The organism is uncultured Turicibacter sp., assembly GCF_938044715.1.
Lineage (GTDB): Bacteria > Bacillota_I > Bacilli_A > MOL361 > Turicibacteraceae > Turicibacter > Turicibacter sanguinis.
In genome coordinates this window covers 1-57,671 of sequence record NZ_CALIOS010000121.1, presented here as the reverse complement: position 1 = coordinate 57,671, position 57,671 = coordinate 1, and the positions used below count along the sequence as shown (strand labels likewise).

At 34.4% G+C, this 57,671-nt stretch carries 54 protein-coding genes (1 of these 54 running past the window's edge); 3 read left to right on the top strand and 51 right to left on the bottom strand.

The window, feature by feature from the left end; all coding sequences use genetic code 11:
• From QWC74_RS11630 to QWC74_RS11605, 6 genes are all read right to left on the bottom strand, one after another.
• Positions 1-978, bottom strand: the beginning of a protein-coding gene (locus QWC74_RS11630) for a pectinesterase family protein (protein ID WP_006784620.1). It extends 4,482 nt beyond the left edge of the window; the window shows 978 of its 5,460 coding nt (coding positions 1-978); it begins with the start codon at positions 976-978; its stop codon lies off the left edge, out of view.
• 329 nt (positions 979-1,307) lie between these two features.
• Positions 1,308-6,518, bottom strand: a complete 5,211-nt coding sequence (locus QWC74_RS11625; protein WP_006784619.1) for a CehA/McbA family metallohydrolase — start codon at positions 6,516-6,518, stop codon at positions 1,308-1,310.
• Between the two features lie 166 nt (positions 6,519-6,684).
• The gene (locus QWC74_RS11620) at positions 6,685-7,830 is read right to left on the bottom strand and encodes a YibE/F family protein (protein ID WP_006784618.1); all 1,146 of its coding nucleotides are present in this window, start codon (positions 7,828-7,830) and stop codon (positions 6,685-6,687) included.
• A gap of 117 nt (positions 7,831-7,947) precedes the next feature.
• The gene (locus tag QWC74_RS11615; RefSeq protein ID WP_006784617.1) at positions 7,948-8,838 is read right to left on the bottom strand and encodes a DUF4300 family protein; all 891 of its coding nucleotides are present in this window, start codon (positions 8,836-8,838) and stop codon (positions 7,948-7,950) included.
• 119 nt (positions 8,839-8,957) lie between these two features.
• The gene (locus QWC74_RS11610) at positions 8,958-9,809 is read right to left on the bottom strand and encodes a DegV family protein (protein ID WP_006784616.1); all 852 of its coding nucleotides are present in this window, start codon (positions 9,807-9,809) and stop codon (positions 8,958-8,960) included.
• A 30-nt stretch (positions 9,810-9,839) separates the two neighbouring features.
• Positions 9,840-10,706 (bottom strand): DegV family protein, encoded by an 867-nt coding sequence (locus tag QWC74_RS11605; protein ID WP_006784615.1) that lies wholly within the window; start codon positions 10,704-10,706, stop codon positions 9,840-9,842.
• Positions 10,707-10,988: 282 nt separating this feature from the next.
• On the opposite strand from QWC74_RS11605, the gene QWC74_RS11600 reads away from it, so the two are divergent.
• Complete coding sequence (locus QWC74_RS11600; RefSeq protein WP_006784614.1) at positions 10,989-11,630, top strand: YigZ family protein; 642 nt, start codon at positions 10,989-10,991, stop codon at positions 11,628-11,630.
• A 35-nt stretch (positions 11,631-11,665) separates the two neighbouring features.
• Here QWC74_RS11600 and QWC74_RS11595 read toward each other — a convergent pair whose 3' ends face one another.
• The 26 genes from QWC74_RS11595 to QWC74_RS11470 form a co-directional block, all read right to left on the bottom strand.
• Positions 11,666-12,931 (bottom strand): replication-associated recombination protein A, encoded by a 1,266-nt coding sequence (locus tag QWC74_RS11595; protein ID WP_006784613.1) that lies wholly within the window; start codon positions 12,929-12,931, stop codon positions 11,666-11,668.
• Positions 12,932-13,190: 259 nt separating this feature from the next.
• The gene (mreB, locus tag QWC74_RS11590; protein WP_006784612.1) at positions 13,191-14,186 is read right to left on the bottom strand and encodes a rod shape-determining protein MreB; all 996 of its coding nucleotides are present in this window, start codon (positions 14,184-14,186) and stop codon (positions 13,191-13,193) included.
• A gap of 164 nt (positions 14,187-14,350) precedes the next feature.
• Positions 14,351-15,076, bottom strand: a complete 726-nt coding sequence (locus tag QWC74_RS11585; protein WP_006784611.1) for a M23 family metallopeptidase — start codon at positions 15,074-15,076, stop codon at positions 14,351-14,353.
• 51 nt (positions 15,077-15,127) lie between these two features.
• On the bottom strand, positions 15,128-16,093 hold the full coding sequence (spoIID, locus tag QWC74_RS11580; protein ID WP_006784610.1) for a stage II sporulation protein D: 966 nt from the start codon (positions 16,091-16,093) through the stop codon (positions 15,128-15,130).
• A gap of 92 nt (positions 16,094-16,185) precedes the next feature.
• Positions 16,186-16,401 (bottom strand): hypothetical protein, encoded by a 216-nt coding sequence (locus QWC74_RS11575; RefSeq protein WP_006784609.1) that lies wholly within the window; start codon positions 16,399-16,401, stop codon positions 16,186-16,188.
• A 180-nt stretch (positions 16,402-16,581) separates the two neighbouring features.
• Positions 16,582-16,983 (bottom strand): ATP synthase F1 subunit epsilon, encoded by a 402-nt coding sequence (gene atpC, locus QWC74_RS11570; RefSeq protein ID WP_155062175.1) that lies wholly within the window; start codon positions 16,981-16,983, stop codon positions 16,582-16,584.
• Between the two features lie 23 nt (positions 16,984-17,006).
• Complete coding sequence (gene atpD, locus QWC74_RS11565; protein WP_006784607.1) at positions 17,007-18,410, bottom strand: F0F1 ATP synthase subunit beta; 1,404 nt, start codon at positions 18,408-18,410, stop codon at positions 17,007-17,009.
• A gap of 16 nt (positions 18,411-18,426) precedes the next feature.
• Entirely contained in the window at positions 18,427-19,284 is an 858-nt protein-coding gene (atpG, locus tag QWC74_RS11560; RefSeq protein WP_006784606.1) for an ATP synthase F1 subunit gamma, read from the bottom strand.
• A 22-nt stretch (positions 19,285-19,306) separates the two neighbouring features.
• Positions 19,307-20,806: a F0F1 ATP synthase subunit alpha gene (atpA, locus tag QWC74_RS11555; RefSeq protein WP_006784605.1), complete on the bottom strand. Its 1,500-nt coding sequence runs from the start codon at positions 20,804-20,806 to the stop codon at positions 19,307-19,309.
• A 17-nt stretch (positions 20,807-20,823) separates the two neighbouring features.
• On the bottom strand, positions 20,824-21,366 hold the full coding sequence (locus QWC74_RS11550; protein ID WP_006784604.1) for a F0F1 ATP synthase subunit delta: 543 nt from the start codon (positions 21,364-21,366) through the stop codon (positions 20,824-20,826).
• Positions 21,359-21,859, bottom strand: a complete 501-nt coding sequence (gene atpF / locus QWC74_RS11545) for a F0F1 ATP synthase subunit B (protein WP_006784603.1) — start codon at positions 21,857-21,859, stop codon at positions 21,359-21,361. Before atpF ends, QWC74_RS11550 begins: the two co-directional genes overlap by 8 nt.
• Positions 21,860-21,913: 54 nt before the next feature.
• Positions 21,914-22,198 (bottom strand): ATP synthase F0 subunit C, encoded by a 285-nt coding sequence (gene atpE, locus QWC74_RS11540; protein WP_006784602.1) that lies wholly within the window; start codon positions 22,196-22,198, stop codon positions 21,914-21,916.
• Positions 22,199-22,248: 50 nt separating this feature from the next.
• On the bottom strand, positions 22,249-22,932 hold the full coding sequence (gene atpB, locus QWC74_RS11535; protein WP_006784601.1) for a F0F1 ATP synthase subunit A: 684 nt from the start codon (positions 22,930-22,932) through the stop codon (positions 22,249-22,251).
• A gap of 144 nt (positions 22,933-23,076) precedes the next feature.
• Entirely contained in the window at positions 23,077-23,478 is a 402-nt protein-coding gene (locus QWC74_RS11530) for an ATP synthase subunit I (protein ID WP_006784600.1), read from the bottom strand.
• On the bottom strand, positions 23,475-23,708 hold the full coding sequence (locus QWC74_RS11525; protein ID WP_006784599.1) for an AtpZ/AtpI family protein: 234 nt from the start codon (positions 23,706-23,708) through the stop codon (positions 23,475-23,477). Before QWC74_RS11525 ends, QWC74_RS11530 begins: the two co-directional genes overlap by 4 nt.
• Entirely contained in the window at positions 23,709-24,338 is a 630-nt protein-coding gene (upp, locus tag QWC74_RS11520; protein WP_006784598.1) for a uracil phosphoribosyltransferase, read from the bottom strand.
• Positions 24,339-24,561: 223 nt separating this feature from the next.
• Positions 24,562-25,017 (bottom strand): ribose 5-phosphate isomerase B, encoded by a 456-nt coding sequence (gene rpiB, locus QWC74_RS11515; RefSeq protein ID WP_006784597.1) that lies wholly within the window; start codon positions 25,015-25,017, stop codon positions 24,562-24,564.
• Positions 25,018-25,150: 133 nt separating this feature from the next.
• A complete protein-coding gene (locus QWC74_RS11510; RefSeq protein WP_006784596.1) occupies positions 25,151-25,567 on the bottom strand; it encodes a hypothetical protein in 417 nt (138 codons plus the stop codon).
• 439 nt (positions 25,568-26,006) lie between these two features.
• A complete protein-coding gene (locus tag QWC74_RS11505) occupies positions 26,007-26,717 on the bottom strand; it encodes a stage II sporulation protein R (RefSeq protein ID WP_006784595.1) in 711 nt (236 codons plus the stop codon).
• Between the two features lie 66 nt (positions 26,718-26,783).
• Positions 26,784-27,386, bottom strand: coding sequence for an L-threonylcarbamoyladenylate synthase (locus QWC74_RS11500; RefSeq protein WP_132942579.1), 603 nt, complete (start codon positions 27,384-27,386; stop codon positions 26,784-26,786).
• Positions 27,387-27,662: 276 nt separating this feature from the next.
• Complete coding sequence (gene prmC / locus QWC74_RS11495; RefSeq protein WP_006784593.1) at positions 27,663-28,514, bottom strand: peptide chain release factor N(5)-glutamine methyltransferase; 852 nt, start codon at positions 28,512-28,514, stop codon at positions 27,663-27,665.
• 783 nt (positions 28,515-29,297) lie between these two features.
• The gene (gene prfA, locus QWC74_RS11490) at positions 29,298-30,362 is read right to left on the bottom strand and encodes a peptide chain release factor 1 (protein WP_006784592.1); all 1,065 of its coding nucleotides are present in this window, start codon (positions 30,360-30,362) and stop codon (positions 29,298-29,300) included.
• 294 nt (positions 30,363-30,656) lie between these two features.
• The gene (gene dnaB, locus QWC74_RS11485) at positions 30,657-32,018 is read right to left on the bottom strand and encodes a replicative DNA helicase (RefSeq protein ID WP_006784591.1); all 1,362 of its coding nucleotides are present in this window, start codon (positions 32,016-32,018) and stop codon (positions 30,657-30,659) included.
• 26 nt (positions 32,019-32,044) lie between these two features.
• Entirely contained in the window at positions 32,045-32,488 is a 444-nt protein-coding gene (rplI, locus tag QWC74_RS11480; protein WP_006784590.1) for a 50S ribosomal protein L9, read from the bottom strand.
• Positions 32,489-32,490: 2 nt separating this feature from the next.
• Positions 32,491-34,470 carry a DHH family phosphoesterase gene (locus tag QWC74_RS11475; protein ID WP_006784589.1) on the bottom strand — a complete coding sequence of 660 codons (1,980 nt, stop codon included), beginning with the start codon at positions 34,468-34,470 and terminating at the stop codon, positions 32,491-32,493.
• Positions 34,471-34,490: 20 nt separating this feature from the next.
• Complete coding sequence (locus tag QWC74_RS11470) at positions 34,491-35,408, bottom strand: DUF2232 domain-containing protein (protein WP_006784588.1); 918 nt, start codon at positions 35,406-35,408, stop codon at positions 34,491-34,493.
• Between the two features lie 1,937 nt (positions 35,409-37,345).
• On the opposite strand from QWC74_RS11470, the gene QWC74_RS11465 reads away from it, so the two are divergent.
• On the top strand, positions 37,346-37,510 hold the full coding sequence (locus QWC74_RS11465; RefSeq protein ID WP_006784587.1) for a hypothetical protein: 165 nt from the start codon (positions 37,346-37,348) through the stop codon (positions 37,508-37,510).
• A 559-nt stretch (positions 37,511-38,069) separates the two neighbouring features.
• On the opposite strand, the gene rpsR is transcribed toward QWC74_RS11465, so the two are convergent.
• The 8 genes from rpsR to ychF form a co-directional block, all read right to left on the bottom strand.
• Positions 38,070-38,303: a 30S ribosomal protein S18 gene (gene rpsR / locus QWC74_RS11460; RefSeq protein ID WP_006784586.1), complete on the bottom strand. Its 234-nt coding sequence runs from the start codon at positions 38,301-38,303 to the stop codon at positions 38,070-38,072.
• 54 nt (positions 38,304-38,357) lie between these two features.
• Positions 38,358-38,918 carry a single-stranded DNA-binding protein gene (locus tag QWC74_RS11455; RefSeq protein WP_006784585.1) on the bottom strand — a complete coding sequence of 187 codons (561 nt, stop codon included), beginning with the start codon at positions 38,916-38,918 and terminating at the stop codon, positions 38,358-38,360.
• A gap of 31 nt (positions 38,919-38,949) precedes the next feature.
• A complete protein-coding gene (rpsF, locus tag QWC74_RS11450) occupies positions 38,950-39,237 on the bottom strand; it encodes a 30S ribosomal protein S6 (protein WP_006784584.1) in 288 nt (95 codons plus the stop codon).
• Between the two features lie 272 nt (positions 39,238-39,509).
• Complete coding sequence (gene phnE, locus QWC74_RS11445) at positions 39,510-40,316, bottom strand: phosphonate ABC transporter, permease protein PhnE (protein WP_155222969.1); 807 nt, start codon at positions 40,314-40,316, stop codon at positions 39,510-39,512.
• A 1-nt stretch (position 40,317) separates the two neighbouring features.
• Positions 40,318-41,139, bottom strand: a complete 822-nt coding sequence (phnE, locus tag QWC74_RS11440) for a phosphonate ABC transporter, permease protein PhnE (RefSeq protein WP_006784582.1) — start codon at positions 41,137-41,139, stop codon at positions 40,318-40,320.
• A gap of 2 nt (positions 41,140-41,141) precedes the next feature.
• Positions 41,142-41,906: a phosphonate ABC transporter ATP-binding protein gene (gene phnC / locus QWC74_RS11435; protein ID WP_006784581.1), complete on the bottom strand. Its 765-nt coding sequence runs from the start codon at positions 41,904-41,906 to the stop codon at positions 41,142-41,144.
• Between the two features lie 69 nt (positions 41,907-41,975).
• Positions 41,976-42,986: a phosphate/phosphite/phosphonate ABC transporter substrate-binding protein gene (locus tag QWC74_RS11430; RefSeq protein WP_006784580.1), complete on the bottom strand. Its 1,011-nt coding sequence runs from the start codon at positions 42,984-42,986 to the stop codon at positions 41,976-41,978.
• Between the two features lie 191 nt (positions 42,987-43,177).
• Positions 43,178-44,278, bottom strand: a complete 1,101-nt coding sequence (ychF, locus tag QWC74_RS11425) for a redox-regulated ATPase YchF (protein ID WP_006784579.1) — start codon at positions 44,276-44,278, stop codon at positions 43,178-43,180.
• A 211-nt stretch (positions 44,279-44,489) separates the two neighbouring features.
• Between ychF and QWC74_RS11420 the strand changes: the two genes are divergently transcribed.
• Positions 44,490-44,882: an NUDIX domain-containing protein gene (locus tag QWC74_RS11420; protein WP_006784578.1), complete on the top strand. Its 393-nt coding sequence runs from the start codon at positions 44,490-44,492 to the stop codon at positions 44,880-44,882.
• 120 nt (positions 44,883-45,002) lie between these two features.
• On the opposite strand, the gene QWC74_RS11415 is transcribed toward QWC74_RS11420, so the two are convergent.
• The 11 genes from QWC74_RS11415 to QWC74_RS11365 form a co-directional block, all read right to left on the bottom strand.
• Positions 45,003-46,139: a PilZ domain-containing protein gene (locus tag QWC74_RS11415; protein WP_050775608.1), complete on the bottom strand. Its 1,137-nt coding sequence runs from the start codon at positions 46,137-46,139 to the stop codon at positions 45,003-45,005.
• Positions 46,140-46,283: 144 nt separating this feature from the next.
• Positions 46,284-47,261, bottom strand: a complete 978-nt coding sequence (locus QWC74_RS11410) for a glycosyltransferase (RefSeq protein ID WP_006784576.1) — start codon at positions 47,259-47,261, stop codon at positions 46,284-46,286.
• A 2-nt stretch (positions 47,262-47,263) separates the two neighbouring features.
• Positions 47,264-48,412: a hypothetical protein gene (locus QWC74_RS11405; protein ID WP_006784575.1), complete on the bottom strand. Its 1,149-nt coding sequence runs from the start codon at positions 48,410-48,412 to the stop codon at positions 47,264-47,266.
• 12 nt (positions 48,413-48,424) lie between these two features.
• Positions 48,425-48,571, bottom strand: coding sequence for a hypothetical protein (locus tag QWC74_RS11400; protein ID WP_006784574.1), 147 nt, complete (start codon positions 48,569-48,571; stop codon positions 48,425-48,427).
• Positions 48,571-49,815 carry an MBOAT family protein gene (locus QWC74_RS11395; protein ID WP_229040063.1) on the bottom strand — a complete coding sequence of 415 codons (1,245 nt, stop codon included), beginning with the start codon at positions 49,813-49,815 and terminating at the stop codon, positions 48,571-48,573. The genes QWC74_RS11400 and QWC74_RS11395 overlap by 1 nt, the downstream gene beginning before the upstream one ends.
• Positions 49,816-49,948: 133 nt before the next feature.
• On the bottom strand, positions 49,949-51,625 hold the full coding sequence (locus QWC74_RS11390; RefSeq protein WP_006784572.1) for a hypothetical protein: 1,677 nt from the start codon (positions 51,623-51,625) through the stop codon (positions 49,949-49,951).
• 138 nt (positions 51,626-51,763) lie between these two features.
• Complete coding sequence (locus tag QWC74_RS11385; protein ID WP_006784571.1) at positions 51,764-53,446, bottom strand: hypothetical protein; 1,683 nt, start codon at positions 53,444-53,446, stop codon at positions 51,764-51,766.
• 75 nt (positions 53,447-53,521) lie between these two features.
• Positions 53,522-54,280, bottom strand: coding sequence for an A24 family peptidase (locus tag QWC74_RS11380; protein ID WP_288994075.1), 759 nt, complete (start codon positions 54,278-54,280; stop codon positions 53,522-53,524).
• Positions 54,281-54,330: 50 nt separating this feature from the next.
• Positions 54,331-55,356 (bottom strand): type IV pilus twitching motility protein PilT, encoded by a 1,026-nt coding sequence (locus QWC74_RS11375; protein ID WP_006784569.1) that lies wholly within the window; start codon positions 55,354-55,356, stop codon positions 54,331-54,333.
• A gap of 85 nt (positions 55,357-55,441) precedes the next feature.
• On the bottom strand, positions 55,442-57,280 hold the full coding sequence (locus tag QWC74_RS11370) for a carboxypeptidase-like regulatory domain-containing protein (protein ID WP_006784568.1): 1,839 nt from the start codon (positions 57,278-57,280) through the stop codon (positions 55,442-55,444).
• Positions 57,240-57,548: a hypothetical protein gene (locus QWC74_RS11365; RefSeq protein WP_006784567.1), complete on the bottom strand. Its 309-nt coding sequence runs from the start codon at positions 57,546-57,548 to the stop codon at positions 57,240-57,242. Before QWC74_RS11365 ends, QWC74_RS11370 begins: the two co-directional genes overlap by 41 nt.
• Positions 57,549-57,671: the final 123 nt, after the last annotated feature.

Below are 57,671 nucleotides of genomic sequence, written 5' to 3'. Positions count from 1 at the left end.
CAATTCAGAATCATAGTAAACTTTCTCAGCTGTGGAAATCTTCACATGATCAAATGTTGCTGTAGCAGGCGTGTCACTTCCCCCATTGGCAACAAACATTCCGACATACCATGTATCTGCAGTCATAGAAACAGTTTGTCCTTTAAATACAGTGTTATCACTTGGGAAAGTTGGATCCTGTGAAACATAGTATTTAAAAGAATTACCGCTTTTTTCAATCTTAATATACAACTCTTTATTACTACTATTTAAATCGTTAGAAATAGCTGAAGCTCCTGTTTTCCCGGCTTCCCCATCACGATATCCATAACGATATTGATCTTTACTATGATCTAAATAAAGTGCAAAGTAATCTGCATTAGCACTTGTATTATCCGCGCGTACGACTAATCCAGCTTGCCCCTTATTAGCATTAGTCATATCAAAATCTGCAAGACGTGCAACAATCGTGACGTCACCTTTTACTTCAAAATTAACAAACTGATAACTATCTGTTGCACCCAAATCCTTTCCAATCACATTTCCTGTTCCTGTAATGACAAATTGTTTTAACTCTTTATTAAATACGGCATTTCCATTTCCGTCCGTACTATTAATTACCGTATTATTAAATCCTGTTGGTAAAGAACTAGATTCTAAATTTACAGTTGGTAGCACTTCTTCAAAAACTTCTTCTTGAGTTGAATTTTCTAGAATATCAGATGCAATCTCTACTTCAATTGATTCTTCTACATCAATTACAATTTCATCTTCCTGTAGAACTTCAATTACTTCTTCAGTCTTATCTTCTACCTCATTATCAATCATTTCATTTTCAATAGTTTCACTATCTGTCTCCTGAATGATTTCATCTGCTCCCAGATTAATACCTTCATCGGCAGTAGCTTCAACTCTAATAGTACTTACCTGAAAGTTAGATGTTAAAATTGAAATGGCAAGTATCGCTGATGTTCTTTTTTTAGCTGTTTTCAAATTCACGAATAATTCCCCCCGGATTCACTACTTAAGTAGCATCGTTCATTTTACGAATAGTTTTTCATTTCCTTCTTAATTAACCGATTAAAATTCTTTACTCCCTCCATTCTAATTTCACATTAATTCACAAGATAATAATGCCACACTGTAAACGGTTACGTTGTCGAACCATGACAGAAAAGAGGAAAAAAATTCGCTTTAACGTGCGGCATTCGTATTTCCGAATATAGTAGTTTTCCTAATACACTTTAACCATATTTTGAAGACAGAAAAGTCTACTTTCTTTTATCTTGGCGAAAAAAAGACTGACCCTTTGGAGTCAGTCTTTTAAATTATTTTACTTCTTTTTGACGTTTATTATAAATTACGTATGCTACATATCCAGCAACGATAAATGCAATACCACCTAACATCCATCCCATTACTTGATATCCTGTTTCGGGTTTACCTGTTGATGGGTTTGAAGTCGTTGAATGATTTGTTGAGTTGTCGTTTGAATTATTGTTGCTTCCATCTGTGTTTCCACTATGATTTCCACCTGAATTAGAACCGCCACCTGAAGTGTTAATTAATGAATTTAAATAATTTACAACTTCAGTTTGAGATTTTGAAACTGTTAAAATTAATGAAATAGTTTCACCACTTCTTGTATTTGGAATTAATTGAATAGAATACTGGAATTCATTTGATGCTTCCGCTAATAAAGTGACTTTAACCGTATATCCTTGGAATCCATTTATCATTTCTTCAACATCTGTTAAAGTTGCACTTGATGCATTTAACATTAATGGACTTTCCACTGATCCATTTCCTGTCATTGGTTTAATCACAGCTGTATTAATTGCCCCTAAAATTGAATCAGGAATACTATATTCAGGAACCTCTGGATTTGGAATTTCTGGCGTTTCATCATCAATAACCACTAATTCATCAGTATCGCGAACACGAATACGTGATCCTTCTGGGTCCTCTGCTGATAATCCAACAGCATATAACGTATCTCCTACTGAAATACGTGATTTCCATGAATCAATCTCATCTACTTTACTTCCACCAATATATCCATTGATGAAGACACGAGCTTCTCCACTTCCATCATTAACAAAGATATTTCCTTTTTCAGTATCAATTCGAGTTACTGTTCCTTTCACGGCTACTAATAAACCTTCAGTTTCTTCTAACATACTATCTGCAGTTGACATGAATGTTGGTTTCACTAAGTTAATTGACTCATCAAGAATTTCAACATCTAATGCTTCATTCACATTTCCTAATTGAGTATCACCTTCATAAGCTCCAACCACACCTGTAATACGTACTTTTTGTCCAAGTTTTAATTTTAAATTTGAAATTGGGTGAATCGTAATCCCACCGGTTTCATCTTGTACATAAATAACATCAAAGAACGTTGTTTTTGAGTTAGAGTTCCCAGCAGTCACATAACCTTCGATTGTACGAGTTTCACCTGCTAAATCTGGCATATTATCCCCATCTAGATCAGTATGAAGTTCTTTAATAGGGGTGATTTGCGCTTCTTTCGCTGGCGCTAAATCATTGATTAAATTTGTTACAATCGTACGGTTTGAATAATCATTCTTTGGATTCATTTCGAAATCTGAGAAGAACGTTACACCCGACGCTACTACTTTAGATCCATTTGGTAAAGTTTCAACTGCTAACGCAACCATGTCACCTGGATTTAATGGAGTATAATCGCCTTGTTTATCCGCGTCATCATTCGTTGTAGTCTCATGCCCTTTTACCACAACATCAACATTTGTTGCATCTGCCGGAACTAAAACTGAATTTCCACTATAGAAACTAAATTTATAATCCGTATTTTTTGAATTACCTTGCTCTATTTTTCCAAAATCAATTCCTTTTGTATAGGGACTTTCTTCATTATAATCATCGAAGTATAAACGGTATGCTTGCCCACCATTTTCAACTGGATCTACAACCTGATCATCATTGAATCGAATCGTTGCACCGATTGCCTCTAAAACTTTATTTCCTTGAGCTGCGTTTCCAAACTGACCCGTTTGATCTTTGTAATCAGCTTTAGATGTGATGATTAAATCCCCACCTGCTTCAACAAAGGCTTTAATTGCTACGACCTCTTCATTACTGTAAACAAAATCATTTTCTGGATCTGTAATAATTAAAACATCGATTCCAGTTAAAATTTCAGATGTAATTGTTTCAGTATTAATCTTAACAACTCCACCTTCTTGACCTACTAATTCAGTTACATAGTTCATGTTTCCAGCATAGTTTCCGGTTACGTATCCATTCATCTTACTTCCATCAATTAAAACATGGCTTACTTCACTTGAATCAAATGCTGTAATTTCAATACGCTCTGTATATTCACGAACAGCACCATTAATCGTTAATGTGAGCACTGCTTCGATCACATTTTTCCCTTTTTTCGTAATTGGGAATGTTGCTTTTAAAGAACCATTATTTGATGCTTCAATCATAGCTAATGAATCTGTTGCAACAGCTTCTGTTGATCCATTTACATAATATTCTACTTTAGCATTGGTAATAGCTTTACTTTCATTATTAAATACAACTGTTTCAACCGTTACCTCATCTCCTACTAATAATTTAGATGAGCTTGCTTCCACGTTTGAAATACCTACATTTTCTTTTTCCCCAATCCAGACTGGAGCAGTTACCGCGATATCTTTATCTCCCTGAACCACTTTTACATAATAGTAAGTTGATGATGCATCTGGAGTAAATGTTAACTTCCATTCTTTTTCAGTCGCATTTACATTTGTAACCTCATGAGCAACGCGCCCACCATCTGTGATTAATTGAATTTTATCAATCGTATCTCCAGCATCAGGATCTAATACTGTTACCACTACATTAGCTTCTGATTGCTCAGATAAAATAGACCCCATTGTCGCACCATTTAACTCATATGAAATCTCTAAATTCTCATCTTCTGTTGAATAAACACGACGTTCACGAATCGCTTCATATAGGCTTTCACGTGTTAACTCTTCCGCTTCAATTACAGTACGCGCTGTATTTGCATTTCCCCATAACCCTTTATGGTTATCTTGGTTATTTGTTGGAGCAACGTGCCATCCTTTATCTAACGCACGAGTATAATACTCATAAGATGGGAAATGTCCACTTCCACGAATCGGTCCATCACCATTCCCTACTTCAATCAATGTAATTAATTCATCCACTTGTTCATCATAGAATCCAAAGTCTACGAAATCACCAAATGTTGTTCCAGGATGGTTAAATTGTGAAACTGATTGTTCTTGCGTTTTTAAGGCATTATAATACGATTTTAAATCCATTGCTGCATTTGTACGCGTCTCAAACCCTGGTGTATTGAACGTATTCATATGTCCATACTTCCCAGTACCCGCTGACCAAGTCATTTCATAAGCATATAATGCTGTAAACACACCATCTTCATTATACTTATCAGCCGCTGCTAATCCTGTATTCCACTTCGTACTCATTGATCCATCAGCAATACTCGCTTGTGTATCATTATCAAATGAGTTTGAATGATCAGTTACCGCTAAGAAATCAACTTTTGCTTGATTTTTAGCATACGTATAAGCTTCATCGATTGTTCCTTGACCATCTGATAAATTTGTATGAGAGTGTAATTGTCCAAAATATAAATTTCGAGCAACATCAGCAACTTTAAAGCTCCACTCTTTTTCGACGGCATTTCCTACTTTATCTTCTAACTGTAACTTAATCGAATAAGTTCCATTTTCTAATTCTTTTTCAACTTGGTACGTTACCTCAGTTTCAGTAATTGTTGCCTTTTTAGTTACTTCTTCACCATTTAAGAATAACTTCACTGACTCTGTGTTAATTCCTGAACGATCAGAATATTTAGCAGAAATTTTAGGTGTTTTATTTTTACCTAAGTTTGCATTATCTGCTGGAGATAGACTCGTAATAAGAGGCGCAACCTTATCTAAATCAGAAATTTTAACCTGATATGTATCAGTCTGTGCTTTATTTCCTTCAGCATCTACTGCTTCAATATAATATTCCATTCCATCTGTTGATAAATCAGACTTAGAAATCGTGCCTTCATATAAACCGTCCACTAAAGCCATCTCAATTGTTCGGAACTTTTCAGTCCCTGCAACACGATAATTTAATGTTACTTTAGCAAGTTTACGATTATCTGATACATTGGCTTTAACCACTAAATCATAATCAAGATTTCCTTCTGCTAGGGCCGTATGTTCAATAACAGGTAATTCTGTATCAGGTTCTTTATCCTTTAATGAAGTAGCTACTAATTTTAAGTCATCTAATGAAACATTCATTTGACCTTTAGTCGTTACAACAACTTGTAAACGAGTCGCATTAGCTGGTACCTCTAACTCATGCTTCACAGCACTTCCAGTAATTTCACTAATCTCTGCTAACGTATGCCAAGTAGTTCCATAATCAGATTGATATTGAACCGCTAAAACTGTTGTTCCTGAAGCTTGAGAAGAATTTCCCTTCACAGTTAAGTAAAACTTTGCAGTATCACCAAGTCCAAACTCTTGCGTTTGAATAAAATGATCCTTTTGGTTCATCTTCAGTGCAGGTCCACTATAAGTTTCAGTTACATTTGTACTCCAACCATCAGCTAACGTTGGGAAAGAAGAAAATCCTTCATCAAAAACAACGATTTCTTCCACAACTGGCGTATTTTCTACAATGATTAATTTTTCAGCTACTAAACTTGGGTTAGCAGTTGATGTTGCCGTTAACATTGAACGTCCTTCAGCATGAGTTGTTATTTTTCCTTCAGGTGTTACAGTAATAACATTCTCATCAGTTGAAGCATACGTTACTTCTGTTTGTGTTGTATTTTCTGGTTGATACTCAACTTTTAACGTTGATTCAACCCCCACAGCAAGCTTAGAAGCTCCTGTTAGAACTAAACCTTCTAACGGAACAACATCTGGTGTTGGCTCACTTGGTAATTCTGCATCAGTAGAAGTAGATGTTGTTGTGACTTTAACATCATCAATCATCACATTCCCAACCACTTTATTAATCATAAATTGAACTTGTGTCACCGTTTGGGCAAGCTCAAAAGTTAATGTTTGTTTATCTTGAGAAATAACCTCTGATAAAATAGTTTCCCAAATCCCATTATTAAGAACTTTAACAACAAGCTCTGAAGAAAAATCACCATTATTTCCATTACCTTTTGCGACAAAAGATAACGTTCCTACATTATCTAATACAAACATCGGTGTTGTTAGTGTTTGTCCATTACTTCCAAGTTTAACAGATGGCGCAGCTAATCCACTATTTGAGATGTTATTATAGTTTGGACGTTGTCCATACGCATTTTCCTCTAACCACCCACTCGGCATTTCATTTATATAGTTATCAAAACCTTCTGATAAAACTACTTTCTGTACCGCCACTTCTTCCGCATGAACAAAGTATTTCGGTGTAGGGATTACAAATCCCGTTGTTGCGATACTAACAGCTAACACACTGTTTAATACCTTTTTAAAAATTGTTGTCCTCATAATATCCTCCATATTACTTATTTTCTGAAAATAAAAATGGCCTTTAATATTTTCAGATTTATTTCCATTATAACAATTTTTTGGAAAAAAATAATTAATTTATTGTTAAAAATATAAAAATTTTGTCATAATTTAGTAATATTTGTATAAAAAAAGTTGATTATCTCTAATCAACTTTTTTCATTTTACATAAATATGCCGTCACAACCACTGTAATGGGAACCGTTATAACAATTCCAATACTTCCTGATAATCCTTGAATTAATTCTGTGCCTAACACATCTAAGTTAACTAACTGTTTTTCACTAATTGATGCAGTAAAAATCAAAATCATCGTTGTTAATGATCCACCTGCTAAAGCTAAAATTAACGTATTCGTCATTGTACCAATCATATCAGTTCCAACATTCATTCCGCTTCGGACTAATTCTTTAAATGTTAATTGTTCATTTACTGAGATTAATTCAAATAACGATGAAGAAATTGACATCGCAACATCCATGACCGCCCCTAGCGATGCAATTAATATCGCTGCTAACATTAACCCTTTTATTTGAAGTTTACTAGTCTCTGACACATAGAGTAAAGCCTCTGTATCTTGCATCGTTCCACCTGATAAATGCGACCAATTTCCAAACAAATAGGCAATAAGAGTTGCAATTAAGACACCTGATAACGTTCCAATAATAGCAGCCAATGTCTTCTTATTAATTCCTGAAACAAGTCCTAATGTTACAAAGGTACTTAAAAAGACTATAATGGTTGCCGCTAATACTGGGTTCATTCCGTTTAACATTAACGGTAGCATTAAAAAGATAACACAAGTCCCAGTAAATAATAATGAAACAATCGATTTTACACCCTTTAACTTTCCAATCCAAGCAACTAATACAAAGAAAATAATCGCCAATATCACAATGACATGACTACGCTTATACGTATTTGTTGTTAAATCCATAATTTCGCCATCTTCTAGATAAGCTCCAACTATAATATCTGTACCTTTTTTAACCACTGTATTATATAGACGGCTTACATAATTTTTAAAAACATGTTGTTCTCCCGAATATGGCCCTTCGGTAATCTGAACCCGTATATTTTGTAATCCGACTGTGAATTCTCCTGTATAATTATCAGGTCCTAACTCTTCATCTATCACTTCTAAAACCGTTGCTTCATAATACTGAATATCCCGATTTAATCGATTAGGTAGATATCCTCCTTGAAAAATAGAATCCGATACAACGACAATGACAAAGCATGCTAGCAATGTCAAAATAATGGGCATAATCTCTTTCACCAATTTCTTCACAATTAATCCTCCTAGCTATAATCCTCACATACCTCTCCATAAAAAAAGGAATGTTGTTCATAATCATTATACAACATTCCTTTTTTTAACAAAATATTACATTATTATACAATTTTTTTATTCAGCATTTAACCACTTATCATTTTGCATGAAAATTGGTTTACTTCCACCATCGAATACATGATTCCCATAAAGAGCCGTTAAATAGGCTTTGAATTCATCTATATTGCTATATTTTGAAACAATGTAGGGTTCCATTGAGGCCACCTTTTCTAAAAATAAATATCCATCATCTGTTTTAATTAAAACACCCGTATGCCCAATAAATAGTGATTTATCCTCGTTGTAATTTAAGAAAACACTGATAATTGAAATATTATCGTCCGTCTCAAACTTTATCCCACGATTTTTCCATTCCTTTTGAATTTGTTTAACATGAAAACTTTGATCAGTCGTCTCTTTTGTTGAAATCGCCGTATAAAAGTTATGATAGGCACTTGCTTCTTCATCTGTAAACTGAATATTAGGATTTTCTTTAATAATCTCTTCATCAAATATTAAATTATTCATTTCGTCTGAGATAACGTCTTCTGTATCTATTTTAATTAGTTCCTTCATTAAGTTAAAAACTGTTAATCGGCAATTTTGATCTAAATAATCTGTTTGATTATCCCATTGTTCTTGAATATATGCATAATCAATCGATAAGTCAAAAAGATTAATTGTTTCAAATCCTACCTTCGTGTCTAGCGTATCCACAGCTAGTTTATTAAAATGATTGACCGATGTAAAAAATGAATTAATAGCTGACTGAGAAATACCATTTTCTAATAATAAAGCCGAAACTTTATGTTGAGTCTCGTCATCATTTAAGAATGAGTATGTAAAGGGGATAGATTGTTGCACTTCCGTACTTTCTTCTGATATTGATTCTAACTCTACTTTTTTAGAACTACATCCTGTAACTAATACAATAGCTGTTCCTACTAGTAAGAAATATTTCTTCATACTAAAATCCTCCACTTATTTAAAGTCTGTTTTATTATTTACCTATTAGACGCAAACATCAAGAAAAAAGTTTTAAAATACTAAAAAAGATTACTGAAATCAGTAATCTTTTTTTAGTATTATTTATGTTTTACCCAACCAACGGCAACTGCTCCTGGTCCCCCATGAACAGCTACTACTAATGAAATTGAATAGATATTAATTTCATGATTTGGATAAATTTCTTGTAATTCTGTTTGAACTGTTTTTGCAGCCTCTTCATTCCCAATATGCATCACAACTAATTGATAATCTTCTGTTAACTGTGCCTCTTTTGAAATTTCAATTAAACGCTTTAATGCCTTTTTAAACGTGCGAATCTTTTCAACAGCTTGGAATGTTCCATCAGGTTGAATTTGGCAAATAGGTTTAATTTGTAGTAAGCTACCTAATGCTGCTTCAACATTTGATAAACGTCCACCTTTACGTAAATTAGTTAAATCATTAATAGCTGCGTAAAATTGATTATTTTCACGAATCATTTCTAAGTATTCTAAAATTTCTTGAGCTGACGCTCCTTCTTTAGCTTTCATTGCTGCATAAACAGCAAACATACCTTGTGTATAAGTAACAGTACGTGAATCAAATACGTGAATATGCTCAGGGTTAACCATTTCTGCACATGTTAAAGCTGTTTGATGACTACCACTTAATTGACTTGAAATGTTAATATGAATAATATCTTCATACCCTTGTTCAAATAATGATTCATATAAAGCTATCGTTTGTCCTGGAGATGGTTGTGAAGTTGTTGGTAACCCGTTGTAATTGGCACTACGCTCAAGAAACTCCTCAGGAGACATATCAATAAATTCTCGATAAGACTCAGTTCCAAAAACCACCGAAATATAGTTAACATAAATATCTAAAGCTTTTACAGTCTCTGCAGGAATACAACCTGTACTATCAGATACAATCGCGACTTTTGCCATATCATTTTCCTCCCAAATCTAGTTTGCTAATTAAATTTTATATTGATCTGGCATCCAGCAAGCTCCTACGCCTCCGCGACCAAAGTGAATCGCCATAACTGGGCCAATTTCATTTCCTACATGAACTTCTGCTTGATCACCGCAAGCTTCTTCCATTAATTTTTTCAACTCTTGTGCTAACTCTAAATCATTAGAATAAGTAAGGCGAACAATCTGCTTACCAGACTTTTCGATTTCCTCTTTTAAATGTTCTACCATCCATTTTAATACACGTTTTTTTGTACGAACTTTATCCAAAACATCAAGCTGGGCATCAACTAACCCGATAATTGGCTTAATATTTAATAAATTACCGATACTTGCTGCTGTTTTAGATAAACGCCCCGTTTTAACTAACGTATTTAAGTCATCAATGACTAAACAAAGTGTTGTATGATTACGATAAAATTCAATCACTTTTAATAATTCATCTAATGATTTTCCTTCATCGATTAATTGACAAACTTTAATAATAATATTTTCTTCCCCAATTGATGCGGTATTTAAATCGATAACCGAAATACGTCCTTCTAATCCATCTACCATTGTACTAGCAATACGTGCCGCATTAACTGTTCCGCTTACTTTTGGTGTACAATGTAAACTTAAAATATAATCATACTCATCTTTGATTTGCTCATAAATCTGAACAAACACATCAGGTGATGGCTGTGATGTTGAGTATGATGCACCACTATCAATTAGATTAAATAACTCTTTATTATTGATTTCTTTATGCTCTACATAAGTTTGATCATTTACAATAACATTTAAATATCCATAATAAACATATGGATAGCGTTCTAAATCAGATGTCGTTAAATGCGTAAGACTATCTGTTACAATTGCAATTTTCATAATCCACCTCATTATCTTAACTATCAATATTATAACATATTTTATAATGACTCAAATATTCGACTTCATCTTAACGAACGAAAAATAGTTTTATTTTCAAAGCTTTCTGTTCTATTTTAACTTAAATCAAAAAAAAGTCAACTTTTTAAATACTAATCCTCTACTATAATATGAACTTTTCCATTATATTCATGCATTATATTAGAAAATACAAATTCCCTAAATAGTTGGTTTTTAATCTAGAATTCGATATAATTAAACCAAAGAACATGAGGTGATTACATGGAACGTTATTTAATGGTCGCACAAGATGGGGAAAATGAAATCATTGTAGATAAATCTCGTTTTATTTGTCACGTGAAACGTGTTTATAATGATCAAGATGCGATGGAATTTATCAAAGAAATCAAAAAAATCCATTGGAATGCCACACATAACTGCTCAGCCTATCAAGTTGGAGACTTCAACGAAATTCAAAAAGCAAATGATGATGGCGAGCCAAGTGGAACAGCTGGCGTTCCAATGCTTGAAGTCCTTCGAAAACAAGGAATCAAAAACTGCGTAGTCGTCGTCACACGTTACTTTGGTGGAATTAAACTTGGAGCTGGCGGCCTAATTCGTACATATGGAAAAGCCGTGTCAGAGGCGATTAAAGAACTCGGAGTCGTTGAGCGTAAAACAATGAAAACCATGTTCATCAATGCCGACTACACCCTACTTGGTACGATTCAAAATCGCTTAGAAGGAACAGACTACATCTTAAGTCAAGTTCATTATACAGATAAAATTTCAGTTGAAGTTTTAATCGATGTAGAAGCAGAAGAAGCATTTAAAAATTGGGTCATCGACATGACAAATGGAAAAGCAGACGTTATAGCTGGTGAAACATCATTCAGAGAAATTCCCTATCAACGAGAAAACTAAAAAAGACATTATCCACAAACTGGATAATGTCTTTTTTACTTCTGTTTTATAAAATTTTGATACCCAACAAATCCCTGTTCAATCTTATTCGCCCCTGCGTGATAATACGTTTTATCTTTTAAGCGATTCGGTAAATACTGTTGTTTCACGTAATGATTAGGATAATTATGAGGGAATTTATATTCTGTTCCAATTCCCAAATCTTTTGCCCCACCATAGTGAGCATCACGTAAATGTTTAGGAATGTCACCTACATTTCCTATTTTTAAATCTGCTAATGCCTCATCAATCGCAGAAATAGCAGAATTCGATTTCGGACTATTGGCAAGTAAAATAACCGCCTGAGCTAATGGAATACGTGCCTCAGGGAACCCTAGCTGCATCGCAGCATCCGTACAACTCTTAACGATCGAAACAGCTTGTGGATAAGCTAACCCAATATCTTCTGCTGCAATCACCAATAATCGTCTACAAATAGAAGTTAAATCACCTGCTTTAATCAAACGGGCTAAATAATGAATAGCAGCATCAGGGTCACTTCCACGAATCGATTTTTGAAAAGCACTTAACGTATCATAATGTTGATCGCCAAATCGATCATAAGAAAAGCCAGCTGTTACAGTACACTCTCTTGCAACTTCTAAATTTAGAACAAATCCTTCTGTCCTACAATTTGGATACAACGCAATCTCTAATGCATTTAAGGCCCGACGTAAGTCACCATTGGCTACATTTGCAATATAATTTAAAGCTTCCTCTTCTACCGTCAGTGGATACAAATAAAACTCTGACTCTACTAATTCAACCGCTCTCTTCAATCCATCTACAATCTCTTCAGGTGTTAAAGACTTAAACTCTAAAATTGTAGAACGACTTAAAATCGCACTAAAAATCGTAAAATAAGGATTCTCTGTTGTACTCGTAATTAATGTAATTTGACCTGTTTCAATATATTTTAGTAACGTTTGTTGTTGCTTCTTATTGAAGTTTTGAATCTCATCTAAATATAAAAAGATTCCATTCATTCCTTCCAGTGTATTCAAACTACTAATAATTTGTTTAATATCTTCAGTCTTTGCATCCGTCGCATTTAACTTATAAATCTTTTTATTCGATAAACTCGCAATAATATTTGCAATCGTCGTTTTCCCTGTACCAGAAGGACCATAAAAGATTAAATTTGGAATATGATTAACCTCTATTAACTTTCGTAAAATCTGCCCTTCTCCAATTAAGTGCTGCTGGCCAACTACCTCATCTAAAGTCCTTGGACGTATTAAATCTGCTAATGGTTTCATCATGAATTCCCCCTTCCCTTGTATTATGGTTAAATAAACTACAAATTTTCAAATATATAAATTCAGATTATCTTTTCACTACATCCCTCCCTACTAATAGAGGATAAATCTGTAGAAAAAAATCCAAAAATAAAGAGTACTTCAACAAATATAGATTCACTAATATTTTACTTACAAAACAATCATCAACTGCTAGTCAAAAATAATTTTGTTTCGCTATAGAAAAAAAAAGCTTCGGAAACCTCCGAAGCTTTTAAATGTTTTAACGACGACGAATCTTATCAATATGATCTAACATAATTCCTGTTCCAACTACTACACAGTGTAATGGATTATCTGCTACAAAGACAGGAACATGTAACTCATCAGCTAATAAGCGGTCAAGGCCATGTAATAAGGCTCCACCACCTGTTAAGACGATACCTTTATTCATGATATCAGCTGATAATTCTGGAGGAGTTTGTTCAAGAACATTTTTCGCTGCATGAACAATAATACGTACTGATTCACGTAAAGCTTCTTCTACTTCAGTTGATGAAATAGTAATTGTACGAGGTAATCCTGATACTAAGTCACGTCCACGAACTTGTAATTCTTCTTCGCGACCTTCTGGATAAACTGTCGCAACACTGATTTTAATTTCTTCAGCTGTACGATCCCCGATTAATAATTTATAATTTGTTTTAATATAATCAACAATGTCTTGATCAAAACGGTTACCTGCAATTTTAATTGAAGCAGATGTTACGATATCCCCAAGCGATAAAACAGCGATATCTGCAGTTCCTCCACCAACGTCGATTACCATGTTACCAGATGGTTTAGAAATATCCATCCCCGCTCCTAAAGCAGCAATTTTTGGTTCTTCTTCAATGAATACTTCACGTGCACCACATTTTTCAGCAGCTTCACGGATAGCATTTTTTTCAACTAAAGTAATGTTAGTTGGGCAACAGATCATAATACGAGGTTGTGAAAGCATTCCTTTAATGTTTAACGAATTGATAAAATGTTTTAACATCATTTCAGTTGCCTCAATGTCAGCAATAACTCCATCTTTCATTGGACGAACAACTTCAATTTTACCTGGTGTACGACCAAGCATTTGACGGGCTTCTTCTCCCGCTGCAATCATACGACCTGATTGAGCATCAATTGAAACTACAGATGGTTCTTCAAGAACGATTCCTTTACCTTTTTCATATATTAAGACGTTAGCAGTACCTAAGTCGATTCCTATATCTTTAGAAAATAGCATACTTTCCTTCCTCCAAACTAATTTTTCAGTATTAGTATGTCTAAATAATTCATCACTATTTTATATTTTAACACAAATATATTGAACCGACTACAACTTTTCCTTCTCCTCTTTAGTTTTTTCAACAAAAAAAGCACTAATGCTCATTAGTGCTTTTTTCGCTTTTATAAATCACTTAATTTTTTATTAATAGCAGATTGTGGGTCAATTTTAACTTCATCTTTCATAATTTCAAAGTGCACCACATTTCCTGCGTCTGGTTCAAGTTGTGAAAGTCCAGTTGTTCCTAATACATCTCCTTGAGAGACTGAATCTCCAACGCTTACCTTAACATCATAAACACCATTGTAAATCGTTTTCACTCCGTTAGCATGTTCAATTGTCACAATCGTACCTTTTAAGATTTCATCTTTTACCGATGTAACAGTTCCTGTAAGAGATGCTACAACATTAGCAACTTCATCATTTGAACTTTTGAAACTCATACCTTTTGATTCATGGCTATACATTGATTGACCAACAGGATAGTAGAAGAAACTTTGAGTTTGAACATCAGTTTCAACTGTGTCACTATAATAATATTTTGTTACCTCAATGTCTTCACTATCTAATGGAGAACTAATAACTTCACCTAATGCAGCGGCATCTACAGCCTCTGATTGATTATTCATCGTTTGTAATTCTCCATTGTCTGTATAGATTAAATCATTGTTATTCCCATTAGCTGGATTTTGAACTGTTAAGTCTTCCGATGATTGGTTCACATATAATTGAACTCCGGCAAATACAGCAGATGCTCCTAATAAGACTACAAGTGCTAAGCTAATAGGGTCAATACGTTTAAATAATTTTTTGTTTTTTACATTTGTCATTTTTTCTTTTAATTTCATAGTCATCACCTCACCGTTATGATGACCACTTTTTTACTAACTTATTCAATTTTAGGAATTTTTTTCAATAATATTAACATTTTGGTAATAATATTGGAGTATTTCTTGATAGTTTTTCCCTTGTTTAGCTAGTTGATTAGCCCCATATTGGCTCATTCCGACCCCATGACCGTAGCCATATGTCGTAATAAACACTTTATTGTCTTTAAATTCCAAAGAAAAATCACTTGATCTTAAACCTAGTTTTTCTCGAAATTCACGACCGCTATAGACAGTATCACCTACTGAAATCTCCTCTACATTACCTCCATCTGTATAACTTAAGATTTTAAAATCATTTTTTGTAAGACTTGAATCATTAAACGTATTACGTAATGCTGTTAAACTAAATTCAGTCACTTGCTCGTAAGTGGGGGCTGTTAAATCCCACTGACTACTGACACTTTTTAAGTATGGATATTCAACTGACCAATAATCTTCAGCATTTTCTGTATATCCATTGCTAATAGAAAAATAAAATGGAGTAATCATCTCACCATTGTATTCAATGATCTCTCCTTCCGTTTCAAGTACAGCTTGCTTCACTTTAGAATAGTATTTATCAAACTCATCTCCCCAACGTTCACGCATTTGAGATTCATCAAAATAAACTTGATGTTTAACTGTATCATGCATGTAATCTTCAGATTGTAGTTGATTGAGTGTATAAGTCCTTGCGGCAACTGCTTGAGCCTTTAAAGCTTCTAACTCATAGGCAGCTGGCATTTCACCCGCGACAACACCCACGATATACTCTTCAAGCAACAACTCTTCATAACTATTACTCTCTTCACGAAAAACAGTCACAACATTTTCTTTTGAGGCTTCAGTTTCTTGTGAAGAATCTACATTTTGAGTAGGGAGATGCATAACTTTCTCTACAACAGTTTGAGTTGAACAATAGATAATTTGAGATAACATCGGAATTATAACTAGTAATAAGATAAAAGATAAAATTAGAGCTGGTATTTTTTTCATATTCATCACCTATCTATTATGAATCAGTATTTGGTGTACTATTCAACTCTATGCATAGGCGATAAAGATATGACTAAACCATCAGCTTTTTATTAAAAAATTGATTTAAGTAATGTAAAGATATCAATAAAGTAATCAATAAATAATTTTGAGATACTTACGGTTAATACAATATACAAAATAATCACATCATTACGATGAGTCCCTCTTTTAAATAATTTTTCTAGTTGTAAAGACATTAACATCTTAAACACAATGGGTAAGACTAAGATGTACCATATAATCATAAAATAAGCTTGAACATTCATAAAATCCCTCCGATACTAGTTTACACATGCTCTAGTAGTGATAAAAAATAAAAACTATAAAGAAGCTTATAAAAATCATTTTACATCCTATCTGAGTTTATTTAAATCATTTTAATAAATTTCCCGAGATAAATGTAAAAAAATCCCACAATTCAAAATTGAAATGTGGGATTTTTTTATTTATTCAGAAATTCTTTTTTCACCAACTCGTATTTGGTTAAGAAGTTTAACGATTTCCATTTCAGATTTAATTAAATCTTCACGTGTTTTAGCATTTTGTTTTTGACGTTCAGTACGTTCAAGATCCATTTTAGCACGTGCAACATCAATGTCTTCAGCCATCATTGCATCATTTGATAAAACATTAACATGGTTATTAGAAACCTCGAAAATACCATTATCAATTGCAATATATGAACTTTCCCCATTCATATCAATACGTAACTCTCCAACACCAAGTGGTGTCATCATTGGAATATGATTGTATAAAACAGCAAAATCACCGTCAATACCACGTGCAAAGATGCGTTCTGCTTCTCCATCGAATACAAGTTTATCTGGTGTTACTACGCGAACCGTCATTACTGACACAGTACCACCTCACACTATTTCATCTTATTAGCTTTTTCGATTGCTTGCTCGATTGTTCCAACTAAACGGAATGCTTCTTCTGGTAAATTATCATGTTTTCCATCTAAGATTTCTTTGAATGCGCGAACTGTTTCAGCAACTGGTACATAAGAACCTTTTAATCCTGTAAACTGTTCTGCTACGTGGAAGCTTTGAGATAAGAATAATTGAACACGACGTGCACGGTGCACAACTTTTTTATCTTCTTCACTTAACTCATCCATACCTAAGATAGCGATGATATCTTGTAACTCACGGTAACGTTGTAACATCATCTGTACACGACGAGCTACATCATAGTGTTCTTGTCCTACGATGTCTGGTGATAAAGCGCGTGAAGTTGAAGCAAGTGGGTCTACCGCTGGATAGATACCCATTGCAGCAATACGACGCTCTAAGTTTGTTGTCGCATCTAAGTGGGCGAATGTTGTAGCTGGCGCTGGGTCAGTATAGTCATCCGCAGGAACGTATACTGCCTGAATAGAAGTGATTGATCCTTCTTTAGTTGATGTGATACGCTCTTGTAATTGTCCCATCTCAGTTGCAAGTGTTGGTTGGTAACCTACCGCTGAAGGCATACGTCCTAAAAGGGCAGAAACCTCAGAACCTGCTTGCGTGAAACGGAAGATATTATCGATGAATAATAATACGTCTTGTTTTAACTCATCGCGGAAATATTCAGCCATTGTTAAACCAGTTAAGGCAACACGTAAACGTGCTCCAGGTGGTTCGTTCATTTGTCCGAATACCATGGCAGTTTTATTGATTACTCCTGATTCAGTCATTTCATGGTATAAGTCGTTCCCTTCACGAGTACGTTCTCCTACACCGGCGAATACTGAAATCCCACCATGCTCTTGAGCGATATTGTTAATTAATTCCTGAATTAATACTGTTTTCCCTACTCCGGCACCACCGAATAAACCGATTTTACCACCTTTGATATAAGGTGCTAATAAGTCTACTACTTTGATTCCTGTTTCAAGGATTTCAACAGTTGTTGATAACTCTTCAAATTTAGGAGCTTCTTTATGAATTCCTTCATGTGGTGTTCCTGCTGGAACCTCACCTTTATTATCTACTGGTTGACCTAATACGTTGAAAATACGTCCTAAAGTTGCTTCTCCTACTGGTACGCTAATTGCATTTCCTGTATCCACAACTTCTAAACCGCGGACTAACCCGTCTGTTGCATCCATTGCGACAGTACGTACAACACCATCACCAAGTTGCACTGCAACTTCAAGTGTTAATGATTTACGTTCCCCACCAACTTCATAATCAACAGTTAAGGCATTGTAAATAGCAGGAAGATGGTCTAAACCAAACTTCACGTCTACTACTGGTCCGATTACGGCTACAATATGACCTGTTGCCATTTGTAATGACCTCCTTTTATTCTAAGGCTGAAGCTCCACCGACAATCTCAGTGATTTCTTGAGTAATTGCTGCTTGCCTTGCTCTATTGTAAACTAACTGTAAATTCTTAATGATTTCAACTGCATTATCAGTTGCATTTTGCATCGCATTCATACGAGAGGCATGCTCTGAAAGCTTAGCTGTAATCGCAACACCATAAATAGTTCCCTCTAAATATTTCGGTAAAATGGCATTGATTACATCTTCTTCTTTAGGTTCAAATGAATATTGAGCCTTTGATTTCTCTGCTTTCTTTGACTCTAAAGGTAAAATTTGTTTTGTCATAGGTTCTTGAGCGATTTTTGAAACGTAATGGTTATAAACCACTACGACCTCACTAATAACTCCAGCCATATAATCTCCGATTACTTTATCCACAACCGGTTTAATGTCTTGATATACAATGTCATCTGGAACGAAAACAAATTCATTCTCAACGACTAAGTTAGAACGTTTTGCATAATCAAATCCTTTGCTACCAATCATATAAAGTTTAGATTGATCGCTTGGTTTTGAATCAATTTGTTGTTGCAAAAGTTTTAAAACATTACTATTATATCCACCTGCAAGACCACGATCTGAAGTAATAACTAAGTATCCAGTACAATTAGCTTCACTTTTTGATTTAAAGAAAGGATGGTGGCTCATGCTAGATGAGCTTGAAATATTTCGCACCATATCCTCTAACGTTTCCATGTAGTGGTGATAGTTTTTAGTTTTAGCTTCTGATTTCGTTAACTTCGCCGCTGAAACCATTTGCATGGCTTTAGTAATCTGACTCGTATTTTGAGTCGAATTGATTTTATCTTTTATATCACGCATTGATTGAGCCATACTAGTTCACCGTCCTTATTTATTAATTGAAAACGGCTTTAAAGCTCTCAATTGCTTCGTTTAATAAATCTGTATCTGGTAAATCTTTTGTATCACGAATATGTGCAAAGATTTGTGGACGTTCATTTTCTAAGAATGTGTATAATTCTTTTTCAAAACGAGCGATATCTGCTAATTCGATGCTATCTAAGAATCCATTAACTAATGCGTAGATGATACATACTTGTTTTTCAACCGCAACTGGTTGATTAACACCTTGTTTTAATACTTCAACTGTGCGTTCCCCGCGAGCAAGTTTAGCACGAGTTGACTCATCTAAGTCAGATCCGAATTGAGCGAAGGCTTCTAATTCACGGTAAGAAGCTAAATCAAGACGTAATGTCCCCGCAACTTTTTTCATTGCTTTGATTTGAGCAGATCCCCCTACACGTGATACTGATAACCCGGCATCAATCGCAGGACGGATACCAGAATGGAAGTAATCTGATTTTAAGAAGATTTGTCCATCTGTAATCGAAATAACGTTTGTTGCAACGTATGCTGATAAGTCACCAGCTTGTGTTTCAATGAATGGTAAAGCAGTAATTGATCCTGCCCCTAACTCATCATTTAACTTCGCTGCACGCTCAAGTAAACGAGAATGTAAGTAGAATACATCCCCTGGATATGCTTCACGACCTGGTGGACGTTTTAATAATAATGATAACTCACGGTAAGCAGCTGCTTGTTTAGATAAATCATCATAAATAATTAATACGTGTTTACCAGCGTACATGAACTCTTCTGCCATCGCAACACCTGAATATGGTGCAACGTATAACATTGGAGATGGTTGAGAAGCTGATGCAGATACAACGATTGTATAGTTCATTGCATCATGTTTCTTTAATGTTTCAACTACTGAGTTTACAGTAGATTCTTTTTGTCCAATAGCAACATAAATACAGATAACATCTTGACCTTTTTGGTTTAAGATTGTATCAACTGCGATTGCTGTTTTACCAGTTTGACGGTCACCGATGATTAACTCACGTTGTCCACGTCCGATTGGAACTAAAGCATCAATCGCTTTGATCCCTGTTTGTAATGGTTCATGAACTGATTTACGAGCCATTACTCCTGTTGCTTTTGCTTCTGTTGGACGATATTTATTCGTATCGATTGGACCTAATCCATCGATTGGATTTCCTAATGCGTCTACAACACGTCCGATTAATGCCTCTCCTACTGGAACAGACATGATACGTCCTGTACGTTTAACTTCGTCACCTTCACTAATTGAACGGTACTCCCCTAAGATGATAACCCCAACGTTATCTTCTTCAAGGTTTTGTGCCATCCCAACAGCACCTGAGGCAAATTCAATAATTTCCCCAGCCATGACATTTTGAAGACCATGAACACGAGCGATTCCGTCCCCAACTGTTAATACCGTACCAGTTTCAGTTACATCTAATACTTGCTCATAGTTTTTAATTTGCTCGCGCAAAATTGCACTAATTTCTTCCGGTTTGATGGCCACCAATGCTCACCTCTATTCTATTTTAACTCAACGTTCATTAGATTTTGTTTTAAGTTTTTTAATTGTAACTTAATTGTGTTGTCATAAACAACATCTCCTAAGTTTACTTTATAACCACCAAGTAATGATGGATTAATAACTACGTTAAGCTTAACTTTTTGGTTTAATTTTTTTGTAAAAACATATGTTAACTGATTTAACTGAGCATCACTCAATGGAACAGCTGAATAAACAGTTCCTTCAACAATGCCGAAATGCTCATTAACCATTTGGTTAAAGGCAACCACAATTTCATTTAATAAATCGATACGGTCTTTATCAATTAATACCATTAAAAAATTAACTGAAATTTGTGGAGTATTTGATGAGAAAATAGATTTAATTAATTGTTTTTTCTCTTCTTTATCTAGTTTTGGAAGTGTTAAAACATTTAAGAATTGTGGTTGTTCTTTGATAGATGAAACAATCACATTAAAATCATTTTTAACTTCTTCTAAAACATTTTCTTCTAAAGCAATATCATATAAAGCTTTAGCATAAGTAGAAGCAATTTTACTCATGGCTTCCACCTACTTTAGATACGAATTGATTAAATAATTCATCGTGTGCTTTTGCATCGATTTCTTTTTCAATCATTTTTTCTGCAGAACTTACTGCTAACTCAACGATATCCTCACGAATACTCGCATAAACAGCCTTACGTTCTTGTTCGATATCGGCTGATGCTTTCGCTAATTTTTGTTGAGCTTCCATGCGAGCACTTGTCACGATTTCATCATGAATATTTTGTGCTTGTTTCTTAGAATTTTCAACGATTTCACGTGCTTCATCGCGTGCAACTTGCACTTGCGCTTCTGCAGATTGTTTTAAAGCAATTGCATCTGCTTTTAACATTTCTGCATGATTAATCTCTTCAGAAACTAACTCTTGACGCTTACGTAAGAATTCTTTCATAGGAGCCCATGCAAAATGCTTAATGACAAAGAATAAGACTAGAGTCGACAAGATTTGTAACGTGAAGTTGATCCAGTCTGGCATGATATAGATTTGCAAGTAGGTTGCCCCCTTTCTTATCAGTCTTAGATATAATTAGTTAGTTTATATGAATTATAATTGACCGATGAATGGGTTGATGAATAATAAGATGATTGCTACTACGAATCCGTAGATTGCTGATGTTTCCGCGATCGCTTGACCTAAGATCATCATTTGCATTACATCACCTTTTGCTTCTGGTTGACGTCCAACAGCTGCAGCAGCTTGACCTGCGGCATTACCTTGCCCGATCCCTGTCCCGATACCTGAACATACTGCGATTCCAGCTCCAACAGCTGACATACCTAATACGAATGCTTCATTTGAAATTGTTGATGCAACAGTTTGTAAAAACATAATTAAATTCCTCCTAATAACTTGTTATTTTAATTTTTTTAATTTTTGGATTACTCCATTGCCCCTTGTGTCCAAATCATGGTTAACATGATAAAGATGAGCGTTTGAATAACTCCCGCAAAGATATCAAAATATCCATGCGCAAATGGAGCGATTAATGGTGAGAACCATCCAAGTGCTTGATATACAAGTGACATAATAATACCACCACTTAAAATATTACCAAACAAACGGAAAGATAACGAGATTGGTTTCGCAAGCTCTCCAGTAATATTTAAAGGTAATAAGAATGGGAAGTCCCCAAGATATGTGTCGTATAAGTAACCACCAATACCTTTAGTTTTGATCCCTGATCCAACCATTAAGACAATAGTCATAACAGCCAAGGCTAATGTGACGTTGTAATCTGATGTTGGTGCTGTTAATCCAATAAGCCCCAATAAATTGGCACAGACTAAATACACAGCTAAAGTTCCAATATATGGGGCAAATTTCATATGCTTAGTCCCCATTGTTTGATCTACTAATCCTTCAATACCTGTAATCAGTATCTCTAAGAATAGGACAACACCCTTCGATGGTTTCGATGGATCTGCCTTTTTAACTTTGCTACCAAACCAGATAAATAGTACACATAACACAACGACCAATAAAACTGAATTGGCAACCGTTGGATTAACTAATGTTTCTCCATTAGAATTTTCAACAACGATTTTCATTAGTAATGGACTCATTCTTAACCTCCTTTCTTAGAGATTCATAGAAAATGAATCAATATTTTACTTTTTAATTCTTACCCCTAAAACACACATAATCTGTTTTAAGTTTTGGCTCTAGTTTGTTAAAAACAATCTATTGAGCTATATATTCAACGATGATTACTTTTTGTTTTTTCCATAGCCAAACGTAAAGAAACCATCAGTTTGAATCGCAAATCGTACCATTGAAATTCCAATAATTGCTGCAATAAATGCATGAGTTCCAAACTGAACTGCTAGAACAAGTGTTGCGGCATAAATGACTAATCGAATAACTAAATTCGACATCATCGATGACCTAGCACCCTTTTCTTGACGATCTAGTGCATTTTTAGCACCAATAACAATTAATCGGAAATTAATAAGGTTAACAATAACTCCTAGCCAGTACCCGATTATCATATTTACCATTGGCCACTTAAATACCATTGCCACAATTGCAATTAAAAAAGTAAAAACCAATGCCAATTGAATAACTCTTTTAGGTACGACTCTAATTGGATCATTCTGTAATTGACTCAAGACTTATCCCTCTTATCTATTTTAATTATTAACAGATAAACACTTTTAATGCCGCTGAAGAACCCGATAAAGATAAATAATAATAAAAATAACGGAGATGTATGCAACCACTGGTCAAGATATTTACCGATAAATAAACCAACCATAATATTAGCTACCATCGTAATTCCAACCTGTGACATAAGCGTCATCCACTTCATGGCTTTTACAACTTTAGGTGATTCACTCATTTATTTCGTTCCGAAAATTCGGTCTCCTGCATCTCCAAGACCAGGTACAATGTAACCTTTTTCGTTCAATTTCTCATCTAAAGATGCTAAGTAAATTGTTACATCTGGGTGAGCTTCATTAACTGCTTTAACTCCTTCAGGTGCACCAACTAAACAAACAAGTTTAATATTTTTAGCTCCGCGTTTTTTAATTGAATTGATTGCTGCAATAGCAGATCCCCCTGTTGCTAACATCGGGTCAACAATGAAAATATCACGTTGATCAAGTCCATCTGGGAACTTTGCGAAATACTCAACTGGTTGTAATGTCTCTTCATCACGGAAAATTCCAATATGTCCAATACGAGCAGATGGAATCATTTGTAAGATACCGTCAACCATTCCAAGACCAGCACGTAAAATTGGTACAACAACCATTTTTTTACCTGCAATAACATTAGCCTTAGTTGTTGCAACTGGTGTTTGAATTTCGATTTGTTCTAATGGTAAATCACGCGTAATTTCATAAACCATTAATCCACCGATTTCATTAATCATTTGGCGAAATTGAGTTGTCGATGTTTCCTTTTGTCGGATTTGTGTTAGCTTATGTTGAATTAACGGATGATCTAAAATATTAACTTTAATCACGTCGGTCACCTCTTTTTTTTCTATAATTTTTCATAATTCATTTAGTAATTCTACAACTTTTTAACTATCATTTCAATCAATAAATAGTATAAATCGTGAATACATTTACATGTTTCTACAAAATTTTTACGTTTATCATTTTTTTCAACAACATTATCTATTGTACACACTCTATCAGTTTGAACGAATCTTACTATTTATATGTTTAACAAAAAAAGAAATCCTATTTCAGGATTTCATAAGCGTTTTCATATTTTGATATTTTCTCAATACGTGCAGTATGGTGTGCACCCATAAATTCCGTTGTTAACCATACAGAAACGATTTCACGAGCAAGACCCGGACCAATGACACGTCCTCCCATTGCTAAAACATTTGAATCGTTATGTTCGCGAGTTGCTTTTGCAGAAAATAAATCATGAACTAATGCACAACGAATTCCCTTAACTTTATTCGCTGCAATACTAATTCCGATTCCAGTACCACAAATTAAGATTCCACGATCAAATTCTTTAGCTGCAACAGCTTCTGATACTTTAAACGCGTAATCTGGATAATCTACCGCACAATCATTATAACTTCCAAAGTCCTCATATTGTACATTCATATCGTTTAATAAAGCTAAAATTTCTTGTTTTAACGCAAATCCACCATGATCACATGCAATAGCTACTTTCATGAATATACACTCCTTCTTACCTGTCAAAATCACATCCATTTTATTATATCATAAAATTTAGGTGATAAATAAAACTATCCTTCAAAATTTTCCCACTTTTATCTTCCATTTTTATCTAATCATTTCCATTTATCTAAAATTTAATACTCATAACACGCATCTGATCATCTTTAAATAAATCTGATTCCCCTAAATTAGTTGGTTTCTTCACCTCAATAAATCCTAGTAATTCAAACAACTGGTAAGCATATGGTTGATTAGCCATTGAAATCAGTTGATTAATTCCCGCTGCCTTAGCACTAGCGTACAATTCAAAAAACATATTAACTAATAAATCGGGATTAATTTGATGATTATAAATGAAATAACGAATAATCCCTAATCCATCAAACTTTTCATAGGATACCATCCCAGTCACCTCTTCGTCATTCTTAATTAAAACAGAATGGGCGATAATTTCTTCATTTACTGTTTCAATCCCTGATGCTCTTTTTACAAATTCACATACTAAATCATAATCTTCACTTGTATAACGTTTCACACTTGCCATAATCTACTCCCCCTCCTATATACATAACGATTCATAACCTGGATAATGAAAGTTGGTCTTAGTTATTCAGATACTTGATAATCAAGTCCAACTATAATCCCGATAAAAGTTTCTTTCTATATATCTACAGAAATGTTTTACACACTTTCGAATTAGACTCGATTGATGATATAAACACTAACTAGACGGGTCGCCTATTATTTTCAAATAAAATGACCTTCTATTAATAGGGCAATCAACTAATGTACAAAACTTAGCAGACTGATATAGAGAAAATTAATCACAGTTATATATCTAAATCTATATTCGCTATCTAGCTAAATTATTAATAAAATACTTAAATAACAAAAAAGAATAACAAAGCAATTGCTGCTTCATTATTCTTAACTAGATAAAAGGAGTTGAATGGGAGTGTTTGTTTTTATAAGCAAAGAATATTTTAATATTCATCCTCATATAAATACCAATTTGCTTTTGCTGATTGATCTACCTTTGCATAAGTATTCTCATTTACTTTAGTGTCACGACCACCAAAAAGAGTTTCAAACACTTCACCAAAATATGATTTAAATTGTTTAGTTTGAAATGCCTCTTGTGTTGTCTCCATTGCTGTATATTGAGCATTCCAATGATCGTCTGATTCCTCAGCTTTAGTTGCACTTGGACCTAAACAAAGATCAGGATTCATAAAACACCACCAATTGTTACCAAGACCATCACCGATTGTAATAACTAAACTTTCATAGTAACCTGCATCATAAGTTGCTCCGTTGTATTGTTTTTCCGGAAATAAATGTGCACCATATGAAACCTCGAACTCTTCATCATAATTGATAGTATCTAAAACATAAGCTACTGTTTTTTCAATCTCACCAATATTTTCAACAATAAATTGTCGAGTTGAATCAATCGTTTCAAAATATGTTTTATTGTTTGCTAAATATTCATCAATAGCAAATCGAACCATTTTCTTAGCTTGTTGATCTTCATATTTATTTGAATTAGGAATAATACGAATTCTAATTGCTGTATCATTCACTGTCACAGTTTCCTCTGCATATGTTGTTTTTGTTTCAGTTTTTCCTATTTGGTATACTACTACCATCATAATTAAAGTTATTGCTACGATAATTTTTGTTTTGTTTGTCATCTCAAACACCATCCCTTTCGCTGATAACTCAGTATGGATGATTTTTTTAAAATTATACATCTAACTTTATTTTTTTAAAACTTTTTTTATTTCTTCTTCTGAAATAGCACCTTGGCGTAAAATAACTATCTCACTTTGCGTGCAATCTAAAATAGTAGATGGTACTTTCTCCATCGTCTCTCCATCATCAATAACAAACTTCACACGAGAGATAACTGGATTCGAAGTTTCTATCATTGTCGGACTAGGTTCTCCAGAAATATTAGCACTCGTTGTAGCTAAGGGCCCGACCTTCTCTAGCAATTCAAGAGCCACTGGATGATTTGGAATACGTAATCCAATTGTCGATTTTCCACGTGTAATCTCATCTGCTAACTCCAACTTTGTATTCAATATTAGCGTCAATCCTCCAGGTAAAAAATTATCCACAAGCACCTTAACCTGTTGATCTAGTGGTCCAACAATCTCCTCCATCTGCATAACATTCGCACATAAAATAATCAGTGACTTATCTGTCGGACGATTCTTCACCTCAAAAATCTTATTCAAAGCAATGGGAGAATGAATATTAGCCCCAATTCCATACACCGTATCAGTTGGAAAAACAATGACATCATCTTCATGAAGTTGTCCTATTATTTCAGATAGCTGTTCCTTTTTAAAAATCATTCATATTCCTCCTACAAAAAGGAGGATGTCTAAAGACATCCCCATTCTATACATTACTTACTCTATCATCATAATTAAAGATAGTATTCTCTCTTTGCTAATAATAACTAAGAGAACATTTGATTTATTTCATCTTAAGCAAGGTTCACCCCCGCCTACTAGCGGAGGAAAGCTAAGAGCTCTCTTCGCTCGCTTTCATCTTAAACGAGGTTCAATCTCTTACTTTATATCTCCCCAGTGATTGAGGAAATCTAGCTTCGCTAGCCTGGGTCCCCCCTACTTATTTATAATAATTGTCATACGGTCTTTTCCGTTTAGGTCTTTTAATGTTTCAAATTCTGCATTTGGGAAGTGTTGTTTCACAAGTTCAGCCATGGCTTCTTTGTGATTATAAGCATGCTCAAATGCAATAATATTTTTCTCATTTACCACTTTATGAGCATCTTTTAAAATTTGACGATAGAATTTTAATCCATCTTCTCCACCAAATAAAGCTAAGTGTGGTTCATTATCTTTCACAAGTGGATCCACATCTTCAGTTAATGGAATATATGGAGGATTTGAAACTAAAATATCAAACTTTAATCCACGTTCAATTAAAGGTTGTAACATATCCCCTTGATAGAACGTCACATTAGCTCCTAAATTAGCAGCATTTTTCTTTGCCACTTCTAAAGCTGCCTCAGAAAGCTCAGTTACTGTCACTTCCATATTTGGCTCTTCAACCGCTAAAGTAACACCAATTGCACCACTACCTGTTCCAACATCAACGAGTTTAACTGCTGCCCCATCAAACACATCATCATATGTTGATAAAACATTAGCTACTAACTCTTCCGTTTCAAAACGAGGAATTAATACGTCATCATTTACGATAAATTTATGACCAAAGAACGTTTCATAGCCCATAATGTGTTGCACAGGGATATTTTGCTCCACATACGTTTTAACACTACGTTCAAATTCTTCAACTTGTTCTTGTGGCACTTCCATATTCATATCAGCTAAAATTTCGTAACTCTCTTTCCCAGTTACATGCATTAATAATAATTTAACAGCTGAATCTTCTTTTCCATTTTCAAGGGCATAATCTTCAGCCCACTTTAACAATTCGCGCATTGTTTTCATTTTTATCACCGTCTTCTTAAAATCAATCCCATTTTACTCTAAATTCTATAAACATGCAAATCATTTATTTATCCCAATTCAAAACATCCTGATTAATCAGATCGACCATTCTCTATCAATACGCACTATTTTCTCTATATTTATTCACTTCTCTATTCAAATAGCCTTGTGTATAAATGACTCTATATCTTTTAAAATATTATTCTCTTCATTTCTCTAAAATCTTTATCCTGGCCATCACCATTTCATTCGCCTAACATATATTATATTAGATGCAGCAATAAATGCAGTATTTAAGCATTATTGGAACCATATTTTAGAATTACTAAAAAAATATCTTAAAAAAACTTATTTTTTTTACACAATATACGTTTAAAATTCACAGTATAGGTTCATACTATAATTGTCCGTAAGACGAGAAACTTACGGGTATACTCTTCCCCCCATATAAAACTTTATTTCATTACTCATTTCTCTCCCCAATTTTTAAAGTTTTATTTTTCATACTCTCTCCTTATAATTCTCTCCCAAAGTATTTTAATACTTTAAACTCCCTCGTGAAAGCAAAGACTTTTTCCGAGCTTCCCTCTTTTCCCCCAAAGAGGTTCGAGGGATAGATAAGAATTCACTCCCCCCAGTGAATTCTTATCACTTGAATACTGTAGAGTCTCCCCCCTCTACAGTTTCTCTCCTAATTAAAAAAGCGCCCCTCCCCCGGGCGCTTTTTATTATGTCAAAATAAAAGGGTACTTTAAACTTAGAGTACCCTTTTATATATAAAAACTATTCTTGATGAGCTAATTTACGTTTTTGTTCTTCCGTAATTAACGCTTCAATAACTGGTTCTAATTTACCTTCCATAACGCGATCTAACTGTTGAATAGTAAATCCAATACGGTGATCTGTTACACGGTTTTGTGGATAGTTATATGTACGGATTTTTTCTGAACGCTCTCCAGTACCAATTTTTGAACGACGCTCTTCACCTTCAGCTTCTAAACGCTCTTGTAAAATTGAATCATAAATACGAGCTTTTAATACTTTTAATGCATTCGCCTTATTTTCATGCTGAGATTTTCCATCCTGACATGATACAACGATTCCAGTTGGAACGTGAGTTAAACGTACTGCAGATTTCGTTGTATTTACAGACTGACCACCAGGTCCTGATGAACAGAATGTATCAACACGGATATCATTCATACTTACTTCAATATCTACATCTTCTGCTTCTGGCATAACTAATACAGTTGCTGTAGATGTGTGGATACGTCCTTGAGATTCAGTTGCAGGAACACGTTGTACACGATGAGCTCCTGATTCATACTTCATGTGAGAGAACACACTTTCACCTGAAATCATAAACTCAACTTGTGACATCCCTCCTGATTCAGAATAGTCAACGTTCATAACTTGAATTTTCCATCCTTTTAACTCAGCATACTTCGTATACATACGGTATAAGTCTGAAGCGAAAATATTTGCTTCATCTCCACCTGCTGCTCCACGAATTTCAACGATAACGTTTTTCTCATCATTTGGATCTTTAGGAATTAATAAAATTTCTAATTGTTGCTCAAGCTCTGGTAAACGAGGTTTTAATTCCTCTAATTCCATTTCAGCCATTTCACTGATTTCTGGATCAGAATCTTTAGCCATTTCTTTTAAATCTTCAATAGAACTTGCAATATTTTTATATTCAGTATACACATTAACTGTCTCTTCAAGACCACGTTGTTCTTTTGATAACTCAGTTAATTTTTTAATATCAGTAACGATTGCAGGATCTGCCATCATCTCATTAATTTTTTCATAACGCTCTAAGATTGCCTCTAAACGTTCAAACATAAGTTGAATCCTCCTCTATATATAAACAAAAATGTTTTCTAGCCATAAAACATCAGCCTTAGTTGCTAAATCTTTTTGGTGCCAAGACATCCTATAGTCCAGCCAAAAGTTTTCAACTGCACAAAACTTATCTAGAATTATATAATTATCCATTCCTAATTATAATATAAGTCTTTGCTATCGTCAAAATGTGTTATAAATGTACAACGTTTTTATTTACAAATAAAAGTCAGAGTTAAAAAACTCTAACTTCATAGTATCTATATTTAATCCATATCTTTAAACAAGGTTATATTACAAGTCTGGGACACTTGCTCCTTCTGGTACAAAGGCTAGATTTTCGAAGCGGCTGATTTCTTTTCGGAATGCTAATTTAATTGTTCCGACAGCACCGTTACGGTGTTTAGCGAAAATGACTTCGACGATATTATCATTCGTTTCAGGATCCTTTTTATAATAATCTTCACGGTATAAGAAGGTTACGATATCGGCATCCTGCTCGATACTTCCCGATTCACGTAAGTCAGACATCATTGGTCGTTTATCTTCACGACTTTCAACCTGACGTGATAACTGTGATAAAGCGATAACCGGAATTTTCAATTCACGGGCCATCTCTTTTAACATACGCGAGATTTCCGATACCTCTTGTTGGCGGTTCCCACCATTAGATTTACTTCCCGATAATAACTGTAGGTAGTCAATAAGGACTAATCCAAGACCTTTTTGTTGATGTAGTTGACGACATTTAGCGCGTAACTCCCCAACTCTGATACCAGGTGTATCATCAATATAAATTCCAAGACCACCTAATACATCAGTGGCGATTTTTAATGAGCGCCAGTCAGCACCTTCTAAGTTCCCCGTTTTCAAACGGTGTGCCTCAATTCGTCCCTCAGCACTGACAAGACGAGAAACTAACTGGTCGGCCCCCATCTCCAAACTGAAGATAGCGACATTTACATTATTTAATTTTGCCACATTTTGTGCAACATTTAAGGCGAAGGCTGTTTTCCCCATCGCCGGACGTGCTGCTACAATAATTAGGTCATTATTTTGTAATCCTGATGTAATATCATCTAAGGCCGTATAGCCGGTTGTTAACCCCGTTACCTCTCCAGTTGATTGTGATAACTTTTCAACATTTTTAATAAAATCGACTAAGACATTATTAATCTCTTTAAAATCAGACCCTTGATTCAAACGAGAAAGGCCTGAAAACTTTTGTTCTGCTGCATCGATTAAATCCTGAGTCGATGTCTCAGGACTATAACCTTGTTCAATTAATTCTTGGGCTCGATTAATAATTAAACGTGAAATCGACTTTTCAAGAACCATATCGATATAATGATCGGTATGAGCAGTCGTTGCAACACTCTCATAAATGGTTAAGATATACTCAACGCCACCAATTTCTGAAATACGCTTATGATCCTGTAAAAAAGCCGTAACAGTTGTTACATCGACCCCTTTATTTTGCTCAAGCAACGTTAACATCGCCTCATAAATAATGCGATGACGATGATGATAAAAATCATCGGGCTGTAACTTTAACTTTACATCCTCACATACCTTTTCATCAAGTAACATCGCACCAAGAATCGCTTGCTCAGCATCAGTGCTATGTGGCATGTGTCGGTTTTGCGTTTCTAGCATAGACGTGACCAACCTTCATCTTCTAATTATTTTTCTTTGATTTGAACATTAATTGTTGCTGTTACTTCTGGGTGTAAGTGAATTGGAACTCGTGCCATTCCTAAACCACGAATTGGTTCCTCTAAATCCATTTTACGTTTATCTAATTTAATTTTAAATTGTTTTTCAAATTCTTCTGCAATTGCTTTAGTACTAACAGATCCAAATACACGTCCGTTATCTCCAGCTTTTACTTTAACAATAACTGTTTTTTGTTCAAGATCCGCTTTTAAAGCTTTCGCCTCTTCTAATCTTAATTCAGCCTGTTTTTCTTCTTCAGCTTGTTGTTGCTTTAATTTATTCATATTTGCTGGTGTAGCATCAACAGCTTGTTTATTTTTAATTAAAAAGTTTGCAAACCCATTAGGGAAATCTTTAACTTCTCCACGTTTACCTTTACCTTTAACATCAACTAACATAATTACTTTCATGCCTAGTCACCACTTTCTTCTAATTCTTTTTCAATTGCATCTTTTAACATCAACACAGCTTCTTGAGTATTAATCCCTTTAATCTGAGTTGCTGCATTATTTAAATGGCCACCGCCACCTAATTGTTCCATCAAGAGTTGAACATTAATATCTCCAAGTGATCTCGCACTAATTCCAATATGTTGATCATCAATACGCGAAATCACAAATGATGCCTTAATATTTTGAACATTTAATAACTCATCTGCAGTCTGAGCAATTTGAACTTTTTCAAGTACCATCTCATCATCTGCTGGCGCGATAATAAACACATCTTTGAAAATCTCCGCACGTTCGATTAAATGCGCTTTACTATAATAATTTTCAAGCGGCGTACGTAGAAGCTGTTGTACTAACTTCTCCTCTGCCCCTTTTTGTTTTAAAATCGCAGCCGTTTCATAAGTTCGACGTCCCGTATGATATGAAAAACGTCTTGTATCTACAATAATTCCCGCAAGCATAATCGATGCTTCAAGCGACGACATCTTAATTTTTTGCGAGTAATAATCAAACATATCCACTACTAATTCAACAGTTGAAGATGCGTATGGTTCTGCAAACGAGAGCACAGATTCAATCACATCGACCCCTCTACGATGATGGTCGAATACCGCAATTTTCTTCGCACGTTGTAAAAGTAATGGTTCAATTACCATTTTTGGATCTTGCGTATCGGCAACAACAAGTAACGTATTTTTCGTCATTAACTCTAGCCCCATCTCAGATGAAATAAAATAAGGCCTTAACTTCTCATCTTGCATAATGGCAGCGACGAAATTTTTAGCTGTTTTATCTAATTCTTCTTCTTTTAAAACAATATACGCTTCTCGTTTCGAGGCAATGCTCATACGAAGCAATCCAATACTTGCTCCAATTGCATCGACATCTGGATAACGATGTCCCATAATAATCACACGTTCACTATCACGAACCAAACGTTCATAAGCTTGTGCATTAACACGCGCTCTTACACGATTACGTTTTTCAACTGGATTTGTTTTTCCACCATAGAATAAGAACTTATCGTCACTTGCAATTTTAATAGCAACCTGATCACCACCACGACTTAAGGCTAAATCTAGCATATAATTCGCACGCTGACCAAGCTCAGCAAAACTTTCATAGCCTGTTGCTAAGCCAATACTAATAGTTAACAACATCTCTTTTTCTTTTGCCGCTTCACGAACCTTATCTAAAATAGCAAACTTCTTATCACGCAATTTCTGCAACACTTCAAAAGACATCATCATCACAAAACGGTCACTTGAAACTGTTCGAATATAAATATTATTTTCTTCAGCCCACTGCATAATAATAGAAACTATTTTTCCATAAAATTCACTTTTTTCTTGTTCTTTTAAATTATGGATAACTTCATCGTAATTATCCATAATGAGTACCCCAATAACCGGTTGTTCATTCACATACTTCTTACAAAGATCTGTGAACGGTGTATTATCCATTAAATATAACAAGCGCTCATCACGATGATGTTCTACTAAATATGTTTTATCTTTAACCGTAATTTCAAAAACAGCGCTCTCCCCTAAAACCTTATCATACAAAGCTTCACTCATCGTTTGTAAAGGAAGATCATGTAAATCTGCACCGAAAATTTGTTTTGCAAAACCATTAAACCAGACCACTTCATGAGCTTCATCATATAATAAAACTCCAATTGGTAATTCATTAAAAACAATCTCACCTGCATGCTTCACACGATAGCTAACTGCTTCAATTCGCTTTTTAGTATCTAACTTATAATGATAATACGCATTAATCTTATAGATAGCGTCTCCTACAAAGTACAAGAAGATGATTAGTGAAATCACATCTGACTGAAAATAAGCATAAACTCCTGAAACAAGAATAAATAAGCTCGATACAGTAATATAGCCAAGGTGTTCTTGATATTCATCCAACCATTTCCGAACCTTCTTCACTATCGATACACCACCTTTCACTATACCCCTTTTATCTCAAAACGTTTTCGATAATCAAACAATGCATCCATCATTCCAATCAATGAAACAAACATAACTAAGTTTGATAAAATGGCGAATACAACAACCATAATGCCTAAACCTTTTTGATTTCTTGATTTAAAGAACTGAATAGCCACAATAATTCCTTGAATCATAAATAAAGTGTTTAAAAGCATTACCACGTTTAATAAAACAACTGTCACACCACTATTTCTAACAAAAGCCATCGCAAACTGTGAAATAATCAATAAAATAGCAAGCTTTGCTCCAAGTTGAAACTCAGAAATAGGCTGTGAAACTGGAGTTTGAAGATGCATGCGTTTTAACACAAGAGTCGAAACCTTGTCGCTTAAAAAAGCTTGAATTGCACCCATAATTAACAGCAACGTTGGCATTACCATTGGAATAACCGTCTGCATCATCTCTTGCATCGAAGTCAATTGCTCCATACTTCCTTCAGGCATCACACTTCCAACTTGATCAAAAACACTAAACATCTCATTCATCGTCTGTAAAAACATTTCCGAAATGCTTAATTTGGTTAAGACATAAGTCATTAATGGCATAACTACAACAAACACAATTGATGCATTCAAAATACGATTCCAATAAGGCCACTTTTTAACAATTCCAATTCCTAAAAGAGCACCTGTTATACCATAAAGAAGCGTTGTCATTAAACCATAAACAGATCCAATCAAGTACGTTCCAATCGTACATCCAAGCAACAATAATAGAATATCAGACACCTTCTGACTAACCACGCTATAGATAATGAGGGGAATAGGTAACAGAAGTGTCATGATACTTGGTAAAATTCCGACATTATATAAAATAAAAAAAACTAAGTAAATGGCCATCATCATCGCTGCATTTACTAGCGACTTTGTCTTCATCAAAAGACCCCCTTCTAAACGTTGGCTATCATGAGTATTATACCACATAACCCAAATTTTAAGAATTATAAAAATACGTTACTCCTATTATGGCCTTTTTACCGATAAATCAAGCACTTTAAAAATAATACACACTTTTTTAAAAAAATATAGAGAACTATTCCTTTTGCTCATGCAAAAAAGATGCTCTAGAATAAACTATTATTGTGATAAGGAGTTAGAAAACAAGAAAACAACTTATCACACCACTAGAATAGCAATCATCGAAGCACTACACTAATTCTTATAACAATAGCCATCAGCAAAATATTTGATGCACCCTATCAACTCGAATCTTAATATTAAGCCTAGTGATTTATTGATGAAGAACAAAGTGTCGCTAGTACCTCAAATAATTTTATTAACAAATATATTCCTATCCATTACTTAACTTTAAGTGCGACATCTTACTAATTACTTAACCTCCATCCATTCCAACCCCTATATCCTTTCATTCAAAAAATTCCTTTAACATCTTTCCTTTCAACTAAACTACAGTCTTTTAAAAACTATCGCGCTTAGTTCTCATCAACCTTCAATATTCTAAAAGTTTGTCTCATTGCACTATAGTTTCACTAAACTCATTCATATCAAATTATCAACTCCACACTATTTATTCATATACATTCTTAACCTCCATCCACTACACCATTTTAAGCACCATTTAATTTCCAATCATCACACCACCCTTCATTACTCACTCACACTCCACCTATTCATCATCCCAAACTCCTAGTATCACATCCATTACATCTAATACCTTTCATTCTAATATCCTTTCAAATTCCATCCTTCATACAAATCCCACTACACACCATCCACTACATTTTTTTAAGCACCATTTAATTTTCAATCATCACACCACCATTAATTAATCGCATCCCTCCTATACATCCACTAAGCTCCTAGTATTACCTCCACTACATCTAATACCTTTCATTCTAACATCTTTTAAAATTCCATCCACTATACCATCCCATTCACTAACATCCTTTTAACATCATTATAAATTTGTCCCAACTCATTTATCACTACTTCCTAAACTAACTTTGATAGATCCTCCAATACACATCCCCAAACATTAAAATAACTATTCTAAAAAAATCCCATCATTGCAGTAAAACACCTACCAAAAAATAGCTTCCATCTCCTAACATCATCCATCCATTCATCCAACAAAAAAATTGCTTACTAGTCCTAATCCATCTACCAATCATCAAAACAACATAGTCCTATTAATAAAAACATTACACAAAAAGAATTCCATCATATTCATCATAACGTCAAAACAAGCATCGACCCATTCGAAACAACTATTTTAAACTCAACTTTACCACTCACAATAACTCCGTAGCATTAAATCTAACATCATCTAACTAACACATTGCAACATTCAAAAAAAAACTCTTTATATCTACACATCATTCTAAAACTACCACCATCTAATAAATACATTCTAAACATAATCATACTCCAAACGTACCACTAACCCTACTACTTCAACTACACCCTTTCACTCCAATCGCTCAGTTATAAATGTATAAAAAAACACTCTCTCCTTTCATCCTAACGGTCATCCTATTCCACACATATTGATTCAAGCTTTTAGATTAATTTTTTAAAAATAAACCTTCTTCTTACTATTTACCTACACATCCTAACCTAACTTAAATAATAAGAAGATCCCTTTATCAAAACATTATTCCACGTAATATTCCTACACCTATCATCCCTATATTTCACTTAATAACTAACATTTTTCTAATAATAGATAAGGCTCCCTTTATAGGGAGTCTTTATTATTTATTTTTATAAAAATAATAACGCTAAGCAACATTATGATGTATAATAAAAAGGTAATAACGTTTAAAATTTAAATATTCTAGGAGGGTTTTTGTATGTCAGAGAAAAAATATAATCCATTAAGTTTATTAAGCGATGCTCACTTATGTGAAGATATGAGTTGCTGTACAGACACTTACTTATTAGATCGTTCAACGATGAAATATGAACCAATCCAAGAAGTAGCAAATAAAGAAACAGAAAAAGAAGAAGAAAAATAAAACAAAAAGAACATCATCTAAAACATAGATGATGTTCTTTTCTTTATTCACAATAACAAATCCACACCTTTAACCTATCTACCCTAACTAAGACGCTACTCACTTAATACAGATGCACTCTTTTAATATCACCTTTGGTTATGCCTCGACTATTAATTGTTATGTCCCGCTAACTTTCACTCTGTGAAACAAGCTGGGCTAACAATAACTCCGCTAACCCGAATTTCATTTAATACAGACATCTTCTTTCAATATGGGTTCGGCTTACGCCTCACCTATCATCCGCGGAATCGCCTCTCTTCGCTCGGCATATAGATGAACTAACGCGATAAAATCGCGAGTTCATCTAACAAAAAAAGACTGCCTCCTATTAAGAGACAGTCTTTAAACTTAAGAATATTAAGTTTTTGGGCCCTGATGCAAATATCTCATTTGAGATGCCACTAGAAGAAACAGGTTGTTTCTTTTACATCACCTAGTGGACAATAAAGGTTTGTTTGTGTGTGTATATGTTCTGAAAAAAAATGGCGCTTAAATTGCGCCACTTTTTAAACCATTACTATTCAGCAGAGAATGGTAATAATGCCATGTGACGAGCACGTTTAATAGCAACTGTTAATTCACGTTGATATTTAGCGCTTGTTCCTGTTACACGACGAGGTAAGATTTTTCCACGATCAGATACGAAACGTTTTAATAAATCTACATCTTTATAGTCGATTTTCGTAATTTTGTTTGTAGTGAAATAACAAACTTTACGACGACGACGTCCTCCACGACGGAATTGAGCCATGTTAGTTCCTCCTATTCATAAACAAAAGTATTTATTTTATTCTTTATTTAAAAATTAAAATGGTAGATCATCATCTGAAATGTTAATAGTAGAACTGAAATCAGGTCCATTATTGAACGAAGGTGATGAATTGCCAAAGTTTTGATCTGGACTTGGAGCTCCTCCAAATGGGTTTCCACCAAAAGCATTGGAAGATTGTTGTGATGGGAATGATGGCGCACCACCATATCCTCCACCGAATCCACCAAAGTCTTGTGATGGCTGAGAACCAAAGCTTCCACGATCAGCAGATGCAGAGCGTGGTTCTAAGAACTGCACGCTATCGCAAACAACGTCTGTTGTATAGCGAGTTGATCCATCCTGAGCTTGATAGCTACCAGTTTCAATACGTCCTTCCACTCCGATAAGAGATCCTTTACGTAAAAACTTCGCCATATTCTCAGCTTGGTTACGCCATGCAACACAGTTGATAAAATCTGCTTGGCGTTCTCCATTTTGACTAGTGAAAGTACGATTAACCGCGATGCTAAATCTCAAGTTAGCAATACCATTAGTGGTATACTTTAACTCAGGATCACGAGTTAATCGCCCTACTAAGACTACGCGATTAATCATTTATCTCACCCTCACTTAGTACTGATTGATATTATTCTTCTTCTTTAATAGCGATGTAACGGATAACATCTTCGCTGATTCCAGCTAAACGATCGAATTCGTTTTTAGCTTCGATTGAAGAGTTAACAGTTAATACTACATAGTAACCTTTAGTGAAATCTTCGATAGCATATGCTAAATCACGCATACCCCATTCTTTCATTTCAACGATTTCAGCTCCCATGTTAGTGAACATAGTGTTGAATCCTTCAATAACAGCTTTGCGTCCTTCTTCTTCTAAGTTAGGACGAACGATGTACATAATTTCGTATTTTCTCATTATAGTGCACCTCCTCTTGGTCTAGACGGCTCTTACCGAGCAAGGAGTAATCTTCAATTACTCACAGTCATATATTATAGCACAGTGTGTCGTACTATGGCAAGTCAAAAAAAACTAGACTCACCATTTCACAAATAAAAATAAGCACGTTTAAAACGTGCCTATTTGTTAAAATCATCACCTAATTCTAGTTGCAATTATACAATGTACTAGATGATGATTCAAATTTATTATAGTTATATAACTTAAACCTTATTCAATCATTATAAAATTTAACCACGTGCTAATTTCGTACGTAACTTAGTAGAAATAGTTTCAACAATTAAAACTAAAATAATAATCCCAAGTAAAATAGCTCCTGCTTTTGACCAGTTAAAATCGTTCATCGCAAAAATTAATGGTGCACTAATTCCACCTGCCCCAACTAATCCTAAAGTAGAAGCATCCTTAATATTGATTTCAAAACGATAGATAACCGTTGAAGCGAAATCAGTAAATAACTGAGGTAAAATGCCATAACGAATTTTCTCAAAAGTATTGCATCCTGCGGCATCTAATGATTCTAATATTCGCTTATCTAAATCTTCAATCGCCTCAATATATAACTTTGAAATCATACCAATCGAAACAACAGATACGGTTAAAACACCAGCGAAAGCTCCTGGTCCTGTTACACGAAGAAACATTAACCCATAAACAAAGGCTGGGAATGTACGAATTGCAGCAATAAAAGTAAGAGCAATAAAATTAACCCATTTTGGTGCAATATTACGAGCTGCTAAGAACGCTAATGGTAAAGCTAAAATGGCTCCAATAATTGTTCCGACAAAAGCGATGACGATAGTTTCTAGTAATAAGGCCGGTACTCCTAATTTAAAATCAAATAAGAAATCAACATCAGGCTGAAATAATGAGCTCACAATATTAGACATGATTGTAAATCCATTTTCTTTAATCCCTGTAAAAGTTATCGTCCCCATCGCCCATGCAATGATAACGAAAATAAAAGCGATGGTTAGGGATTTATGAATCCATCGATTTGGTTCTTTTCTTAATTGTTGATCAATAGTTAATTGCATATTACCCCAACCTTTCTCGGATATAACGACTAATATTTTCAATCACGATAATAGTCACAAATAACAATAATAATATCATTCCAACTTGATCATATTGACGCCATCCTAATTTTTCTTTTAATAATAATCCAATCCCACCTGCCCCAACATATCCTAAAATAGTGGCAGCACGAACATTAATTTCTAACGTATATAAGCACATTGAGAAATAGTTAGGTAAGATTTGAGGTGTAATAGCAGATTGAAAAGCTTCTAATTTTGTAGCTCCAACAGCTTCCATTGCCTCAAATGGTCCCATATCGATTGTCTCAATTTTTTCATATAACATTTTAACGACAATACCAAATGTAAAAATAGAAATTGCAACGGTTCCAGCAAATGTTCCTAACCCAAACACATAAGTTGCAAATAAAGCAATAATTAAGGTCGGAATCGTACGAACAATACTTAGGATAAATCGCATAATCCATAATGAGCATTTTGATTTATTAATATTTGAAGAAGATAAAATAGCAACTGGGAATGCTAATAAACTACCAATAATTGAACCTAAAATAGACATCTTAATCGTTTCCACTAATGGGGGAATAATTTGATCAATAATTGACCAATCTGGGGATAGCATATCTTTTAAGATAATAAAGAATTGATTTCCACGTCTCATTAAGGCATTAAAATCAAATCCTGTAATCGTAGCAGCCCCCCATAATGCAAGTGCTAATCCAATTAAAATAAAGGGTGCGACTGAACGAGGTGGCTGAATCTCTTTCCCGTTATCTAACGTAATTTTTTTGGGTTGAAATAAATCTCTCATTCGCTTCATTCTTAAGCCTCCATTAATTCATCAGCTGCTAATTCGCGACCATAGATTTGTTTTAAGATTTCACTATCTACCATATTTGACGGACCATCATAGACAATTTCTCCTGCTTTGATTCCAATGACACGAGTTGCATATTTTAAAGCTAAATCAACATGGTGAATGTTAATTAAGACTGAAATCTTCATTTCTTCATTAATACGTTTAAAATCATCCATAACTTGAGTTGCAGTAATTGGATCTAATGCCGCTACAGGCTCATCTGCTAAAATAATTTCTGGTTTTTGGGCAAGTGTACGAGCTAACGCAACACGTTGTTGTTGCCCTCCTGATAATTGATCTGCACGAACATAGGCCTTATCTAAAATTCCTACTTTATCTAATGCCTCTAACGCAATCACTTTATCCTCTTTTGAAAAGACACCAATCATTGATTTATAAAATGGCATATCAGGAACACGTGATGTTAAAACATTATTGATAACTGTTGTACGAGTTACTAAGTTAAATGATTGGAAAACCATTCCGATATGACGACGGAATTTACGTAATGATTTTCCTTTTAAATCATTAACATTTTCACCATTTACAATTAATTCTCCGTCTGTAATATCATGCATACGATTAATCGTACGTAATAACGTTGACTTTCCCGCTCCAGATAATCCAATAATTGCAACAAATTCACCCTGTTCAATCTCTAAATTAATATTTTTTAACGCATGAAATCCATTTGGATAAACTTTATTTACATTATTAAACTTAATCATCGACTTCTTTCTCCTTATCTTCTACATGAAAGAAATGAGCCCAATTAGGACTCATTTCTAATAGATTGATTATTTATTTGATTGAACTAATTCGTTTGCTTTACGAGCACCATCATAATCTTCAGACGTTCCAATTTGGTATCCTTTGTGGCTATAGATTGAAATAATTTCTTTACCTACTTCAGTATTTCCAATGTTGATAAATGCCTGTTGGATGGCTGCTTTTAATTCAGGTGTCATCACTGGATCTTTAGTTACTGAAATCGTATCATTATAAATTCCTTCTGTTACCCCAATAACATTTGTTTCTTCCCAGATTGACGATTCACGACCAAAGTCATTTACCCATTGATTTTCAAAATCAAGACGAGCATCTGCATAAGTAACCATAATATCGATTTGACCATTAGCTAATTGTGATAGAGCTGTTCCATATCCGTCTAAAGCTACTTTATTTGGTAAATCTGATATTGAGATGCCATAGTTATCTTGTAACCATAAAGATGGGTAAATATATCCTGCTGATGAAGAATTACTTCCTTGCACTCCCCAAACTGCTGATTCTAAATCTTCTTTTGTTAATGTTTCACCATTATTAATCTTAGCCGCTAATTCTTGACCTTTTGCAGATGGTCCAGCAATAATTAACGCACGATAATAGGTAACTTGGTCTTCTGTATTTGCAGTTGGTGCTGTATTCCAATCTACCGGATTTTCAGAATCATGATTTAATCCAAAACGTGTTGCTGTTAAGGCAACATCTACATCATTATCATATAGTACGTAAGTTCCACCAGGAATAAATCCAACTTGAGCTGTACCTGAAGCTAATGCTTCTCCAACAGCCTCGAAACTTGTTCCAACTGTAATTTTAATATCTTCAAATTCAAATCCTTGAGCTGCTAACTCTTCTTTTAATAATCCCTCTAAAGGTTCTGTTGCTTTCTCAATTTCCTCTGCATTACGTGATGGAACGAAATATACCACTAACTCGTTTAAGTCTGCCGAACTTGATCCACACCCAGCTAATGTTAAAAATGCAATCATCATAACCGAGAAAAAATTCAATAATTTCTTCATTTTGGTAGTACTCCTTTCACTTTTTAAATACCTATCTAAAATATCTAAAAAATAATATCATTTTTTCGACTTTTTTCTACAATTATTGTTAATACGATTTAAAATCATACAAAATTCCCACAGACTTCAACTGAGTATAAAAAAAAGAATTAAGTAAAGTTTACTTAATTCTTCTAAAATAATTGATTTAACTAAACATTGAAACGGAATAACATAACATCCCCATCTTGTACGATGTACGATTTTCCTTCTAAACGGTAACGTCCTGCTTCACGTGCCGCTAACTCAGAACCATATTTTACTAAATCATCAAATGAAACAGTTTCGGCACGAATGAATCCGCGTTCGAAATCACTGTGGATAATTCCAGCACATTGTGGAGCTGTCATTCCTTTAATGAATGTCCAAGCACGAACTTCTTGCACTCCAGCTGTAAAGTAAGTCGCTAATCCTAATAAATCATAAGCTTCGCGAATTAATTGATCTAATCCACTTTCTTTGATTCCTAACTCTTCTAAAAATGCTGCTTTTTCTTCTTCCTCTAATTGAGAAATTTCTTCTTCGATACGAGCACAAACTTTAATTACTTTTGCCCCTTCACGGTCAGCATATTCAACTAAAGCTTTAACATATTCGTTATCTTCACCAGCCATTAAATCATCTTCACCAACATTAGCAACATATAAAATTGGTTTTAAAGTTAATAATTGTAAATGTTTGATAGCTGCTTTATCGTCATCTGATAAATCCATTGCACGTGCAGGTAATTCTTGATCGAATCCTTCTTTTACTTTTTCAAGTACTGCAACTTCAGCTTTTGCATCTTTATCTCCAGATTTAGCTTGTTTTGCTAAACGAGTTAAACGACGATCAACTTGCTCCATATCAGCTAAGATTAACTCTAAGTTAATAACTTCAACGTCACGAACTGGATCTACTGAACCTTCTACGTGAATGATATTTCCATCTTCAAAACAACGAACCACTTGAGTGATTGCATCTACTTCACGGATATTGGCTAAGAATTTATTTCCTAATCCTTCTCCATTACTTGCCCCACGTACTAATCCCGCGATATCTGTAAATTCGAAAGTTGTTGGAACTGTCTTCTTAGGACTAACTAATTCCGTTAATTTATTTAAACGTTCATCCGGAACCTCAACAACCCCAACATTTGGGTCAATTGTTGCGAACGGATAGTTTGCTGCTTCAATTCCAGCTTGAGTAATTGCATTGAATAAAGTTGATTTCCCGACGTTTGGTAAACCAACAATTCCAGCCGTTAATGCCAATGTCTTCACGTCCTTTTTATCTAACTGTATAATATCTTTTTTATTTTACACTATTTTAGTCCTTTTAGCAAAATCAACTCGAGATAATCACAAAGATATCGACTAAAAATGCGCATCCTAACTTACATTAAGTTGGAATTTTTTTATTTCATTCCTCATATAATGAGAAAATAAATCGTTATTTGACATCACCTTGAAAGGATGTGGATTCATGACTCAAATTAATTTTTCAGTAAAAGGATTAATCATTAAAGACCATCATTTTTTAGCTTTACACAAAAGCAATGCCAAAAATAACTTCTTAGACTTACCTGGTGGAAAAACACATATGAAAGAAAGTGCTGAGCAAGCATTACTTCGAGAAATCGAGGAAGAGACTAACCTTATTGTCTCACCCAAAAAAGTATTAAGCACCTGGCAGTTCGTTAATGATGATTACCTCATTATGGGCGTTTTATATCTATGCGATTTAGTTGGGGGTGATCTAGTTCTTTCAAGTGAACATAACTACTACGAATGGTTACCACTTAATCTAGACTCAGCTACACGACTAAATCCTTCATTATCTGACGCAATTTGTCAGTTAGATTTCAAAGCACTTTGAGGTCTATTTTTCATCTTTTCGCATATGCTATAAATGTATTGGTTTTTCCTTTACACTCTTTCAAAAATTTTAACACTTATCCATTAAAAGATAGCCCAGGCAAAATGACCTGGGCTTTTACTATACCTTTGTTAACCACATTTTCACTTCTTCATTCCATATTGATAAAGGAATCTCTTGATAATTTAAGATTTCAAACAGTGAAAATTCTAATTCTTGTTCTTCAATCTGACGCTCAATGATTTGTTTAAACTGACATCTTAACATAATCTGTGGATGAGTTAACAATGGGATTTCAACTTCATTAAACCCGTGCTTTCCTTTAACTAAGAGATAATGATAATTAAAATTTTCAATATTCAAGTGATCATTTTGTGTGCTCACCACCTCTAAATTCAAATGAACTCGAGGCAATGTTCTTGAAAACTGACGATTTTTTTGACGTCGAAATCTAATATTTCGTTCAATATCATTATAGATACTTTTATCCACAATTTCGCTCGGTAAATGCGGGACACGATCATATAAAATCTTAATTAATTCCTGATAATTTTCTTCAGATATTTCATTTACTTCAAAAACATACCGATAGGTGTCATCTGAATCCACACGAATTAATTTCCCTTTAAATGAAGCCTGATAGTCTTCTCGAGTTAAACTAATCGGATAAATCTGATCACTTGGAATCAAGTATGGAAAATCTGATTGTACAGCAATTCCTTTTTCTGAAATATCATAGGTTTTTAACGATTTTAATTCATGTTCCACTTCAATAGTTACATCCGTCTCAATTTTAAATCGATCGCTCATCCGATAGACAGGGCGACCTAAAACAAAGAATAATGCCATTAATAATCCATAACTATTTGTCGCTAACCAAAATAAAGCAATGACGTACTCACTTCCATCGCCTAAAAACAAATGATAAAATGAACGGATCATTCCAATGAATGTCAATGCTAGTAAAATAAAATGAGGAATAGCCAGCTTTAAAATATCAGAATTTTTATGAACGACTTGTTTATCCTTACGTGTAACTTCAAATTTTTTCATACTTAAACCGATTGACTCTAATAAAACAGCTGGAATTAAAGAGGGCATCATAATAATTTCATAAACATTCGTCCACTTAATACTTCGAACATTTCCCGAAAAGCGACGAAGTGTCATTCTAATCATGACATACATTGGCAACCAAAAAACAATGACTTGAATTAAGTTTGCTTTGACAACGACCACATTAAAGACTGTAAACATAATCGGTGCCAACAAATAAATGATTCGCTTTAAACAGTTATACCAATAAAAAATCGCATTTGTATAGTTGATTCGTTGTTTCCATGTTAGTCCTTTTAAAAGTAATGGACAGTAACGACGAAATGTTTGAATACATCCACGGGCCTAACGATTACGTTGTTTCAAAATCCCCTCTAAATCATGTGGTGATAATCCAGATGCTTGAATGGAATCTACCGCATATGAAAGATATCCTTTACTTTGAATCAACATCCCCGTGGCAATATCTTCGGTGATAATTCCTGTGACGAATCCCCCTATTTCATTTAAGGCCTCTCTTGATAAAATGGTGTTACTTCCACCATAAATAACAGAGTTACTTTCATTTTTTCCAAGTTGAATATCTCGATAAAAATAATCCTGTTCATTCAGAATCCGATCTTCAGAGAATAAATAATACTGGAAAATGTCTAGGTTATAAAACACCTGCGGAAGCTGAATAAATCCAAGCTTTTGGCTTAAATTCTTTTCTTCAATCCCTCTTTCACGTTCTAACTGACGTTTTTGCTCATTTTCAATGAAAAATGGAATACTCTCAAGTAAAAAATGCTTCATCGGTATCATATCTGCATCTAGTGTCACCACATAAGGGGATGTTGTAAGGCTTAATGCATGATTTAAATTCCCTGCCTTTGCGTGTTCATTATCCACTCTACTTATATAATGTACACCTAAATGCTTGGCTAACTGTTTAACACTCGGGCGATGTCCATCATCTAGTATATAAATATGAACCTTTGATAAATCCGGATACGCTATATTCTTACATCCTATAATGGTTTTATATAACAGTTCCTCGGGTTCATTATATGTAGCAATATAAACATCAACATGTGGATAAAGCTCTTTATCTACCACTTCCGGTTTTACGGGCACAATCAGTTTAGTTACATTTAAGAAATGAATAAAAAATTCACTCATCCCTAGTAACTCAACAATTAACAAAATAAGTCCGCAACTAATAGAAAACCATCCGTATCCAATCGGAATCGTAAAAAAAATTCGCCAAATAAAGTACACTGTTGAAAATAAAACATAAAATAACAGCCACTTTCGATGGCTTCTTATTTTTTTTGTTTCCATCGTTACTCTCCTTTCGAAAAGTTAAAAAATTCAGGAACTAAATTTGAAGGACTGACTGAAACTAAAACAATATCTGGCTGATACATCGGAACTAATTCATATAGTGAGCAACCTTCATAATAACGTAAGTCAATGAGTTTCATTTCACCAACCGTTGTAGATAAAAAAGCAGCCAATGGTAACATAAAGGAATCTTTAATCATTAAAATTTTAGGACCATTCTCATATAAATTATTTTTAATCCTTACTTCTCCATAATTTCCACCTAAATAAACCATATAACGGTCGGCCTCTATTCCTAGACCCTCAGATAACCAATAGGTTTGAAGAACGGTTTCATCAAATGTACCTGTTACCATATTCCCATCCCAAGTATAAGTTAAATTCGTTTCAAACATTGGCTTAATGACTATAAAATCATCCATTCCTGCATAACCATAACCGATTCGTTTTCCTAAAGAACCCAGAAATGATTGAGGATAACTAATCTGTTCATACTGATTTAAGTCCGTATAACCTTCATCTAACTCCAAACCATATCGCTCATTCAAAAATGAGACAACCTGTGTAAATCCCCAAAAGGCAGTCCTTGGTGTCCAGTGGTGATCAGTATCAAAAAATAAATCAGACGGTTCGATCCCACTTTGTAAAATACCCTCTCGTAAATCGAGATAATCAATCTTATCTTCAGACAACTTTCTTAAAAATTCATCTGCTCCCTCATTTGCATAGTTATAAGGTAATCCTTTACTAAAGGTCGTATAACCCTTAATAACTTTATCCGGTGGCATAATAAATGCTACATCCACAGCATACAAATCCAGATAATTTTTAAAATTTTTCATTTCTTGATTAATCTCACTCATATCATTAGGTCCTTTTGAAAAATAGGAAAAATGTAATTTTCCCTGTTCATCTCGGATCACATCAAAATTATCTACCTCATTTTTTCCCATCCATTTTTGAATCACTCCATAAAAATCTACAAACTGAATCTTCCCAATAAAATTCTCATTAAAGTAAGTTTCAAGTTGTGTAGGATTATCGAGTTCAACCTCCTTCGGTGTCTGAATCAGATGAAAGATATTGAGTGCACTCATCCCTAAAATTGAAACCATCAATACACTAGTCGTCACTGACTTTACCTTCATCCTATTCACCTCCTAAAAATTAAAATAAATAAATGGATTATACGTTCCCTTAACTAAATAAGTAACACTAATCATGAACAATAACCACATTGCAATGGGAGAGATCCACTTCATTCCCTTAATAGGTTTTAGTGGAACCGCAAAAATTAATCCCGCCATTAAAAAAGCCCATACTCTTTTAGATACATTAAATCCTGTGAAATCAAGAAGTGAGATTTTAATGGATTAAGCATGGAACCAAAGTATGAAAAAGCGTCGGTCATACTATTCGATCGAAATAAAACCCACCCAAACAATACGACCAATAGCGTATAAACTCTTGGCCAAACTCGACCTTTTTTTCGCATCCACTTCGTGAAAGGAAATAGCTTCTCAATTAAAATAAAAATAAAAAACCAAAGTCCCCATACAATAAAGGTCTCCTTTGCTCCATGCCAAATACCAGTTAATAACCAAACCACAAATAAATTACGAATCAATATATCCGGGTTACTAACACGGGAACCTCCGAGTGGGAAATAGACATAATCTCTAAACCATTGACCGAGGGAGATATGCCAACGACGCCAAAATTCAGAAACAGATTGTGCGATATATGGAAAGTTAAAGTTCTCATCAAAATGAAAGCCAAGCATCAACCCGAGTCCAATTGCCATATCCGAATAACCACTAAAGTCATAGTAAATCTGAAGTCCATAAGCTATAGCACCTACCCATGCAAACACCAATGACAATCCATCATTAACCTGTAAAAACGCACGATCGGCCACAATTGCAATCGTATTAGATAACAATACTTTTTTTGCTAATCCAATCACAAATCGGTTCATTCCCGTACTGAAATCATTCCAATTTTCTCGACGATTTTCGATTTCCCAAGCAATGGTATTATAACGAACAATAGGTCCTGCTATGAGCTGTGGAAAGAATGAAATATACAACCCAACATTTAAAATATTATGCTGGGCCTTAGCATTTTTCCGATAAATATCCACAACATAAGAAATACTTTGAAACGTAAAAAATGAAATTCCAATCGGTAATAAAAAATCAGGAATCGGTAACTGATAATTTCCTTGCGTATTAATGAACATCATCGTTGGTCCTAAGTACTTAAAGACAAATAAAATACCGATGTTATATAAAAGCATCCAAAACATGAGCCACTTACCTGCTTTAGATCCGTGCTCTACCTTCTCCGACCACAAGCCTAAAAAATAATTAACGACGATGGAAGTGATCATCAACCAAACAAAAATAGGCTCTCCAAAAGCATAGAATAAAAGACTAACAATTAATAAAAAGACATTACCAGCTCGGCGAAATGGTTTTAATAAAAAATACCCGATCCAAAAGAAGGGCAAAAATGCAAATAAAAAGATTGTAGATGAGAATAACATCATTCAAAACCTCGCTTTACCTAACTACCCTTTACAAGTAGTATGTGATAAAAAGACTTTATTAAAGATTGGCAGTCCATCTATTTGGGTAAAACATTCACCAAACTATTTCATCCATTAAAAAGACATTCTTTCATTAAAAAGAATGTCTTTTTCTAGATTTTGAAAATAAAATAATGCCTATAAAACCAATTAGGCTACAAATACTCACAACCAAAGTGACCTTTTGTAGGATCGTTCCTTCGTATGAAACCACAATCATCCCTTCGCCTACAATATCTCGAACAATGACACGAACGACTCCATTGTCTCCACTCCCAACCTCTAAAGATTCGTCATTCAATTTCGCCCCATATCCTTTGTAATAAAGTAATGGGACCTTAATCTCTAAATCAGGCTGTGTTTGTCCACTAAATTTAATCGTAATCGTCGTCCCCACTTGATTCGCAACATAATCAATATCCTGATTAACAAAGTACTGATTCTCACGTTCGATCATCAAATCATTATCTGTCTCAAGAGGAATATACTCCCCATTTCCAACCGTATAATGGCGATCTGTAATCGAATTTGATGAGGTATCGGTTCTCGCTAAAGGATCCACTAGAATTGGATCATAATAATTAATCGTTTCATACTCAGCTTGAACCCCAAGCCACACACTCCACGCTACAATAATGATACCTAGAATCTTTCCAATTTGACTTGATAACGAGTAAAACAAGGCAAAAGCCAACGTTAAAAAAGACGTCGCAATCATTAATAATCGCCATGGAAACTGAAGACGAGCAAAAATCGGGATATATTTCAAAACAAAATGCCACGGAAACAAATGACTTGTCATGATTAATACCATAAAACTAATGATAACTCCTATCCAGGCTACATTTTTTTGCCTTTGAGTGGCTTCTTGACGTTGTGCTAACATGCCGAGTAAGACAATCCCAATAATAGAAATCCCTACTCCACCTGGAAACCAATCATCAGGAGATCCACTAATCGAATACGTTAAAAACACATCCTTTAATGAAAATAACCAATTCAAATCATAATTTGAGTTGTCAGATACCCTAAATTTTTGATTCATTAACAGCTCAAACATTGGAAACAAACAATAACTAACCAATAAGATGGACATCATAGTCGCTTTAATCAAGCTCCATAATCGCTTTCGATGTCTAAATAATTTAATAATCGAGAATAAACAAATCGCCACCATAACTTCACACCACATCGAACCACTCAGTAAATGCGATAAAAAAACACCACTAAATCCAATAGTTAGCTCATACCATTTTCTCTCATCATCAAAAAAGATATAGTAAATTCCAAGAAGGATAAACGGAATAAACATAAACGCTAAAACTTCACCGAGTGCAGCTCGTGTCCACACATCCACAATGCGATATAAAGACACGGTATAAAGCAGCATTCCAAGTCGTGATGCCCACTCGTGATGCGTGATTTTAATTAAAGCACGATATATAAATATGGCAGTCAGTGCAGTATAAACTAAAATCATGATTTTATAAGCTAAAATAACATCAACACCGACTAAACACAATAAAGCAGCGGGATATAAAAACAAATCGGGATACATGATTCCATTTGCATAACCATAACCATAAAAGTAATCTGGATAAATTCGCACCGGAAATTCACCAAATTGTAATCCTTTTGAGATAGCTTCGATTCGTGATAAATGAAAAATTAAATCATGCCCGCCGGGAATCGTTTCGTTAAGTAATCCAAAACAACTTAAACAAATGGCGAGCAATAAAAAAATCCACAAACCTATATTGAATTTCTTCATGAAAAAACAAGCCTCCTAAAAAAACAGTCCTCCTTATATTTCCACTTTTTGAATATTATATACGGAAAAAGGAAAGTCTTTCGACTTCCCTTCTCTAATAATAAAATAAAGAGATCTCCCTTAGGAGACCCCTTTGATTTATATTTTTTTAAGTTTGGAACGGCCTACAATTACAATAAAAGCAATGAAACTAATAATACTAATACCAAGCGTTATATGTTGTAATGTTGTTCCTTCGTAGGAAACCACAACTATTCCATTTCCTACAACCTCTGGAATAACAAAACTAACAGCTCCATTGCTACCTGATATCACTTCAAGTGATCGACCCTCTAGTTTAGCACCATAACCCTTGTAATAAAGTAGCGGCACTTCAACTTGTAAGTCTGGTTGAGTCTGACCTTCGAATTCAATGGTGATCGTTGTCCCCTCTTGTTTTGTTTTGTATTCAATTTCTTGATTTACACGATATCGATTTTCAAGTCCATACATATTGATAATATTAGTTTTTAAAGGGACATATTCAGAATTTCCGACCGGATAATCACGATCATTAACTGCATACTCTGATATCTCCTCGCGAACTAAAAGACTTGAATCTACTTTCGTCATATATCTCAACGTTTCAATTTGCGCTTCTACCCCAACTATGACACTAAGGATTACCGTTAAGATCCCTAACACTTTAGCATAGCTCTTTGAATATGAATAAAAAATAGCAAAAGCTAAAACTAATAATGACGTTGCTATCATTAATAATCGCCACACAAACTGGAGACTTTCAAAGACTTTAGCATACTTTAAAACTTCATACCATGGGAAAATATCACTCATCATCACTAATACAGCAAGACTAATGATGACACTTCCCCAGGCAACAACTGATAATTTTTTGGGAATTTCTTGAATCTGTGCTGCCAAACCTATCACAATAATCCCCATTACTGAAAATCCAATTCCACCAGGAAACCACTCATTAGGATGACCTTCAATTTTTGAATCTAAAAAAATAGCCTTTAATGGTAAAACAGAATCACCTAAATAATACGCAATATCTTCAGACATTTTAAGTTTTTGGTCCATTAACTGTTCAAACATTGGAAATAGGAAAAAACTAACTAACAAAATCGTCATTCCTGTTGCTTTAATTAAATTCCATAATCGTCTAGGTTCTTTAATCATCTTTGGAATAAACACAATACAAATCACAACCATAACAGATGACCACATAGCTCCGCTCAGTAAATGAGATAAAAAAATTCCTGTAAATCCAATCGTTAACTCATACCATTGTCGGTCATCATCAAAAAAGATATAGTAAATTCCTAATAAAACAAATGGAATAAACATAAACGCTAGCACTTCTCCCAGTGCTGCTCTTGTCCAAACATCAACAACTCGGTATAACGATACCGTATAAAGAAGCATCCCAAGTCTTGATGCCCACTCCTGACGGGTAATCTTTATTAGCGTACGATACATAAAAATAGCAGTCAAAATTGTACACACTAAAATCAAGCCTTTATATGCCCAAATGACACCTATCCCTGTTAAACAAAGAAAGGCAGCGGGATATAAAAATAAATCGGGATACATAAGACCATTTGCATATCCGTACCCTTTAAAATAATGTGGATAAATTCGAACCGGTAACTCTCCAAATCGGATCCCTTCAGATAACGATTCAATTCTCGCTAAATGAAACGATAAATCATGTCCCTTTGGCAAGTCATTCATAAATAATCCAAAGCAACTCAATCCAACAGCTGCAACTAAAAATACTAATAACCCTACATTCAATCTTTTTGTTAGAAAATTCATTCTCTAAACCTCCTGCTATAAAACAAAAACCTATTTTATCCAATTCAAAAAAGAAAGTCAAATGACTTTCCTTTTCTAAAATAAATTAAAATACCAATCTAATAACGACTGCCCATAAAACAAACAAATATACGAGGCCATTGCAATAAATGGCCCGAACCCAATGACTTTTGCTTTATCTTTCATAAATAATAAAATATAAATTAAAGCAATAACTGACGCGATAAAAATAGATAAAAAGGTTGGTGCTATCCCAAGAACAAAACCAACGACAGCATAAAGTTTGATGTCTCCACCACCTAGTGCCTCTTTCTTAAATAAAAGTTGTCCGAGTAATCCAATGACGTAAAGTGTCAAAAAACCAACGACTGCACTTACTAAAGCAATCATCAAGTCGAGTTGTGGATAAAGCACATATAAAAAAACGATGATAGCTCCCCAAAACAGCAACACCTTATCAAGAATCAATTGATAATAAATGTCTGACACGGTGATGATGATTAGCATTGAGAGAAAGGCCCACGCAACAAAAATATGTCCTGTTTCAAATCCTTCAAAACCATAAAACCAAACCGGGAACACAAATAGAAGTCCCGCTACGATTTCTGATAATAAATAAATCGGCTTAATGTGCATTTTACATTCACGACATTTTCCACCCTGAATGATATATGAGAGAATCGGGATTAATTCAATAGCTGTCAGTTGATGTCCACACCCCGGACATCTCGAACGGTCGCTCACCCAGTTTTCTCCGATTGGCATCCGGTAACCCACGACGTGGTAAAAGGACCCAAGAGCAGCTCCCAAAAATAAAAGTAATAAGTAAAACAAACGAAAACCTCCTTTCATCATACTATACGCTATTTCTCTACCACTTCTTTTTATTCTAAATATGCTTTTGCATCTTCCATTCCAATGACCCCATACATCATCTGTTCTTTAATTGCCATTTCCATTGTTTGCATCCCCATCTCTTTACTCGTTTGGATGACACTTGGAATTTGATAAACTTTTTCTTGACGGATTAAATTTGCGATAGCAGGAGTATTGACCATAATCTCACACACAGCTTTACGACCATCACTATCTTGACGCTTAAATAGACGCTGCGCTACTACCCCAACTAGACTTCCAGCTAACTGCATACGAATTTGAGTTTGCTTCTCTGCTGGGAAAACATCAATAATACGTTCAATCGTTGAAGCGGCTGATGAAGTATGTAGCGTTCCAATCACTAAATGGCCTGTTTCAGCTGCTGTTAAAGCAATTTGTATAGTTTCTAAATCGCGCATCTCCCCTACTAAAATAATATCTGGATCCTGGCGAAGGGCAACACGTAATGCAGAATTAAAATCCTTCACATCTGATCCAATTTCCCTTTGATTAATCACACATTTATTATGTTTATGCTGAAACTCAATCGGATCTTCAAGCGTAATAATATGCTTATGGGCGTTTTGATTCACATAATTAATCATGGCAGCTAACGTGGTTGATTTACCTGAACCTGTAGGACCAGTTACTAACACAAGCCCGCGTGGTTTATCCATAAAAGCTTTTAAAATAGGAGGTAACTCAAGTTCTTCAAATGTAGGAATTTTATTTGGAATCGGTCGAATAGCCAGTGCCATTTGGCCACGTTGATAATAAGCATTTACACGAAAACGTGAAACCCCCGGAATACTATGAGAAAAATCTAGCTGATAATTTTCTTGAAAGCTTTCAAAATGATCTTGCGGAATAATTTCATGTACTAATGCTGTCACAATTGACGGTGCTAAGACGTCATCATTTAAGGGGCGTAATTCTCCCCTTAAACGAATCATCACTGGTACCCCTACTGTAATATGAATATCTGAGGCTTTAAGCGTAATCGCCTCCGTTAAAATCTCATTAATTGATTGCATATACTTTCTCCCTTAATTACTAAATATAAAACTATTTGAATTGTATTTTTGTAATAAAAAGCTACACATATTGTGTAGCTTTTTATTAGAATAAATTTGGAAGATTAGAAATTCCATTCTCATCTACTTGTTTAATTGTTTTAATTTCAACAGCTTGACTTTGAGCCCCTACTGATAAATTATTTATAAATATATGATCTTTCATATCTGGAGTTAGTGCCTGATATAAAATCAAGACTTTTGAGTTTGTTGGAACTTTTGTTGCTAAAGTAAAACGAATCTTATCCATTTTGTTTTGTGAAGACAAGTGAATTCCAACCCCATCGACTAAAGACAGTTTAATTCCACCCTCTTCTTCAACGACCTGATAAACTTTAATATCTTTTAGTGCAATATTAAAGTCTGAATCTACGTCTAAAATTACTTCTTGTAATGGAGATTTATAGGTGAAAATTCCAGCAAAATTAACATTCGTCTGTCCTACAAACGTCTGTATTGATTCTCCTAAAGACTCAATAATATCAACAGCTGTTTTATCTGAATTTACCCCTCCATATAGTCCATGAAGTATATCCGTTTGTGGTTCAAAAAATTCATAATTGGCTTCAAAGATATTATTGTCATAATTAATATCAAACGTAACACCTTGAGTTAAATCAACTATCTGCAAGCTATCGCCATTCTTTTGAATCACATCAAAATCTTGTAAGGCTTCTGGAACATTTACTGTTAGTGTATACGTTCCTGTTGGAACATTATCTAAAATAAATTCACCTGCACTATTTGGAGTGATACTATATTCCATTCCACCTTGACTACGCACATTAATCATGGTCTGCTGTAGAACGCTATTAAACTCCTCTGAAATTAATTTAATGCGAATTTGCCCTTTTTTAATAGATAAATCTAGTGACTGTGTTCCTTCAATTGGTTGACTACAAGTATTAATACAATAGCGGCTATCTCCACTAATTGTTACGCGAGTTGGATCAGTAACTAAAAACTGATTACTCGACCCAATTTTTAAATGATAACTAGCAGACATTGAAGGTGAAGTTAAGCTACCTATATTTTGAGTCAAATTTCCATTAAGCATTAAATAGGTTGGGAGTGATTTTAATGTATAACTTAAGTCTATATAGTTCTCTTGATAAGATTGTTCTTTTTCAAAAGTTGCTAATAACTCTACAACATCACCCACTAAGAATTTAGTAGTTTCATTAGCGGTAGATAAACTAACATTTAATAAATCACTGTCAACAAGATCTAGTGTTCTGAGAACCTCTTCTGATTTTGCTCCTCGATCATCGATAGCATAAACCTTCACCTGTAATTGGGTGTAATTACTATCTGCTATCTTCCCATAACCTGAAAGAGTATTTTTATCTAATGTTACTTTAAAGCTTTCATTATCTTTTCTATCTTCAAATAGTAACTCATCACCCAAAGAAATATCACATTTGTTATTTCTACACGCTTTCACCTCAACGGTAACATTCATTAAATCTAAATCGATATCACGTGGAATAACATTAAATTCAATTTTACTCTGAGCTCTTGCAATCTGTTGATTATTTTCTAGATTCTGCACTTCAACAGTTGGACGATGATTCGCCCCTCGTTCAGCTTTAATAATCGTATTAATAAATAGTTTTAATTCTGAATCAGGATAGTGAATATATTCTCGGGTTTGTTCGCCTGTTCCCGAGAACGTAATATTACCTTTTGAATAAGTATAATAATTATTTCTAACATCATATGGATTAACTTGGGTTGCCATTAAGTTTCCACTACCACTTCCTTGATTTCCAGTTGTTCTATTTGTCCACATCGTATACCAAGGAATAACCTCTTCATCTTCAAGATTCAATTGATAGTATTGACTATGTGTTCTTCTTATTTCTAAAAGTTGATCGATACACATAAGTCGTTTTAAAATCAATCAAACCAATCAAAATCATTAAAACTGTAAAAAATAAATATTTATAAAAGTCTAACTGTAAACCATATTTTTGATAAAGAGAAATTCCTATACTTCCTATTAATGCAGAAAGTAATAAACTATCTATGATTTCTTTCTGATTAAAATGTATCTTCCAGCTTGCCATCGGTAGCTCTTCGATTAATCCCGTAGCTGCTATTTTTATCATTGGACCTAGGCAAAGACTCATAATTAAAATAATACTGATCATGTCTAACCGTCCTTTTCTCCTTAATTTTAAGCATAAAAAAAACGGCTCCACAAAAAAGGCAGCCGGTTTGTAGTGCACCCCAAATGTTAGACTTAAAAATCTAATGTTAGGGGTGTTTTTCTA

Coding starts and splice junctions, on each gene's coding strand:
- QWC74_RS11385 (WP_006784571.1), bottom strand. CDS start 53,446: ATGAATTTTCTAACAAAAAGATTGAATGTAGGGTTATTAGTATTTTTA.
- QWC74_RS11625 (WP_006784619.1), bottom strand. CDS start 6,518: ATGAGGACAACAATTTTTAAAAAGGTATTAAACAGTGTGTTAGCTGTT.
- QWC74_RS11405 (WP_006784575.1), bottom strand. CDS start 48,412: ATGAAGGTAAAGTCAGTGACGACTAGTGTATTGATGGTTTCAATTTTA.
- QWC74_RS11370 (WP_006784568.1), bottom strand. CDS start 57,280: ATGTGTATCGATCAACTTTTAGAAATAAGAAGAACACATAGTCAATAC.
- QWC74_RS11575 (WP_006784609.1), bottom strand. CDS start 16,401: ATGAATGTTCAAGCTTATTTTATGATTATATGGTACATCTTAGTCTTA.
- QWC74_RS11610 (WP_006784616.1), bottom strand. CDS start 9,809: ATGGCAAAAGTCGCGATTGTATCTGATAGTACAGGTTGTATTCCTGCA.
- QWC74_RS11420 (WP_006784578.1), top strand. CDS start 44,490: ATGACTCAAATTAATTTTTCAGTAAAAGGATTAATCATTAAAGACCAT.
- QWC74_RS11510 (WP_006784596.1), bottom strand. CDS start 25,567: ATGGCAAGTGTGAAACGTTATACAAGTGAAGATTATGATTTAGTATGT.
- QWC74_RS11585 (WP_006784611.1), bottom strand. CDS start 15,076: ATGAAATTAAAAGAAAAAATGACAAATGTAAAAAACAAAAAATTATTT.
- atpD (WP_006784607.1), bottom strand. CDS start 18,410: ATGGCAACAGGTCATATTGTAGCCGTAATCGGACCAGTAGTAGACGTG.
- spoIID (WP_006784610.1), bottom strand. CDS start 16,093: ATGAAAAAAATACCAGCTCTAATTTTATCTTTTATCTTATTACTAGTT.
- QWC74_RS11465 (WP_006784587.1), top strand. CDS start 37,346: ATGTCAGAGAAAAAATATAATCCATTAAGTTTATTAAGCGATGCTCAC.
- prmC (WP_006784593.1), bottom strand. CDS start 28,514: ATGAAAACAATGCGCGAATTGTTAAAGTGGGCTGAAGATTATGCCCTT.
- rpiB (WP_006784597.1), bottom strand. CDS start 25,017: ATGAAAGTAGCTATTGCATGTGATCATGGTGGATTTGCGTTAAAACAA.
- mreB (WP_006784612.1), bottom strand. CDS start 14,186: ATGCTATTTTCTAAAGATATAGGAATCGACTTAGGTACTGCTAACGTC.
- atpE (WP_006784602.1), bottom strand. CDS start 22,198: ATGTTTTTACAAACTGTTGCATCAACAATTTCAAATGAAGCATTCGTA.
- phnE (WP_155222969.1), bottom strand. CDS start 40,316: ATGCAATTAACTATTGATCAACAATTAAGAAAAGAACCAAATCGATGG.
- dnaB (WP_006784591.1), bottom strand. CDS start 32,018: ATGCTAGAAACGCAAAACCGACACATGCCACATAGCACTGATGCTGAG.
- QWC74_RS11400 (WP_006784574.1), bottom strand. CDS start 48,571: ATGGCGGGATTAATTTTTGCGGTTCCACTAAAACCTATTAAGGGAATG.
- prfA (WP_006784592.1), bottom strand. CDS start 30,362: ATGTTTGAACGTTTAGAGGCAATCTTAGAGCGTTATGAAAAAATTAAT.
- atpG (WP_006784606.1), bottom strand. CDS start 19,284: ATGGCTCAATCAATGCGTGATATAAAAGATAAAATCAATTCGACTCAA.
- QWC74_RS11455 (WP_006784585.1), bottom strand. CDS start 38,918: ATGATTAATCGCGTAGTCTTAGTAGGGCGATTAACTCGTGATCCTGAG.
- phnC (WP_006784581.1), bottom strand. CDS start 41,906: ATGATTAAGTTTAATAATGTAAATAAAGTTTATCCAAATGGATTTCAT.
- QWC74_RS11600 (WP_006784614.1), top strand. CDS start 10,989: ATGGAACGTTATTTAATGGTCGCACAAGATGGGGAAAATGAAATCATT.
- QWC74_RS11550 (WP_006784604.1), bottom strand. CDS start 21,366: ATGAGTAAAATTGCTTCTACTTATGCTAAAGCTTTATATGATATTGCT.
- QWC74_RS11525 (WP_006784599.1), bottom strand. CDS start 23,708: ATGAGTGAATCACCTAAAGTTGTAAAAGCCATGAAGTGGATGACGCTT.
- rplI (WP_006784590.1), bottom strand. CDS start 32,488: ATGAAAGTAATTATGTTAGTTGATGTTAAAGGTAAAGGTAAACGTGGA.
- atpB (WP_006784601.1), bottom strand. CDS start 22,932: ATGAGTCCATTACTAATGAAAATCGTTGTTGAAAATTCTAATGGAGAA.
- QWC74_RS11365 (WP_006784567.1), bottom strand. CDS start 57,548: ATGATCAGTATTATTTTAATTATGAGTCTTTGCCTAGGTCCAATGATA.
- QWC74_RS11615 (WP_006784617.1), bottom strand. CDS start 8,838: ATGAAGAAATATTTCTTACTAGTAGGAACAGCTATTGTATTAGTTACA.
- QWC74_RS11395 (WP_229040063.1), bottom strand. CDS start 49,815: ATGATGTTATTCTCATCTACAATCTTTTTATTTGCATTTTTGCCCTTC.
- QWC74_RS11375 (WP_006784569.1), bottom strand. CDS start 55,356: ATGCAATCAATTAATGAGATTTTAACGGAGGCGATTACGCTTAAAGCC.
- rpsF (WP_006784584.1), bottom strand. CDS start 39,237: ATGAGAAAATACGAAATTATGTACATCGTTCGTCCTAACTTAGAAGAA.
- QWC74_RS11500 (WP_132942579.1), bottom strand. CDS start 27,386: ATGATTTTTAAAAAGGAACAGCTATCTGAAATAATAGGACAACTTCAT.
- QWC74_RS11505 (WP_006784595.1), bottom strand. CDS start 26,717: ATGACAAACAAAACAAAAATTATCGTAGCAATAACTTTAATTATGATG.
- QWC74_RS11595 (WP_006784613.1), bottom strand. CDS start 12,931: ATGATGAAACCATTAGCAGATTTAATACGTCCAAGGACTTTAGATGAG.
- QWC74_RS11605 (WP_006784615.1), bottom strand. CDS start 10,706: ATGAAAATTGCAATTGTAACAGATAGTCTTACGCATTTAACGACATCT.
- QWC74_RS11415 (WP_050775608.1), bottom strand. CDS start 46,139: ATGTTTACAGTCTTTAATGTGGTCGTTGTCAAAGCAAACTTAATTCAA.
- QWC74_RS11410 (WP_006784576.1), bottom strand. CDS start 47,261: ATGGAAACAAAAAAAATAAGAAGCCATCGAAAGTGGCTGTTATTTTAT.
- phnE (WP_006784582.1), bottom strand. CDS start 41,139: ATGAAGCGAATGAGAGATTTATTTCAACCCAAAAAAATTACGTTAGAT.
- rpsR (WP_006784586.1), bottom strand. CDS start 38,303: ATGGCTCAATTCCGTCGTGGAGGACGTCGTCGTCGTAAAGTTTGTTAT.
- atpC (WP_155062175.1), bottom strand. CDS start 16,983: ATGACGGTTCGCGTAGTAACACCAGATAAACTTGTATTCGATGGAGAA.
- QWC74_RS11470 (WP_006784588.1), bottom strand. CDS start 35,408: ATGAAGACAAAGTCGCTAGTAAATGCAGCGATGATGATGGCCATTTAC.
- QWC74_RS11430 (WP_006784580.1), bottom strand. CDS start 42,986: ATGAAGAAATTATTGAATTTTTTCTCGGTTATGATGATTGCATTTTTA.
- QWC74_RS11390 (WP_006784572.1), bottom strand. CDS start 51,625: ATGAAGAAATTCAATATAGGTTTGTGGATTTTTTTATTGCTCGCCATT.